Here is a 46,360-nt window from a genome sequence, read left to right as displayed (position 1 = left end):
GAGTCCGTCATCGAGATGATCTTCGAGGTCGTCGAGACGCTCGACCTGGAGGTCGAGGTCGCGCTGGCGACCCGCCCCGACAAGTCCGTCGGCGGCGACGAGATCTGGGAGTCCGCGGAGGAACAGCTCCGCGACGTGCTCGAGTCCGGCGGCTACGACTACGACGTCGAGCCCGGCGACGGCGCCTTCTACGGCCCGAAGATCGACTTCGGCTTCGAGGACGCGCTGGGGCGCGTCTGGGACGGCCCCACCGTCCAGCTCGACTTCAACATGCCCGACCGGTTCGACCTCACCTACACGGGCGAGGACAACGAGGACCACCAGCCGGTGATGATCCACCGGGCGCTGTACGGGAGCTACGAGCGCTTCTTCATGGTGCTCATCGAACACTTCGACGGCGACTTCCCGCTGTGGCTCGCGCCCGAGCAGGTCCGCATTCTGCCCGTCTCCGACGAGACGCTCGGCTACGCGCACCGCGTGAAAAACGAGCTCGAGGACGCCGGCTTCCGCGTGGAGGTCGAGGACCGCGACTGGACGGTCGGCCGCAAGATCCGCGCCGGCCACGACGACCGGCTCCCGTACATGGTCATCGTCGGCGACGACGAGCAGGAGGCGGGCACCGTCTCGGTCCGCGACCGGTTCGAGAACCAGCGCGGCGACGTCGGCCTCGACGCGTTCGTCGACCACCTCGTCGCCGAACGCGACGAGAAGCGGACGGAACCGGACTTCGTCGACGACGAGTAATCCGCGAGACCGCGAGGGGGCGTCGTTCTCCGGCCCGGCTCTCGGGTTCCGTCGTGTTTTTCATGTTGCTCCGGAAAGCGCACTCCATGGGAGACGCATCCGCGCTGACCGAGCGAGAGGCCGAAACGCCGGACGTCGGCGAGCTGACGCCGCCGGACCGGACGCTGATGGGGCCGGGGCCGAGCGACGTCCACCCGCGCGTGCTCAAGTCGATGAGCACGCCGCTGGTCGGCCACCTCGACCCCTCGTTCGTCGAGATCATGAACGAGGTCCAGGAGCTGTTGCGCTACACGTTCCGGACCGACAACAAGTGGACGATCCCGGTGTCCGGGACGGGATCGGCGTCGATGGAGGCGGCCGTCGGCAACCTCGTCGAACCGGGCGACACGATGCTGGTCCCGACGAACGGCTACTTCGGCGGGCGGATGAAGTCGATGGCGGAACGCGCGGGCGGCGAGGTCGTCGAGGTGTCGGCGCCGTGGGGCGAGCCCCTCGATCCGGTCGACGTGGAGCGGGCGTTCGACGAGCACCAGCCGGACGTGTTCGGGTTCGTCCACGCGGAGACCTCGACCGGGGTCCTCCAGCCGAACGTCCCCGAGCTGACAGAGATCGCCCACGAGCACGACGCGTTCGTGATCGCCGACTGCGTCACGTCCCTCGGCGGCGTCGAGATGCGCGTCGACGAGTGGGGGATCGACGCCGCCTACTCGGGCCCGCAGAAGTGCCTCTCGTGTCCGCCCGGCGCGAGCCCGCTGACGCTCAACGACCGTGCGATGGACAAGGTGCTCGACCGGGACGAACAGCCGCGGTCGTGGTACCTCGACCTCTCGCTGCTCGAGGGGTACTGGGGCGAGGACCGTGCGTACCACCACACCGCGCCGATCACGAACGTGTACGCGCTCCGCGAGGCGCTCCGACTGGTCGCCGAGGAGGGGATCGAGGAGCGCTGGGCGCGCCACCGGGACGTCGCCGGCGACCTGAAGGCCGGGCTCCAGGAGCTCGGGCTCGAGATGAACGCCCCCGACGAGTACTGGCTCCCGAGCCTGAACGCGGTACGAGTGCCCGACGGCGTCGACGACGGCGCCGTCATCGATCACCTCCTCGAGGAGTACGACCTCGAGATCGCGTCCGGCCTGGGCGACCTGGAGGGCGACGTCTGGCGGATCGGCTGTATGGGTTACTCCGCCCGCCCGAAGAACGTCGAGTACGTCCTCGCGGCGCTGGAGGACGCGCTGGCGGAGCAGGGGTTCTGAGCGGTCGAGCCGCGGCGCTCGTCGCTCCCCGTCCGGCCCACCAGCGAGGGGTTTATCAGTGCGTATCTCTCCACTCGGTAAGGGCATGAACGATCTACGAACCGGACTGAGCTACGGGGACGTCCTGCTCGTTCCGCAGCGGTCGCCGGTCGACAGCCGGAGCGACGTGGACCTCTCGTCGCGGCTCACGCCGACTATCGAACTGGAGACGCCGCTGGTATCCGCGGCGATGGACACGGTCACCGAAGCTGAGCTGGCGATCGAGCTCTCTCGTGCGGGCGGGCTCGGCGTCCTCCATCGGTTCCTCACCGTCGACGAGCAGGCCGCACAGGTCGAACGAGTGGCCGCCGCCGGCGAGCGGGTCGCCGCCGCCGTGGGGATCAACGAAGACTACGTGGCCCGGAGCGCCGCGCTGGTCGCGGCCGACGTGGACGCGCTCGTCGTCGACGTGGCCCACGGACACCTCGAGCGGACGATCACGGCTGTCGAGGAGATCGCCGAGGAGTTCCCGGAGACGGATCTCGTCGCCGGGAACGTCGCGACGCCCGCGGGCGTCGAGGACCTCGCGGCCGCCGGCGCCGACTGCGTGAAGGTCGGTATCGGCCCCGGCTCGCACTGCACCACGCGAAAGGTCGCCGGGGCCGGCGTCCCGCAGCTGACCGCGGTCGATGACTGCGCGTCGGCGGCCGAGAAGCTGGACGTGACGACCTGTGCCGACGGCGGGATCCGGACCTCCGGCGACGCGGTGAAGGCGCTGATGGCGGGGGCCGACACGGTGATGCTCGGGAGCCTCTTCGCCGGCACGGAAGAGGCGCCCGGCGCGGTCGTCGAGGTCGACGGCACGCGGTACAAGCGCTCGCGCGGCATGGCGACGACCGCCGCCGCCGAGGACCGCGACGACAAGGGGGCGGACGTCGTCGCCGACGAGGGCGTCGAGGCGCTAACACCGTACAAGGGGCCGGTCGCGACGGTCGCCGAGGAGTTCTGTCAGGGGATCCGATCGGGACTGTCGTACTGCGGCGGCCACACGGTCGAGCGCGCCCGCGACCGGGCGGAGTTCATCCGCGTCGCGCCGGGCGCGAAGGAGCGCGAGGGGTTCCACACCGACGACGACTGGGAGGGAGTCAGCGTGGACAGCGAGACGAAGCGAGTCGCCGACTCGACCGGCGAGACGGCGGCCGAAAGCGACGACTGAGCGAGCGAAACGGCGGCTGAAAGCGACGACTGAGCGGGCGGCCGCGAGCGTGTGACTGCGAGGCGTTCTCACGGGGCGCTTTTGACACCGGCAGGACACGTCCAGGGCATGACCGACGCCTTCGGACGCGCCGTTCGCGATCACCACCGCGGCGAGCGGACCGCTCCCCTCCGCCAGGGCGACGGCGAGGCGACGCGCGACCACCCGATCGAGGCGTTCTACTTCGACGCGTTCGACCCCGAGAGCGACGCGGGGTCGTGGCTGACGTCGCGGGTGACGGGGCCGCTCGTCGACCTCGGCGCCGGCGCGGGCCGCCACGCGCTGTGGTTGCAGGAGCGGTTCGAAACGGTCGCCGTCGAGACCAGCGCGGCGCTCGTCGAGACGATGCGCGCCCGCGGCGTCGCGGACGCCCGCGAGGGCGACATGTTCGCCCTCCGGGAGGCGTTCGAGCGAGACCGGTTCGCGTCCGCGATCGCGATCGGCACACAGATCGGTCTGGCGGGGTCGATGCGGGGGCTCTCGGCGTTCCTCGGCGACCTCGCGTTCGTGACGACGCCCGACGCGACCGCCGTGGTCGACTGTTACGACCCGAACCACCTGGGAGCCGCGGACCTTCTCGGGTACCGCGAGGACCCGACGCCGGGGCTCGCGCACCGGGTCATGTGGTTCGCGTACGACGGCGAGACGGACCCGACGCTCCACTTCAGGCTGTTCTCGCCGGATCGACTTCGCGAGGCGGCGCTCGGGACCGGGTGGGAGATAGAAGCGATCGACCGCGACGGGACCGGAGAGGGGCCGCACTACCGGGCCGCGCTTCGGAAGCGGTAGGCGGGCCGCGGCGCCGCCGGTCGCGCTCTCCCGCCTACCACGCCGTCAGCGCGGCCCTCCCGTGGTCGTGGGCGAGGACGGCGAGGAAGGCGAGCACGCCGGTGACCGCGAACGCGCCGCCGACGTAGAAGACGGACGCCATGCTCACCTCGACCATCAGCCACCCGGCGATCAGCGGGCCCGCCACCGAGCCGGGGCGCCAGACGAGCTCGCGGATCCCGAAGCTGGAGGCGACGCCGCCGTCGTCGGTTCCCTCGTCGGCGAACAGCGCCATGCTCGCCGGCTCGCGGAAGGAGTCGGCGACGCCGAGCAGGCCGGAGAGCGCCACGAGCGGCAGGTAGGCGGGCGGCAGCGCGCCGAGCAGCGGGACGGTCACGCCGGCGCCGACGAACGCGCCCGCGACCGGTGCGAACGGGATACAGACCGCGACGAGGCCGTAGGCGCCGCCGCCGGCGAAGACGAACAGCGAGCGGCCGTAGGCGTCCGAGAGCCGGCCGGTGAACAGCTGGCCGACCATGTTCGTCGCCTTCTCGGCGGTGACGGTGACCGCGACCGCGGTCGCGCCGACCGCGAGCCCGCCCGCGGCCAGCTCCGTGCCGGCGTAGATCGGGACCCACGTCCGCACCATCGTCACGGCGAAGGCGTACTGCGCGCGGAACGTCGAGATGGTGACGATCTTGCGGTTGACGGCGAGGTCGGCGAAGGGGAACCCCTCGACCCGGGTCGGGTCCGAGTCGAGGAACGCCCACGTGACCGTCCACGCGAGCACCATCAGCGCCGCGATGACGGCGAACACCGGCCCGAACCCGACCGCGTCGTACACCGCGCCCGCGCCGAGCGACCCCAGGATCGATGCCGCGAAGGAGGCGGCGTTCGCCTTCCCGATCTTGTCGGCCCGCGTGCCGACGTCGGCGATCTGGCCGACCAGCGAGAGCGTCATCAGCCCGGCGCCGGTGACGACGATCCCCTGCAGCGCGCGGACGAGGATGATCGTGCCCGAGGAGTCGACGAGCGGGAAGAGCGCGTAGACGACCGCGCCGACGCCGAGGACGCCGAGCAGCACGAGCCGCTTGTCGAACCGGTCGCCGGCCCACGCGAGCGGGACCACGGCGACCGTCTGCGCGAGGGTGAACCCGGTGGTGTACATCCCGATGACGAAGCCGGCCGAGATCGTGACCCCCAGCACCGTCGTCGCCTGCGGGTCCAGCGTGTTGATGTACGTCGGCAGCAGCGTCAACAGCGTGATGAAGCCGAACCCCTCGGCGAACCGCGTGAGGTAGAGCGCCCAGAACTGCGATCGGATCGCTCCGTTCGCCGCGTCCGCGTTGCTCACACCGGATCGGCGCGCAGCGTTTTAAAAGGAATTTCGGTTCGAAAGGCGCGGCGCGACCGCCGCCGGAGTTATGCGGCGCGCGCTCCGTCTCCCGGCCATGGGCGACCCAGCCTGCGACCGTCGGTTCTGTCCCGAGTGCGACCTCGCGGTCGCGCGGGCGGACGACGTCTGCCCCGACTGCGGCGCGCCGATCGACTCTCCCGCCGAGTGACGGTCGAGACACTACTCCTGCCGAGTGACGGTCCGGACCCTACGACAGCGTGTCGGTGAACTTGTCCCGGCGGAAGAGGTCGATCTCCTGCGCGGACGACCCCTGGCGCGTGACCGCGAACGCGATCGCCTCGGCGACCTCCTCGGGCTCGGTCACCGTCCCGGGCTCGAACCGCTCCTCGAACGGCTCGCCGTCTTCGCTGCCGAACTCCGTGCGGACCTCGGAGGGGTTCACGACCGAGACGGCGACGCCCTCGTCGCCGACCTGCGCCGCGACGCTGTGCGCGAAGCCGCGCACCCACCACTTCGTCGCGGCGTACACCGGGTTGAACGAGCGCGGGTACTGGCCCGCGAAGCTCCCGACCACGACGAGGGTCCCCTCGCTCTCTTTTAAATGCGGGAGCGCTTCCCGCGTGAGGAAGAACGTCCCGTCGACGTTCGTCTCCTGCATCCCGAAGTACTCCTCGTCCGTCATCGTCGCCACGTCGCTGCCCCGGCCGATCCCGGCGTTGGAGACGACGGCGTCGAGCCCGCCGAACCGGTCGACGACCGCCTCGACCGCCGCCTCGCTCGTCGCTCGGTCGCGGACGTCGCCGTCGACGACCAGCGCGCTCGCGTCGTGTTCGGCCTCCAGCTCCGCCGCCAGCGACTCCAGCGCGTCGCGTCGGCGGGCCAGCAGGGCGACGTTCGCGCCGCGAGACGCCAGCGCGTGCGCCGTCGCCTCGCCGATCCCGGAGCTCGCGCCCGTCACCAGTGCCGTCGCGTCGTCGAGCGGTGCCATGGGTACGTCGTCGGCGACGTCGCTGATAAAAGGTCGCGTCGCGGTGAACGCGGGGGTCGTTCGTCGACCCCGCCGACCGGCGGAACCGCGACGTCGCCCGACTCAGCGTCTGAACGAGCTGACGTGCCGGTGGTTCGGGTCCGCGCGCATGTCGACGTGCCCGCAGTTGACGCAGCGCCACACGTACGCCGCCAGCCGCGCGGCCGAATCGCCGCCGTCTATCGGTTCGCTCCAGTCCTGTCCGCACCGCGAGCAGGCGTCGGGGCGGTATTTGCTCTCGATCGACGCCTCGCCGTCGGCGGCGTCGGCGACGTCGGCGATCGTGATCCCCCGCGCGACGGCGCGGACGTCCTCGTCGCTCATCCGCGGCCGAAGCTCGTTTAAATAGTCCTGGATGCGGTCGGCGCGGTCGCGGAGGCGGCCGTACCGCTCGTCGTCCGAGGGGTCGCCGTCGGCTCGCCACTCGTACGCCGAGATCACGACCGTGGTCCGGTAGTAGAGGTCGAGCAGCAGGTGATAATTCGCGCGGTTGAACAGCGACTCGACGGAGTCGGCGAGCTCCGCCTCGAACACCGGCCGTTCGATCTCGCGGTCGTACCTCGGTTCCGGCGTCGCAGTCGACCGGTCTCGGATCCCGGCCACGCGGCAGTGAGGCGCCTCCGCTCCGACTCGTTCGAGTACCGGCTCCGCTCCCCCGTCGCCGAACGAGTGCTCCACCACGACGACCGCGATACCGGCGTCGAACGCCTCGACGAACTGCGACCGCGTCAGCGCCCGCCGGACCTCGCGGTCGTCGAGCCACAGTTCGTAGAGGTCCGCCCTCGTCCTGTTCGATTCGCAGACGACGACCCCCGACGCCGGGAGCTCCACGGGGATCACCCACGGACCGGCGATCGACCGGCCGACCGGGCTCGGCGGTCGGTCATCTCACTCGTTCCCCGCGGCGGCCCCCGGCGCCGACTCCCGCATCGACTCCGAGAGGTGTCGTGGTTCGACCGAGAACGAGTGGACGGTGGCGAGGTCGTCCACGAGCGAGATCGCGGTCTCGATCGACCGAGTCGCCCGGCGGAGCTCCTCGCCCGGTCCGTCGTCGACCGCCGCGTCCAGGTGCTCCTTCGCCTCCCGCAGCGGGACCCCGAGGTCCTCCGCGAGCACCTCGCCGAACTCCGACAGGTGTCGTTCGATCGACTGCTCGTGCTCCTTCGACTCGGTCACGTCCTGGACGAACGCGACCGCGTGCGTCACGTCGCCGCTCGCCCCGACGACGGGGGCGACGTCGATCCGCCCCCAGAAGGGCGTCCCGTCCGCGCGGTGGAGCACGGCGGTCCGCGAACGGTGGTCCCCCGCCTCGAGCGCCCGCTCGAGCGCTCGCACGCGATCGCCGTCCGTGGCGTCGCCGACGAGCACCGAGAGGCTCTCGCCGGCGATCGAGTCGGGACCGTACCCCGTGATCGCCTCGAACGCCTCGTTCGCGTACGTCACCGGTCTCTCGGCCCCGGTCGCCTCGTGGATCGCGATCCCGACCGGCGCCGCCTCGACGGCGCGGTTCTTCAGCCGGAGCTCCCGCTCGCGGCGCTTCCTGACCGTGACGTCCGTCGCGATGCCGACGATACGCGTCAGCTCGCCGTCCTCGTAGACGCCGGACGCCCGGTCGTGGACCCATCGGACCTCGCCGTCCGGCCGGACCACCCGATACGTCTCCTCGTACGCGTCCGGGTCCTCGCACTGCTCGGCCAGCGCCGCCTCGACCCGCTCGCGGTCGTCGGGATGGACCGCCTCGACGAACGAGGTGGCGTCCTCGTCGAGCGTCCCGGGTGAGCGCCCCCAGACGGTCTCGTACGAATCGGTGACGAAGTCCATCGCCCCCTTGTTCGGGGCGGTCATCCAGATGACCTCGCCGGCGTTCGCCTGGATCTGATCGAGCATGCCGGCTCGCTCCTCCCGCTCCGTCACGTCGAGGGTCAGGCCGATCACGCGACTGACGGCGCCGGTCTCGTCCAGCAGCGGCTGGAGCCACGCCTCGAGCGTCGCGTCGCCCAGGTCGACGAGGTCGTGGCTGGACTCGCCGGCGAACGCGGCGTCGACGGCGCGGCGAACCCGCGGTCGGTCGCCGAAGACCTCCGCGACGTCGTCTCCGGGGGCGACCCGACCGCGGAGCCGCCGCGACAGGGTCTCGCCGCGGACCGTCGACACCGTCCCGTCGGGCTCGACCTCGAACAGCGTCAGGGGCGCGCTGTCGACGACGGTCTCGACCGCCTGTCGGAGCCGCAACAGCTGGCCCTCGCGTTCCCGGCGGTCCGTCACGTCTCGACCGATGCCGACGATGCCCCGCGGCGTCCCCTCGGCGTCGGTCACGAGGGCCCCCGTGAACTCGATCGGCGTCGCCGCGCCCCCCTTCGAGATCAGCTCCACCTCGACGGTGGCCGTCCCGGTCTCCAACACGGTCTCGATGGCGTCACCGACCCGATCTCGGTCGGCGCCGGCGAACAGCTCCAGCGCGTGCTTCCCCTCCAACTCGTCGTCGTCGTACCCCGCGATCTCGCGGAAGCGGTCGTTCCACCGCATGAGCGCGCCGTCCGTGTCGAGGGTGTAGAACGCGTCGTCGATCGCGTCGAGCAGGCGTCCGTTCGCGTCGGCGGCCAGCGGCGGCCGCGGCGGCGTGGTCGCGACCGTGTCCATCCGGCGAGCGAGCAGCGTCGGCTCGTCGACGCCCTCCCGGCGGACCAGCACGTCGGTCGCCCCGGCCGCGAGCGCGTCGTCGATCGCGGCGTCGTCGGCTACGACCGCGAGCGACGGGACGCCTGGACACGCCTCGCGGATCGCGACGAGGGTTTCGGCACCTGACGCCGGCGTCGGCTCGCAGACGATCAGCCCCACGTCGGTCGGCTCCGGCGAGGCGTCTTCGATGGCCGCGGGATCGACGGTGACGACGCGGTCCGGTCCGTCCACGACCGTCGACTTCGCGGCCGCTTCCCGGACCCGGTCCCCGGCGTGGCCGACGTGAACGACCGTCCGAACCGATTCAGTTCGAGGCTCCATACGCGGCCGACTGCGGTGAGGGATAAAAGTCTATAACTCAAATTATCAGGACGAGCATCGCAGCGCTCTCTCGGGTCGCGCGGCACCCGCTCAGGTCGCGCGTCACGGTGACGCGTGCGGTCGGCGATGGCGGACGACGAGAGCGATCGCCTCAGTACCCGTCGAGACGGGCCGAGCTCACTCGTTCTGGACGAACTCGCCCGAGCAGTCGTACTCGATCAGCTCGACGGTCCCCTCGGCCTCGACCGTCCCGTTGTAGGGGTCGGTTCGCTCGTACAGCTGGGAGACGGTCACGTTCTCGACGCCCGTCTCGTGGGTGCGGTTCCACTCCGCACAGATGTAGTTCGCGAGGTACGAGCGGTGGTTCTCGTTGTCGGTCGAGTAGACGTTGGTGAGGTACTTCCGCCAGCGCGCGCTCGGATAGGTGGTCTCCGCGCGATCGGGGCGGTCGAAATCCACCGCCCCGTCTCGGAACACGTCCCGTTCGGTCCCGTTTTCGAGGGTTCCGGAGACGACGAACCACCGCGTCGTGTGGGTGGGATCGGGCGCGAACATCCGCCAAGACTGGTCCATCTCGACGGCGCCTAAGACGTCCTCGCCGGGCTCGGGAACCTCGGTGTAGTCGACCGCCTGCGCGCTCGAGAGGACGACCAGAACGAGGAAGACGTACGGCAGCACCGTCGAGAAGAGGACGCGTCCGCGGGCGAGGCCCGCCGAGAGGTCCGCGTCCCGCAGGCCGGCGAGGCGCTCCGACGCGGTCGGTCGGGGGAGTGACGCCCCGAGCGAGGGAAGCGACGCGCCGAGCGAGAGGAGCGCCCTCGTCCGGGATTCGAGCCCGGCACGCCAGCGCGCGATCGGCGTCGACGGGCCGAGACCAGCGACGGCGCGCTCGGCGGCGTCCCAGACGGGCGTCTGGAAGAACGGAATGAAACCGACGACGACGACGACCGGGAAGAGACCGATCGGCATCGTGACAAGCATTCCGAGGTGCATGCCGACGAACAGCGAGGCGACCGCGGCGCGCGGGACCCCGGTGAGCAGGAGCAACAGCGGCGACGCGAACAGGAGCACGAGCCACAGGGCGGTGAGCGCGCGCAGCAGGCCGGGGAACTCGGCGATGTGGTTGCCGAGGAGGTAGGTGAAGTGGTCGGCCTGCATGACGTAGACGACCGCCTCGCCGCTCATCCAGAGGTCGCCCTCGTACTTGTGGACGGCGTTGGTCAGGTACATCACGAGCATCTGCAAAAGCAACGCCAACGCGGCGACGGTCGCCACGGCGGGCCCGATCGAACCCGCAATTCCGGCGTCGGTGTCGTCTTCCGGCGCGTCCGCTCGCCTGACGGCGTCGACCGACCACCGTGCACCGAGCGGGAGGAAGACGCTCCAGAAGAGCAGCATGCGCAGCAGGCTGTCTCCCGAGTTCAACAGCATCGGGTTCCGAGCGTGCAACGAGAGCAGCAGCACCCACGAGACGGCCGTGACGAGTCGCGTCCGGTACCCGACGAGCAGCGCGAGCGCGAACGCGCCCGCGCCGACGAACAGCAGCGCCACGGCCCACGGCTCGCCGACGAGCGCGTGCAGCGAGTGGCTCGCCGAGTAGTCCGAGGCGAACGCCCGGCGCGGAAGCACGCCGTAGTCGGTGTAGAAGGCGGTCAGCGAGCGCGAGCGCAGCGCGAGGTCCGCTATCAACAGCGCCCCGAGCCCGATCCGGAAGGCCGCGAGCGCGCGCAGATCGATCGCGACCCGCGCGGCGAACGCCGCGGAGAGCCGGTCGACGGCGTCTGAGACCCGCGATCGGGGACTGCCGGTGGAGGGGCTTTGATTCATGAGTTCGTGACTCGTCGTTCAGGGGGACTCCAGCCTGACCCGGCATAAGCTTGTTGTGGACCGACCGGAAGCATGAACTGCGGAGGGTCCCTACTTCGGGCACGCGATGCCCACGGAGCCCCCCGACGACGAGTCGATCATCCTCTTCGACGGCGTCTGTAACCTCTGTAGCGGGTTCGTGCAGTTCGTCCTCCCCCGCGACGAGGAGGGCAAGTACCGCTTCGCCTCGCTTCAGTCCGACGCCGGGCAGGCGCTGCTCGCCGAGCACGACCTGCCGAGCGACGAGCTCGAGTCGGTCGTCCTGATCGAAGACGGCGAGAGCTACGTGAAGTCGTCGGCGATCATCCAGATCGCAGCGGGACTGGGGGGTGCCTACCGGCTCCTCTCCCCGTTCCGGTACGTCCCCCGATCGGTCCGCGACCGGGTCTACGACTTCGTCGCCGACAACCGATACCGATGGTTCGGCAAGAAGGACCGGTGTATGATGCCGTCCGGGGACGTCGAGTCGCGGTTCTTGGAGTGAGCGGGGTCGCTCGGTACTCTCCCGGTCTGTCACTTATAAATAGCTCAGCCGCTAACAGCCTGACTCGGGATCGCTCGGTGAGAAAGCGGGCCGGGCGCGATTTTGAACGACGCGAAGACGGCCGCTCGCTTCGCTCGCGCTGCGACTTCTCTCATTCAAATCGCTTCCGTCCGGTTCCCTCACCGCATCGCCGTCGCTCTGCGGTTCAGGGTACGGGCCGGGCGCGATTTGAACACGCGACCGACGGATTAAGAGTCCGTCGCTCTCCCTAACTGAGCTACCGGCCCTCACTCAGTCGTATCCGTGTCGACGTAAAAGGCCTTTTCATTCGCCGGCGGGCGGACCGCGTCGATCAGTTCGGAAACCGACGGATGAAACCGGGACACTCCAACCGCGACGGCCGCGGACATGGGAAACCGTTATCAACTACGGTTGTGTACTACGTGTCGTATGTCAGACAACCCAATCAGCGAACGTATAGATCGTCGGACGCTCCTCCGCGGGGCCGCCGCGGCCGGCGTCGTCGGCATTGCGGGCTGTTCGGATAACGGCGGCGACGGCGGTGACGGCGACGATGGCGGCGATGGCGGCGACGGCGGCGACGTCATCCGCTGGCACGCGGGCGGGACGGGCGGGACCTACTTCCCGCTGTCCGGCGAGTTCGAGGGAGTCATCGAGGACAACACCGACTTCCCCGTCGAGGTCTCCTCGACCGGTGCCTCCGTCGAGAACGTCGGCAGCCTCGGCAACGGCGACGCCGACTTCGCGATGATCCAGAACGACATCGCCTACTTCGCCCGTAACGGTGAAGCGCTCGACGCGTTCGAGGGCTCCGCGGTGGAGAACCTCCGCGGCGTCGCGACGCTGTACCCGGAGACCATTCACGTTCTCCTCAACCCCGATGCGGACGTGAGTTCGCTCTCCGATCTCGAGGGGATGCGCGTCAACACCGGCGACCTGGGCAGCGGGACGCAGGTGAACGCGCTCCAGATCCTCGAGTCCGCGGGCGGGCTCACCACCGACGACTTCGACGAGCAGAACACCGACTTCACGCAGGCGGCGAACCAGCTCCGCGACGGCGACGTGGACGCCGCGTTTGTCGTGGGCGGTTGGCCCGTCGGCGCGATCGAGGAGCTCGCGACGACCACGGACGTCCAGATCCTCAACATGTCCGGCGAGGAGCGGCAGGCGGCCCGCGACGACGCCTCGTGGTTCGCTGACGACACCATCCCCGCCGGCACCTACGACGGCATCGACGAAGACGTCGACACCGTCTCCGTGCAGGCGATGATCGCGACGCGGTCGGAGTTCTCCGCCGACACGGTCGAAGCGGTCACCGAGGCCATCTTCGAGAACCTCGGCCAGCTGTCGATCAAGACGGACTTCATCACGGTCGACTCGGCGCAGGACGGCATGTCGATCGAACTGCACGAGGGCGCGGCCCGCTACTTCGAGTAACGTGCCCCTCCGGTCACGACTTCCGTTGGGTGGGCGCGGACCCGCCCTCATCGTCGCCCTCGTGGCGGTCCTGACGATCGCGACGGGAGTGGCGTTCGGCGTCGGCGCCGTCGACACCGTCGGCGGCGAACCGACGCTGGTCGTGACTGCCGAGAACGGCACCGAACTGATGACTGTCCCGGTCTCAGACGAGACGGAGGTCGTCATCGAGTACACGCACAGCGTCGAGAAGACGACCGTTCGCGACGTGTACGTCCCGAGAGACGGCGAGCTAGTCATGACCCGGATGGAGTTCAGCTCCTTCGGGGCCGGGCTCCCTTCGCGGGCGGACGTGACGGTCCGGGACGGTCGGTACGTCTATGCCCCACCGGCCGAATCGTACCCGACACTGCACCTGAAGACGGGTGCCGTCGCCGACCACGACCTGATCGTCGGTGACGAGCGGTACGACATCGCGGGGATGAGCGACGGCGGCGCGGTCGAGCTGACGGTCGAACGGCGGCTGTTCCCGGGACTGTAGCCGCCGTCGCCGCGCCGAACGCGGAGCTGCGGACGCGTGACTGAGCACCTGAAGGTGACACAACTGTGACGACGAACACATCAGACGGCATCGAACCTGACGCAGAGGGGACCGAGGCGGCAGACCAAGTATTCGAGGAGATCGACAACCGGCGATCGCTAACGGGGGTCCCGCTGGTCGCCGTGGCGGCCGTCGGTATCCTCTTTTCGGCGTTCCAGCTGTGGCTGGGCGCGCGCGGGTTCGTCTTCGAGTTCACCATCCCCGGCTTCGGCACGGTGCGGCTCGCGTCGCTCGCGTCGCTCCAGATCCGGGCGATCCACGTGAACTTCGCGCTCGTGATGGCGTTCCTCCTGTTCCCCGGCTCGACCGGGTCCGGAGCGATCACGCGCCGGATCGGGGCGCTCCCAGCACTCGTCCGAGAGCGCGCCGGTGACTCGGCGGCGACACGAGTCGCGGAGGCGGTCCGGGGGGCGGTCTGGTGGGGCTTCGTCGACGAGGAGTCCACGCGGATCACGCCGTCCGATCTCGCGTTGATCCTGCTCTCGACGTTCCCCACCGCCTACTACGTCACCCAGTACGACGAGATTACGGACATCATCCGCGTGCGGGGCCTCAACGGCGCCGGAACGCTCGGAGAGATCGTCCCGTGGCTCTCGTTCGCGGAGGTCGGCTTCCTCACCGAGTACAGTTTCGCGTACCTGATGGGCGTCCTCGCGATCCTCCTCGTGTTGGAGGCGACGCGCCGGGCGCTCGGGCTCCTCCTGACGCTGCTCGTGAGTCTCTTTCTGCTATACGCCAAGTACGGCTACCTGCTGCCGCGGGACCTGCCGGTGGCCCGGACGTTCGCCACCTCCCAACTGCGGTGGAACCAGATCGTTCAGAACCTCTGGTACACGGTCGAGGGGATCCTGGGCGTGCCGGTTGGCGTCTCGGTGCGGTTCATCTACATCTTCATCCTGTTCGGCGCGTTCCTGGAGATGTCCGGCGCCGGCAAGTGGTTCATCGATCTCGCGTACTCGATCACGGGCACGCGGAAAGGTGGCCCCGCGAAGGCGAGCGTCGTCGCGTCCGGGTTCATGGGAATGCTCTCCGGCTCCTCGGTCGCGAACACGGTGACGACCGGGGCGCTGACGATCCCGCTGATGAAACGCTCCGGGTACTCGCCCGAGTTCTCCGGCGCGGTCGAGTCGTCGGTCTCTTCCGGCGGGCAGATCCTCCCGCCCGTGATGGGCGCGGCCGCGTTCCTCATCGTGGAGTACACCGGAACGCCGTTCCGCGACGTGGTCATCGCCGCGACGCTGCCGGCTATCGCCTTCTTCTTCGGAATGTGGGTGATGGTTCACTTCGAGGCCGCGAAGTACGGCATCGGCGGGCTCGACCGCGACCAGCTCCTCGATATCGGGCCCCACATGCGCCGCGGCTGGTTCTACCTCGTCCCGCTGGGACTCCTCCTGTACTACCTCGTGATCGCCCGCCTTTCGGTGGGGCGTGCCGGGTGGCTCACGATCATCGCGACGGTGGCGCTCATCGCGATGGTCGCCGCCTACAACGAGCGGACGGGTCCGTACCTTGTCGGAAGCATCTTGGCCGGTTACGCGCTGTTCGTCGTCTCCTTGGTCTCGCTCGGCGTGACACCGATCGGACTCGCGTACGGCGCCGAGGCCGCGGAGTACGGCGCGGTGGGCGCGCTCAGCGAGGCCGCCACCTCGCTACCGACGATCATCGCGGCGATCAGCGTCGTCTTCCTCCTCGCGGACCCGCGCGGAGACGCGCCGCTGCTCGACCTCGACGACGGCGTGGTCGACGCGGCGGCGTGGTTCGACGAGCGGACCGACTTCGACATCGCGTCGTCGCGGGCCGGTCAGTTCGGCTCGTTCGTGCTGAAGGCGATGGAGTCCGGCGCGAAGACCGCGACCATCGTCGTGGTCGCGGTCGCCGCCGCTGGGATCATCCCCGGCGTCATCGGCATCACCGGGCTCGGCGGCAGCCTCCGCGCGCTCATCATCAGCGTGAGCGGCGGATCGCTCGTCCTCCTGTTGATCCTCGCCGGTCTGGCGGCCGTGATCGTCGGGATGGGCATGCCGACGACGGTGATGTACATCATCATCGTCGTGCTCCTCGGTCCCGTCCTCCCCGAGTTCGGGATCGCGATCCTCGCGGTCCACCTGTTCGTGCTCTACCTCGGGCTGATGGCCGACGTGACGCCGCCGGTGATGGTCGCCGCCTACGCCGCGGCCGGGATCGCGAAGTCCGACCCCTTCGACACCGGCAAGCAGGCGTTCCTGCTCTCGCTGAACAAGATCCTCGTTCCGTTCGCGTTCGTGTTCTCGCCCGGGATCCTGCTGATCCGCACGACGGACGGACAGGGGTCGGTCTTGACCGGCGCCGACTTCGCCGACCTCGGCTTCTTCCTCCCGGAGGTCGTGGCGCCGATCGTCGCGGTGTTCGCCGGCGTGTACGCGCTCGGCGTCGCGATCATCGGCTACTACCACACCGACGTGCGGTCCGGGTCGCGCGTCTCGCTCATCGCCGCCGCGGTGCTGCTGTCGGTCCCCGGGATGGTGTTGCTCCCCGCCAGCGCTGCGTTCGGGATCGTCGGCGTCGACGTCGCCCTGTACTCGGTCACGAACGAGCTCGTCGCTCGGGGCGTCGGCGCGGCGATCCTCGTCGTCGGCCTCGTCCGGAACCGGCGGCGCGCGGGCGGCGACGACTACGAGGAAGAAGCGTCGAACAGGCGCGGGCAGCGGGACTCCTCGACGGCGACCACGCGGTAGGTCCCCCTCGCGCCGAGAGCGCACTCGTTAAGTGTCGTCCCGCGGAAATCACGGGCAATGAGTAGTGGGGCATCCGGATCGGCGCGAACGCGATACGCGATCCTCGGCTGTGGGAGCGTCGGGCACGCCGTCGCGGAGGACCTGACCGGTCGCGGCAAGGACGTGCTGATCCTCGACCGCGACGAGAGTCGGGTCGAAGCGCTCCGCGACCAGGACCTCAACGCCCGCGTGCAGGACATCGCCGACCCGGACGTGGTCGAGGCGCTCGACGACCGGGACATCGTGCTGATCCTAGCGAGCGACGTCGAGGCCAACAAGGCGGCCGTCTCGGCGGTGCGCGACACCGGCGGCGACCACTACGTCGTCGTCCGGGCCTCGGACCCCGTTAGCGAGGACGAGCTGCGCGAGCGCGGCGCCGACGTGGTGATCAACCCCTCGACGGTGATCGCGGACAGCGCGCTCCAGTCGTTGGAGACCGGCGAGCTGGAGTACATGGCGCGCCAGCTCGCGGAGATCATCGAGGGCGGAGACGGCCGGATGGCGATCCTGACCCACGACAACCCGGAGCCGGACTCCATCGCGTCGGCGACCGCACTGCAGGCGATCGCGGACGCGTTCGGCGTCGAGGCAGACATTCTCTACTCCGGGGACGTCGGCCACCAGGAGAACCGCGCGTTCGTCAACCTCCTCGGGATCGACCTCGTGGCGCGCTCGGACGCGCCCGACCTCGCGGAGTACGGGACGGTCGCCGCGGTCGACCTCGCGAAGTCGGCCGAGGACGGCTTCGACTTCGACGTCGACATCGACATCTACCTCGACCACCTGGAGGCGGAGGTCCCCTTCGACGCCCGCTTCGTCGACGTGCGGACCAACGTCTCCTCGACGTCGACGATCCTCACGAAGTACCTCCAGGAGTTCGACCAGTCGCCGACCGAGGCGGTCGCGACCGCGCTCCTCTACGGGATCCGCGCCGAGACGCTCGACTTCAAGCGGGACACGACGCCGGCCGACCTGACGGCGGCCGCCTACCTCCATCCGTTCGCGAACCACGACACGCTCGAGCAGGTAGAGTCGCCGTCGATGAGCCCCGAGACGCTGGACGTGCTCGCCGAGGCGATCCAGAACCGCGAGGTGCAGGGGAGTCACCTCTTCTCGACGGCCGGGTTCATCCGCGACCGCGAGGCGCTCGCGCAGGCGGCCCAACACCTGCTCAACCTGGAGGGGATCACGACGACGGCCGTGTTGGGGATCGCCGACGACACGATCTATCTCGCCGCGCGCTCGAAGGACATTCGGCTGAACATCGGCAACGTCCTCGACGAGGCGTTCTCCGAGATGGGCGACGCCGCCGGTCACTCGACGCAGGGCTCGCTCGAGATCCCGCTCGGCATCTTCACCGGGATCGAGTCGAGCGGCGACAACCGGGAGACGCTGCTCAACCTCACCGAAGAGGCCGTCCGCCGGAAGCTGTTCGACGCGTTCGGCGTGGAGGGCGGCGGCGAGAGCGGGAACGGGTCGTGAGACCGCCGGAGCGGTTTTGCCCCGCCGGTGCGTAACGGGAGCCAGCGACGACGCTCACGATGTACGTCCCCGAAGACCCGCCCGAGACCTGTCCCGCCTGCGGCGACCCGTACGCCTCGGTGTCGCGACACGACGACGGGTTCGTCGTCAACCTCCTCGACAACGAGCGCTACCGTCGGGTGTGTTTCCACCCGGTCGATCCGGCGGTCGACGCCGACGCCGCGTTCGACTGCTTCCACCACACGCACCGACAGACCGGGAGCTCCGCGGTGGAGTAGCGCGTCGAAAGATTGGCGTCGGTTCCCGCGACCGGCGATCGAGCGCTAGAAGCCGTCGCCCTCGGTTATCGAGGTGTACGAGCCGATCAGCGCGCCGGTGAGGTCGACGTTCTCCAGCGTGACGCCCTCGTCGAGCACGGAGTTGCGGATCTTCGAGTCCGTGATCGTGGCGTCCGGGAAGACGACCGAGCGCTCGATCGTCGAGTCGGTGACGGTCGCGCCCGACATGACGTGGACCACGTCGCCGAGGTCGGAGTTCTCGACCGTGGCGTCGTCGGCGACGAGCGTCCCGCCCTCTAAGGCGTACTCGACCGCGTCGAGGTAGCTCTCGGCGGTGCCGATGTCGAACCACGCGCCGTCGAAGGTGTACGCGTGGACCGCGCCGCGGTTCTGGAGCCACTGGAGGAACCATCCCGGCTCGTCGGGGTTCTTCCCCTCTTCGAGGTACGTCTCGAGGTCGGGGAGCGTCTCGGCGGGGAACGCGTAACACGCGATCGAGACGAGCGTCGACTTGGGGTCGTCGGGCTTCTCCTGGAAGTTCACGACCTCGTCGCCGTCGAGCTCGACGAGCCCGTACGACTTGGCGCGCTCGCGGTCGCCCACGTCGTAGGCGGCCAGCGTCGGCGTCCCCTTCGACTCGAAGAAGTCGGCGAACTCGGCCAGATCGAAGCTGATCATGTTGTCGCCGGCGACGACGACGAGGTCGTCGTCGACGTTCTCGCGCTCGACCAGCTGGGCCAGCGCTCCGACCACGCCGAACTTCTCGTCCTCCTCGACGGTCTCCTCGACCGAGAGGGTGGGCTTCTCGAACGGGCTGTCGGCGAGGTAGTCGGCGAACGTGTCGGCGAAGCGCTCGTTCGTCGAGACGAACACCTCGTCGACGCGGTCGTCGGCCTCGAAGTCCTCGAAGATCTCGTCGATAACGGTGTTTTCGCCGACCGGCAGGAACATCTTCGGTCGGGTCTCGGTGATCGGCCAGAGCCTGGTCGCATACCCCCCTGCAAGTACAACGGCTTTCATGTCACCTTCGTCTCACCCCGGCGTCATACCTTTTGCGCTCGTGTCAACGGCGAGAAACGGGATCAGAGTTCTCCACGCGAGGACGAGCCCGATCCCGACCGGCGACCGGACGCCGACTACTCGCTCAGCCGGTCGGTGTCGATGGTGACGCCGGGCGGCGTGACCACGAGGAACCCGCGGAAGTGCATCAGCTCGCCGCCCATGTCCTTGACCTCGCGCGCGAACCCCGCGGCGAGCTCGTTGAGGTCGCCGTCAACGGACAACACGAGGGTGTTGCCGTAGTCGACGCTGCGGACCCACTCGTCGGAGTCGGTGGTCCCGTCGAGGACGCCGAGGACGACGTCGCCGGCGGCCGCGAACGCCTCGTCCATCTGCTCTTCGGCGTCGCGCAGGTCGAGGTCCCAGTCGCTCATACCTCAGGGTTGCGAGGCGGCGGCAAAAACGTTCGGACGCGGAACGTCGCCGCCCCGGCGCGGAGTCGTTAAGTACGCGCCGACCGCAGCGAGCGTATGGAACGCACGCGGCGGTCCCTGCTCGCGGGCGCGGCGTCGGTCGGCGTCGTCGGCGCGGCGGGGTGTCTCGGCGGTGGTGGTGGTGGCGGCGGCGGACTGAGCTTCGACGCCGGCGCATACGACTGTGACCTGACGGAGCCGAGCGACCCGGACCTCGACTACCGACCGACCCTCGGGAACCCCGACGCCGACGTGACTGTTCAGGCGTTCGAGGACTTCACCTGTGGCCACTGCGCGACGTACAGCCTCGATCACTTCCCGACGATCCGCGAAGACTACATCGAGCCCGGCGACATCCACTACGAGCACTGGGACTTCCCGCTCCCCGTTGACGAGCAGTGGGCGGTCCCGATCGCCAGCGCGGCTCGCGGCGTGGGGGACCGTCACGGCGACGAGGCGTTCTTCGAGTTCGCCAAGGCGGCCTACGAGTCGCAGGGGGCATACGGTGATGGCAGCAGCGTAGACACCATGCCGGGCGGCGCCGACCCCTGCGCGGTCCTCGCCGACGCGGAGTTCACGGCCTACGAGGAGGCGTCGGCGAGCGACAAGTCCGAGGGCGAGTCGATGGGCGTCAGCGGGACGCCGACGATTTTCGTGAACGGCGAGGCGGTCGACACCTACGAGGCAGAGACGGTCGCGGCGGCGATCGACGAGGCGCTGTAGGGCGATCCCGGGGCGTCCGACGCCTCACACTCCCGAGCGTCGGCCTTTTGAGCGTCCGACACGTTTTATAAATGAATGACGGAGGACGACCGCGGCGAGCGACGACGGCTGGGCGGCGTCGTACTCGCCGTGCTGATCTCGCAGGTCCTTTTATACCCCGGAGTGCCGGATCTGGTCGTCGCGCTCGGGGCGCCGGCCGGCATCGACGCCGGGATGTGGTTCCTCGTCGCGGAGTTCGGCGCGTTCGTGACCTTCGCGGTCGTCTGGGGCGCCGCGAGCGACGCGCTCGGCCGGCGGGCGCCCCTGATCGTCGTCGGCGCGCTCGGGGGCGCAGCCTCGTACGTCGCGCTCGCGATGGTCCCTGAGTTCGGGTTCGGCTTCCGGGCGGCGCTCGCGGTCCGGATCGGCGGCGGCGCCCTCACCATCGGCGCCTTCTCGCTGGCGATCACCTCGCTGATGGACCTGGGCGGCGGTAACGGGCGCAACATGGGGGCTGCGGGGGTCGCGATCGGGCTCGGCGCGGCGGTCGGCTCGGTCGTCGGCGGGGCGCTCGCCGACGCGAACGCGTTTTATCCCGTCTACGCCGGCGCCGCGGTACTGGCCGGGTCGGGCCTGCTCGCGGCCACCGTCGACGACCGGGCCCTCACGGAGCGAGCCGTCGTCGATCAGTCGGCCGAGACGGGCGCCGCCGGCGCGGATCGCGTCCGGAACGAGGTCGGCTTCCGCGACGTGCTCGCCCGAGCACGGACGACCCGCGGCCTCATGGTCCCGCTCGCGTTCGGCTTCGTCGACCGGCTCACGGCCGGGTTCTTCGCGCTTGTGGGGGTCTACTACTTCCAGGACCCGGCGACGTTCGGCCTCTCGGCGGCGGCCGCGGGGGCGACGCTCGCGCTCTTCTTCGTCCCCTTCGCGCTGCTGCAGGCCCCGTTCGGCGCCCTTTCGGACCGGATCGGACGCTTCCTCCCCGTCGTGGTGGGGTCGATCGCGTACGGCGTCGTCACGATCGGCGTCGGCGCGGCGCCGGTCTACCCGATTGCGGCCGCGCTCATGGTGCTGGTCGGGGTCTGCGGCGCGCTGATGGCCCCGGCGACGATGGCGCTCGTCACGGACCTCGTCGAGCCGGAGGCCCGCGGCGCGGCGATGGGCCTGTTCAACGTGTTCGGCTCGCTCGGCTTCCTCGCGGGCTTCCTCATCGGGGGAAGCGCGACCGAGGCGTTCGGGTACGGCACCGCGTTCCTCGCCGTCGGCGGCCTCGAGCTCGCCATCGCCTTGGCGCTGTTCCCGGCCGTGAGAGCGATCGCCCCCGGCGGCGGCCTCCTCGGCCTCGGCGGCACCGGGCGGTCACACTCGGAGTGACCCCCCGCGAGCGACGCGGGAGGAGGCCCGAACCGCAGCGCGCGGCCGGCCGAGTCGAGTCCTTTTAAGGCGCTCGTCCCCTCCGTACCGACGATAGATGGACTTCCTCGTGGTGGGCGCGGGCGAGATCGGCCGCTGGATCGCCGACACCGTGTCGGCCGACGAGTCGCCGGTCGACGCGACCGTGGCCTTCGCCGACCGCGACCCGGCGGTCGCCGCCGACGCGGCCGCCGACCGCGACGCGGAGGCGGTCCCGGCCGACGGCGACACGACCCACGACGCGGTGTGTCTCGCGGTGCCGATGTCGGCGGTCCCCGCCGCCGTCGAGGCGTACGCGCCCCGCGCGGAGCGAGCGATGCTCGACGTCTCCGGCGAGATGACCGACGCGGTCGCGGCGATGCGCGAGCACGCGCCGGACCGCGAGCGCGCGAGCTACCACCCGCTGTTCGCGCCGCCGCGGGTCCCCGGCAACGTCGCCGCGGTCGTCGACGCGGAGGGGCCGGTCGTCGGGGGGATCTCGGCCGCGATCGAGGCCAGGGGCAACGAGGTGTTCGAGACGACGCCCGCGGAGCACGACGAGGCGATGGAGACGGTGCAGGCCGGCGCGCACGCGGCCGTGCTCGCGTGGCGGCTCGCCGGCGGGGACGTGCGGGAGGAGTTCCACACGCCCGTCTCGGCCGCGCTCGACGAGGTCGCCGACACGGTCACCGAGGGGTCGCCCGCGGTGTACGCCGAGATCCAGCGCGCCTTCGACGGCGCCGACGACGTGGCCGCGGCGGCCCGCGAGATCGCCGACGCCGACTCCGAGGCGTTCGCCGCCCTCTACGAGCGCGCCCGCGGCGACCGCGAGGGGCGGGAGCGACACGAGTGAGCCGACCGACCACGCCAGTGATTTCATGATAGACAGAGCAGCCGTCCGGAACAACGCCAACTACCTGCGCAACGTCAGACCGATCGACCCAGAGGAGATCGCGGAGTACATCGAGGGAGGCGCCCACCCGGCGGTCGTCCGCGAGACGCTCCGCGAGGAGGCGTTCGACCTCAGGCTCCGGGAGCGCGAGGACGGCGCCTTCGAGCCCGTCCCCGAGGAGCCTGTCCCCGACCCCGGCTGGGCGCCGGACGCGCTCCCCGAGCGCTACTCGTTCGCCCTCGAGGACCTGCTCGTCCGTGAGTTCGGCGCGAACTGGCACCGCGGGGAGTCCGGAGACGAGCTGCGCGAGGCGGTGCGCCGGCTGAAGGACGACTACCTCTACGGGAACGACGTGGCGTACGACCGGGTCGCGGCGCTCGGGTACGCGGTCTACCATCTCCCGGCCTACTACGCGACGATCGGCTACGTCCTCGATGACCTCGTCGAGAACGGGCTGCTCGACCGGACCCTCCGCGTCCTCGACGTGGGCGCGGGCGTCGGCGGCCCCGCGCTCGGCCTCCACGACTACCTGCCCGACGACGCGGTGGTCGACTACCACGCCGTCGAGCCGAGCGCGGCGACGGACGTGCTCGACCGGCTGCTCGACGAGACGGGGCGGAACTTCCGACCGACGATCCACGAGGAGACGGCGGAGACCTTCTTCGGACTCGACGGCGGAGCGGCGGGGGACGAGGCCGACGGGGGCGCCGCCGACGAGTTCGACCTGGTCGTGTTCGGGAACGTCCTCTCCGAGCTCGACGACCCGGCGGAGGTCGTCGAGGCCGCGCTCGACCGGCTCGCCGACGACGGGAGCGTCGTCGCGTTCGCGCCCGCCGACCGCAACACCGCCATGGGGCTCCGCGAGGTGGAGCGCGCGGTCGCGACCCCCGAGAGCGGCGTCGAGACGTACGCGCCCACGCTCCGACTGTGGCCGGACGCGACCCCATCGGACGGCGGGTGGTCGTTCGACGTGGCCGACGACCTCGGGGTCCCGCCGTTCCAGCGCCGGCTCGACGAGGCGGCCGAGCGTGGCTCCGCGGACGAGCCGGGCGAGTTCGTCAACGTCGACGTGCAGTTCGCGTACGCGATCCTCCGCCCCGACGGAACGCGCCGGGTCGACGTGCAGGCGAACGCCGGCCGCTGCGCGCGCATGGCCGACTCGGAGGAGCACGTCACCGGCCGCGTGAACTACCTCGCCGTGAAGCTGAGCCACGACCTCAGCGACGGCGACAACGCCCTCTACCGCGTCGGCGACGGCTCGCAGACGGTCGACCACTACCTCGTCTGCACGCGAGAGACAGTGCTCAACGACGACCTCCGGACGGCCGACTACGGCTCAGTGGTCTTCGTCGAGAACGGGCTGGTCCTCTGGAACGACGACGAGGGCGCGTACAACGTGGTCGTCGACGACGAGACGGTCGTCGACCTCGTGGCGCCCTGAGCGGGCGACCTCTCTCGGTCCGCGTCGTGCGTCTTTTTAACCGCCGCCCACCGGCTCGATCAGCTCCGGGGCGTCGACGCCGGGCGAGTTCACGCGCGTGGAGACCGGGTAGGCCGTCAGCTCGTCGGCTGGATAGGGGTCGAGCAGCGCGGCGGCCTCGTCGGGGTCGCCGCGGAGCCACGTCTCCTCCTCGCTCGGGTCGAGGACCACGGCCATCCGGTGGTGGAGGTCGGCGACGAGGTCGTTCGGCTCGGTGGTGACGATCGTGAACGTCTCGATGGTGCCGCTACCGTCGTCCGAGTCGCCTTCCTCCCCCGCTCCGCCGCCGAACGCGCCGAGTCCGGTCTGGGTCGTCTCCGGCTCAGGGGGCTCCCACCGCTCGTAGAGCCCCGCCATCGCGAACGGGCGGTCGTCCTCGAAGGCGACGCGGTACGGGGTCTTACCGCCCGACCCTCCGCGACTCCCGTCTTTGCTGCCTCCGTCGACCCACTCGTAGAACCCGTCGGCGGGGACGAGACACCGCCGGCGCTCGAAGGCATCGGCGAAGCTCCGCTTCTCGCGGACCGTCTCCGCGCGGGCGTTGATGAGGCCGAACGACTCGTCGGCCCACGAGGGGGTGAGCCCCCACTCCATCCGCGTGGCGGCGCTCGGGTCCTCGTCGGCGATCACCGGGAGGTCCTGGCCGGGCGCGCAGTTGTAGCTCGGCTCGACGCCCGCGAAGTCGGCGTCGAATCGCGCTTCGAGGTCGGCGGCGGGGGTGAAGAGGGTGTAGCGGCCGCACATGAACACCGGCTGTTGGGGCCGCCGCTAGTTAAACACCGCTCGGCCCCGGCGTGGTCCGGCGGCGGCGGTTCTCGCCGTCGCCTCCCGCCGACTTTTTAGCCGCGCGTCGCTCCGGGACGGACATGCGCATCGAGAACAGCTTCATCCCGGTCGAGGGGGTCGGCGAGACGACGGAGCGCCGGCTCTGGCGCGAGGGCGTCACCACGTGGGAGTCGTTCGACCCCGCCGTCGACGTCGCGGGCGTCGGCTCGACCACTGCCGACCGGATCGAGTCGTTCATCGCCGAGGCGCTGACGCGTCTCGACGACGGCGACTCCGCCTACTTCGACCGCACGTTCCCAAGCGGGGAGCGCTGGCGGCTCTACGAGAACTTCCGCGCGGAGACCTGCTTCTTCGACATCGAGACGACCGGGCTGGACGAGCATCGCAATCAGGTGACGACGGTGAGCTTCCACCGAGACGGCGAGACCACGACGCTCGTCGCCGGCGATGACCTGACCGCGGAGCGGCTCCGCGAGCGCTTCGCCGACGCCAGCCTGCTCGCGACGTTCAACGGCGCCCGGTTCGACGTGCCGTTCCTCGAGGCGTCCTTCGACATCGAGATCGACACGCCCCACCTCGATCTCATGTACCCCTGCAAGCGGATCGGGCTCTCCGGGGGACTGAAACCGATCGAAAAGCAGCTCGGGATCGAGCGCGACCGCCCCGACATCTCGGGCCGGGACGCGGTCCGGCTCTGGCGCGAGTACGAGCGCGGCGACGACGACGCGCTCGAGACGCTCGTCTCCTACAACCGCGAGGACACGGAGAACCTCCGAACGCTCGCGGACGTCGTGACCGAGACGCTCCACGAGGACGTGTTCGTCGGCGAGACCGTCGAGCGGTAGTCGCGGTCGGTCACGCTCACAAAGCGCTGCGGCTACGTCGCTTCCGCGTCGGCGTCTCGCTCCTCGGTCGCTTCCGCGTCGGTGTCTGACCCCTCGCCGTCGGCCTCGGTCTCGCGAGCGGTTCCGTCCCCTTCCACCGTCTCAGTCGCCGGGCCGTCGGCCGTCGGTTCGTCGTCGCCCGTATCCGGTTCCGATTCCTCGTCGGCCGGAGAATCGTCACTGCCCGACGCCTCGCTTTCGTCTGACGCCTCGTCGGCGTCCTCAGCCTCGGCGGCGTCCACGCCCTCCTCCCCGCCTTCGCCGGACTCGTCGGGTCTCCCGGCTTCGTCCTTGCCCCCGTCGGCGTCATCCTCCTCGCCCCCGTCGGCGTCATCCTCCTCGCCCTCGCTCTCGTCGCCACCGGTCTCTTGAACGAGTTTCATCTCGCCGCGGGCGCGGAGCGTGCCGTCGATCTCGGCGCCGTCGTGGACGACGAGGTCGCCGGCGGAGACGTCGCCGAGCACCCGCGCGCCGGCCTCGATCGTGACGGTTCCGCCGCGAGTGGTGACGTCGCCGTGGATCGTGGTGTCGGCGCCGACCGTGATCCCCTCGCGGGCGCGGAGGGAACCGAACACCTCGTTGCGCTCGCCGACGCGGATCGACTCCGCGCGGAGGTTGCCGTGGAGGCGGCAGTCGTCGCCGACCGTGGCGGGCGTCGAGACGCGCCACGCGTCGTCGGAGATTTCGCCGCCGCGCGGGACCAGCAGGGGGTCGCGCACCTCCTCGCCGTCTGCGAGCGCCTCCGCGAGGTCGTCGGCCGCGTCGGTCTCACCGAGCCGCAGGAGCTGAGAGAGGACGATGAAGTAGAAGACGAGGGTGGGAACGGGGTTCCGGATGACGATCCACCCGTTCGCCTCGAACCCCTCCTCGATCGTCACGTCGTCGCCGATGTCGAGGTCCCCGGAGACCATCAGGCGACCGGTGACGGTCACCCGCTCGCCGAGATACGCGTCCTCGCCGACGAGGACGTTGCCGTCGACCGAACACCACGTGTCGAGCCGACAGTCGCCCTCAGCCTCGATGTCGTTCTCGACGCTCACGCGCTCGCCCAGCGCGACGTTGCGGCCGCGGAGTCCGAACTCCACGGTCGACTGGCCGCCGACGAGCACGTCGCCGTCGGTGACGAGATCGTGCTCTTCGACGGTCGTCCCGGACGGGACGGCGAGCTCCTCTATCGGACCGCCTCCCCTCAGCGACACACCGGGAGAACTCCCTCCGCCCGTATAAACCGTGTGGGGTCGTCCGACGGGCGTCGGACGGTGACGGGGCGGTCGACGGGAACGCGCGTGCGGCTCGTTGCCGAACGGCCGCGGTGTCACTACCCTTTTCAGGGCGGCGCTGAAGGGTCAGACATGGGATTCGGATCGTACGACGAGAGCGAGCAGAAGGACCAGGACGTTGACACCGACGACGACGGCGCCGTGAACGTCCACGAGAACGACCACGACGGCGAGGTCTCCATCGAGGGCGGCGCGTCGACCGACGACCTCGTCGGGCGCCTCTCCGAGATGAAAGACGACGAAGACGACGAGTAGACCGTCGCCCGCCGACCGCGATCGACGGCGTCTCGGGTCGATCGGGACCGTGTCACGCCCCTTTTATCCGGTCGCGGCCTACCGCTTCGCATGAGTACCGACCTGACATTCACCGACGACGGCGTCGACGTGGTCTACGAGGGCACCGAGTTCCAGCTCGAAAAGGACCTGATCGAGGAGGCGACCGGCAAGGGGTACCGCGACGTCACCGACCACGAGGTGTTGCAGATCGTCGCCGAGGAGCCCGATCTCGACGGCGAACCGGTGCGGATCGGCGACGTGTTGTAAATCGCCGCGTTTCGGTTGAAATGCCTCCGCTCGAGCCGAAGGCGGGATAGGCTGCGTGAGCCTAACGTACGCGAGCCGATGGCGATGCGGTACGATTTTACGATTTCGCGGGACCGGGCGAGTATGAACCCGGGCGACGAGGGGAGTCACTGTCCTGCTCGACGCGCTCACCCATGAGGAGACGACCCAGATAGACATCTTCGCAGATGGCGGCGACGGGCGGAACGAGAGCGACTCGTCGGGAGACGTATCTCGCACCCGAGCCGGCGGGAATGAGACCGATGGCGGCACTTCTCACGGCGGCAACGCGACCACCGGTGAAAACGGGACCGACGACGGCGACGATAACGGCGGTGTCCTGCCGCTCTTCCGTCCTCTCCAGACTGAATGGGCAGGGATATCGGGCCCGCCGGTCACGCTCACAGCTGATCGTCGATGTGCTCTGCCGCCTTCAGCGCGAGGGCAATGATAGTGAGAGTTGGGTTGTTCGCGCCGCCGGTCGTGAACACGCTCGACGACGCGATCCAGAGGTTCTCGAGGTCGTGCGTCCGACACTCGCTGTTCACCACGCTGTCGGACGGATCCGTTCCCATTCGCGTCGTGCCCATGTGGTGAGTGCTCATCCCTCGTCCGTCGAGTGTTGACACTCCAGTAATCTCGGCCCCGAGCTCCGTCAACACGGATTCTTGAACCCCTAGACAGTGCTCCATCGTCTCCTGTTCGTGCTCGCCGTCAGAGAGGTCGACCGACGGAACTGGCCGGCCGTGGCTATCGGTCCGTGACCCATCCAGCATGACACGGTTGTCGGATCGGGGAAGCATCTCACCCGCACCCCGTATCGAGATTGGATACGGCGGCCCATCGGTCGTGGGAAGGTCGAGGTTGTCGCCTAATGGGGTTTCGTTCAACGGATCCGTTGCCAGCTCGGCGAGCGCGTCTGGTGTCGGATTCCCGACAATATCGAGAATCTGCGACGGAGACGTCGGCGCCCGTCTGTCCTGTGCGCCGCCGTATGTTACCTTCGCGGTGTTACTGAACGTGAGGTGATAGCTTCCGGGGCCGGGGCTCTCGCGGGCGTAGAACTGGTCACTCCGACTGGAGACCCACCCGATGTTGCTCTGTCGCGTCGGCTCATCTAGCGTTGCCGTCGTCGTGACATTGGGGTGATCCATGAGATATCGACCGACCGCGCCGCTGGAGTTGGCCAATCCGTCCGGGAACGCGATCGAGTCCGATAACAACAGCAGCCGCGGGGTTTCGATCCCGCCGCACGCGATGACGAACTGATCGGCCTCTTGACGATACTCGCGTCCATCAGGGGTCGCGTAGACGACCGATTCCACGTAGTCACCCGTCTGGTCGTGTTCCACGGAGAGCGCCTGCACCTGATCGACGATCCGCGCACCTTCCGCCTCTGCCTTCCGTACGTGGACTTCCGCGCTGTACTTCGCTCCAGACGGACAGGCATTGCAGACCCCGTATCCGACGCATCCGGAGCGATCGTCGTACGATTCCGAGTTGATCGCCTTCGGTTGGGACGCCATCGTGATTTCGAGTTCCGCGCAGGCCTCGGCAAACAGCGAATCCGAGTAGCTCGGTCGGAACGCTTCCATCGGATAGGGCTCTTTCCGCGGCGGTCCGTGTGGGTTATCGTCGGCACCCGACACGCCGATCTCTCGCTCGGCGCGCACGTAATACGGTTGGAGGTCGTCATAGCTGATCGGCCAGTCTTTCGCCACCCCGTACCGGGTGTTCATTTCGAAGTCCTCCTCGTGAAGCCGCGGCGTGTTTGCGTCCCAGTGCACAGACGTGCCACCCACTGCTTTCACGCGTGTCTCGTTGAGCCGCGCATCGATCGCACCGGTAGACGTGTACGCGTCCCGCGCGCCATCGAGCCAAAACGAATTACGCTCGAGGTCTGGGCGCAGCCACATCTCCATCCGTCGGTGATGGTCCTCGGGAGTCAATCGCTCGCCCGCTTCGAGCACGACGATGTCGTGTCCTCGCCGCGCAAGGTCGTACGCTGTGACCGCTCCGGCCGGGCCAGCTCCGACGATACAGACATCGGCGTCGGTCGGCGATCGGTCGTCTGCTCCCGTCATCGTTCACCTCCGTCGGGCCCTCGCTGGTAGGCGTCTCGCCCCCCGGGATACCCGGGAGGGTTGTCGACTCCCATCAGCTCGCCTCCAGCAGGGGAGGTAAACAGCGCGTACAGCAGGTCGTTCACGACGTAGAAGCGAACCTGTTCCGCAGTCGTCCCGTCGGCGTTGGGATGTACCGCCGTCACACCCATCGATTGCAAGACTTTCCGCCGGCGACCTGGCGATATGTCGGGGATCGCGCCGCCGAACCGCGCTCTGGAATGACCGTCGACCGCTTCGATACTGGTCAGGAGATTCTCAAAATGATTCGGTTTCGGTTCGACCCTGCCGAATACACGGCTCTCGATGAATGAACTCTCGACGGAGACAGCCGACGGATACACCGCCTCAGCGATAGCCGTCATCACATCGATGTGGTATTGGGACGCCGGATGCCTGCTATCCTGCGTCTCCGTGGCGGATTGAAGCGATCTGTCGGAACCGATTCCGTATTCATAGACCGTCGCTGCCAGGCTTGTGCCCCCGAGAGCCGTGAAAAATCTCCGTCTGGTTAGCACAGAATCGGTCGCTCCGTGCTGATCATCGGTCATTAGGTCGATCCCCCACTGATCGTTTTGATGCTACGGATCGTGGACGACAATATCAGTTTGTGATAGTTGCACCACCCCCAGAGAGCGAGCATCGCGAGTGGTGCCGAGAGGAGCACTGCCAGTTCACCGTATCGATACACGCTGACGAGGAGAGACGTCCCAACGGCTGCGATCGGCGAACTGGTACCGAGGAATTCGGCGACGAAAGCGCGGAATTCGTCCGCCGTCGCGAAGATCCCCAGGTCGTGAACGAAGATGTCGAATGCAAACGTTCCTCCCAACCATCCGGTACCGATAACGAATGCACCGGCAGTCACCGCAGTGCTGCGCTTCGCAGAGCGGCCTCGGTCGGGTGCCGCCGGGTTGAGCGAGCCGAGGTCGAAGGTGTAATTTCGATCCGGAAGCCGGTCAAGAGACCGTACAACGACCACAGTAACCAGTACGAGTGTACAGACCCCTATCGCCACGGCGACCCCGGGAAGGAACCCGAGCGCGGCCGTGTAGAAGCGACGCCATCCGAGCAGCATCACCAGCCACGCCGCAAATGCCGTCGCGTGAATTCCAGCGATCATGAGCACCCCGATGTCGGCTGGTACCGTTCGGCGTATCGATCGGAGCTCAAGTCTCTCAGACGTGGTAGCTATTGGCCCAGTGAGCCACGCGACCAACCCGGTAAAGACCAGTATCCACGCCGCCGTACCCAGCGTCGAATACCCGACTGTCCCTTGGAAGAGGTCGTAGACGACGAGGCCGGTGACGCCACCGAGCGGTGCCACGAGTCCGGTGAGAAATCCTGCAACGACAAAGACGCCACCGACGTAAGCCATTGAAGTCGCCGTCTCTGCTGCTATTCCGACCGCCAACGTTCCTGCAACGGTTGCGAGGGCAAGGTGCGTCGGATTGATGCGGATCGCCTCGAACATTCTGAGTTTTTCAAACATTCACCTCGATGATATGTGTGGTAATGTATTGTTAATGACCTTTTTACCCGCAGTGAATCGACCGGTATCTCCGAAAGCTATTGCCCGTGGCAGATCGCGGGAGTTTATAAAACGTGAACCCAGCAGTAGCAGACGTTTAATTGGCTTCAATGGCCGCTCGTTATGCATACATCGGAGACTCGCCTCTCGGGTCCAGATTGACACTTGCAAAACTGTCGGGTTTGTACGATATTTACGTGCACCACTGCGAGAGGCCCACACGCCAATTCAATCAACAGCCAGACCATTCCGAGTCCGATCTGTTCGTCAACAACTCGGCAGCCGCTTCCCAGCGATACCTACTGAATAGATATTCGATTCACCGAACACGACAGCGGGTGCGATCGATGAAGGAGATACCTCAGTTCTTAAATTGTCGTAACTGGATAATAATTCATCTGCTAATATGCCTCTTTTCGGCACGCTCAGCGGTTGAGGAACAGGGTAGTGGGGCCGGAGGGACGAACCAAATTCAAAAATCCCCTATGTCGGTACTCTGAGATACCCGTCTTCGGTGTCGTTGTCATGAGTCGTCCTCCTCATCGCCGATTCCGGCGATATCGAGGTCCGCAGTGTACTCCTCTCGGCGTTCTGCCATTTTCCGGTGCCGGTCCGCCTTGTCGTAGTAGCGCTTGATCGTGTCCGGGTCCGCGTCGACGCGCTCGCTGATCACCTCGATCGGGAGCCCGCGGTCGCAGTGCCACGTGAGCGACCCCGTCCGGATGTGGTGGGGCGCCCGCGAGGAGGGGCACTTCGAGGCGTGCGAGCGCTCCGTGAACTTGCAGTTCCGTCGACGACGCCCGTGCGGGCACTCCATGTAGAGACAGGGCTGTGTCCCCTGATACGTCCACGAACGGATCGTCGTGTCCGTGACGCGCCCCTGACGGCCAGCGAACAACGGCTCCCGACCGTACTCGTCGCGCTTGTCCGATCGCTCGCGAGCGATGTACGTGTCCAGGGCGTCGACGACTGGCTCCGAGATACGGACGACGCGCTCGCCCTGCTCGTTGTTCTTGAGGGGCGTCCCCGACTCGGGCCGGTGGTTGAAGTCGAGATACCCGTTCTCCGGGTCGTAATCAGCGAGGTCGAGCCCCACGACCGCGCCGAGCCGGCAGCCCGTGTTCCAGAACACCTCGAGGACGGCGTGCGGCGGGGTGCCGAAGCGGGCCGGATCGTTCCGGTAGAACTCGAGGAGCTGCTTCGCGTCCTCGGTGTCGAGCATCGTGTCGCTCGTCTCCTGCGACCGGGTGAGCTTCGGGACGTGGACCTTCTCCGGGAGGTCCTCGTCGACGGCCTCGATCGTCGCGAGGTACTGGACCACCTGCGAGACGGCGGTCATCTTCCCCTTCACCGTGGCCGGGGCGTTCTCCTCTGCGCGGAGGTGGCGCTCGTACTCGTCGAACAGCCAGCCGGAGAGGTCGCCGACGCGCTCGACGCCGCGCTCTTCGCACCAGTGGACCCACCGGGTGAGGCGGTTGTTGTAGCTCCGGATCGTCTTCGCCGAGTTCTCCATCGACCGCTTCTCGAGGAACCGGTCGCGGGCCTGCCGCGGGGAGAGATCGGACGGGTTCGCGGGCGGCGAGGAGCCCTTTCGGCTCATCGAGAATCCTCCCCGTTCAGGTTCTGCCGAACGCGTTCCTCGACGCTCTCACCGATGGATTCTGCAAGCGATTCGGGAACGTACGTGAACTCCGCTATCTGGTCCACCGTCTCCTGGCGAACGGTTTCCGGCGTCACAGCGCCGTGGTTCAGCCGAACGGTATCGGCGTCGACGCTGACCTCCTCTAGGAGATCGTTGAGTCCGCTGTAGAGGGCGGTCTTCACGCCACGAGTCGGATCGTCTCCGTCCGCGACATAGAACGTGTGGAAGCCGATCGCTCCCTCAAGGATTACCTCCAAGTCGTCGTGTTCCTCCTCGAATTGGCTCGCTGCCCCGAGGAGGCTCTGCATCCAGTTCTTTTCGGACTCCGGGCCACCATCCGTCACGGCCCGGGGCTTCCTGACGCTCTCGTCACGTTCAGGAGTGTGCAGGACATGCTCGCTCTCCGTGAGGAGGTGCTGGAAGACCGCCTCGCAGGTCAGGCACATCACGTTGTGTTCGTCCTGCTGTTCCAGGTCCCCGCCACAGTCCGGACACTCCTCACCAGTCCAGAAGAAGCGGCTCTCGTCTCCGCACAGATCGGTTCCGCCGTCAGTCACGAGCTCGCGCTCGCCGGCGTGGTACCGGAGGTCCTCGACGAGCGCGATCGCGCGGTCAGCCTCGAGGTCGCGCCGGAACCGGTCCCGGAGGTCGAGTTCGTCGACGATTCGCGAGTCTTCGCGAACAGCGAGGCGCGCGACGGTCTCGCCGTCCGACCCGTGCCGGCGGTCGACGAGGTCGTAGAGCGACTGGAGCACGGCCCGATGGTCCGCGAGGAGGCGCGCCGCGCGGTCGCGGTCCGCGTACGCCAGCACCGAGCCGTGGCGGTTCCGGCGGACTTCGACGTCGACGGTCGGGCTCATTCGTCCACCCCCTCACCTTCTAGTGCGGAATCGAGACTGTCACGACCTCGTGACAGTAGCTCGCGACCGCGATCGGTGATTCGGTAGGCGTTCGTCCGGCCGTCGAACTGTTCCGTCTCGATCAGGCCCTCCTCTTCGAGGTCGCCGAGGTTGCTGTACAGCCGGCCGTGGTTGATCGGGTCGGAGTACCGGTCTTCGAGGCGGCTCATCAGCGTCAGTCCCTTCGGCAGCTCCTCGCCTTCGACCTCGGCGGCGACCAGGAGGAGGTCGCGCTGGAACCCGAGGAGGTCGTACCAGGTGGTCTCGTCGCTGTGCGGCTCGTCTGTCGGCTGGGTATGTGCGTCGCTCATGGTGGTGTCGTCAGTCGTCATCGGTCAGTCGTCGCGCGGTGCTGGTCGCGCCGTCGTGAACGGGCATGCGTCGGAGTCGCCCCGACGCACGGATTACTGTGGCCCGCACGGTTCCGAACGGTTCCGGATGGTCCCGGCCCCTGTACCGTCCCCGGATTTTGGTGGTTCCGGATGGTGTTCCGGACGGGGTGGCCGTCGCGTCGATCATCGGCCGCCGGGGTAGAGATCGACCTCGCCGCGGAACTCGCGGAGCGTCGTTTGCGCCACGTCGTGGCTCGCGCGGTCGGCGCGGATCAGCGTCGCGAGCGCTGCCGGGTACTCGTCAGTCAGAGTCGATGCCGCGTCTCGGACGGGAGTTTCAAGCCCCCGCGTCGAGTCGGTGTGCATGGGTTTCGTGGATGGACACGGAACCCCACACGGGCCGGCTGTTGGCGCAGCGCGGCCCGCGTCCTTTTCAGGCACGGCACGTCGTCGACGACGGCCGAGTGGGTCCGTGAGCGTAGGGTGTGGGTTCGGGGATATTAAATTTAGTGTATGGAATGATACGCTATAATGTCTCATATGATACGGTACAAGTTTGTAACCAATCGAACTAACACCCTGATCCGCGTGGCAACGATTCAATGCGCCGGCCTCGGGTGGAGTGGATGACTCACGCCGACGACACGATACTTGAGTTTCTACTGAACGACGGGAATAAGCCGCTTAACGCGTCTCCGACGTTTGTGGAAGCGAATATCGATTACAAAATCTCGCATATTCGGAGTCGAATGCGGAAGCTCCACGAGGCTGGCCTAGTAGAATACTACGACGAAAATCGTGGACTCTATCAGATCACCGATCTCGGTCGCGCCTACCTCGCGGGCGAGATCGATGCCGACGAGCTGGAAGACGCGTGAAAGTCGACCTCGATATTCACGTACCGCTCGTCGCTGTTGTCGCCTTCAGCCTCGTTATCTGGTAGCTCTACCGCTCTTCGGATTCTGATCGCGGCCAATCGTCGTCGACCTGCCCGATCAACTCGGTCACTGGTAGGTCCTGTTCGTCAGCGATCTCGTCGACGAGTTCCCACGCCCGCGCCTCACGCTCGTCAAGTGCCCGTGGATCCCCCGCGTATGCCGTGAGTGCTTCCGCCACGAGCAGCCAATCCTGAGGGTGCCAGTCGTGCATCGAGATGGGTTAGTCGCGTTTTGCGGTTTAAAACTGGGTGTGAGGACACGTCGCCAGTGAAAGCCGAGAATATCGGAAAATCTCGGACCCATGTAAGCTGACGACTGTCTGAAGTTGAATTGCGAATACATCCACCCTAATTGACCGCTTAATAGTCGTGTCTTCAATGTCTCTATCGTGCTAGCACGAATTCGCGCACAACTTGAAAAAGTCGTAACGAACCCAATTATTGTTGGAACCATCTTTGCATCCTTTACCCTTCTATCAGGCGAGAGGATGTCCAAGGTCCGACTCACCCATCAATTCTTGGCCGGAGAGAAGTTCGCAAATTACATGAGCAGTGTGATAGTCTTTTGTCGGAACCACTGCCGTCGATCAGCGTAGAAAGGTATTGATACAGGATGGGCTGATCGATATTTCCTCACCAATCCTTAACGAAGTTTTATGAGTCCCTACTAACATATTGGATTCAATGGGTGTTGACGTACGTGATTATATTCAATCTCGAATAGAGGGCCTCACAGAGGATTCTCAGGAGTTCTATTCGCAGGTCCCAGGGCAGGCAAATGATTTTGATACCTGGTCTGCTCTAAAGCTAATTCTACACTCAGCAACTGTGAATATGTACACGACCGTTCTTGCCCAGAACGACTACTATGACGATCTCTATTACATCGATGCTCTGGCAGGGTCTGGCGTTTCACAATACAACGATGAAAACCGATGTTTTCTCGGATCCCCCCTAATCGCGGCTAAAGATGCCACCGTACCGTTCAAGAAGATGTATTTCGTGGAGAAGGATCCCGATCACGCTGAAGCACTTGAGCGTAGATTGGAGTATGCGTTCAATCAGAAGAGTGACAAATATGCAGAACCGGAACAGTGGGAGGTGATCCCCCGAGATGCGAATAAAGCTATTCCAGATATTATCAGCGGAATGTGGAGGAGCTTCCGGAACAATGATAATGGACTAAATTATCTCTGTTTCATTGATAATCAGGGAATGAATGTCAAATGGCCTGCGATTGAGGAGCTGACGCCGAAACCATATGGTGATCTGCTTATTAATTTGCCAACATCACAGGCGATCGGGCGTAACGTAGGTACATATCCGGAGACTGTTGGCGAATTCTACGGTCGTGATCTAAGTACAGTTGATATCCCGGATACAGGAATGCGTGAGTTCATGCGAGATCTGTATTTAGAGCAGTTAGAAGATCGAAATCGGCCAGTACAGGTTAATACAAGGGTAGAGGCTGACGTTGGAAGCTACTATTATGATATGATCTACGCTACTCGTGATATTAAGGCCGGAAACGGCTACGAAGAGACAATCAAGTACGTTCGGGACTTCATCGAACAGGTTCATTCTGGGGACGTAGATCGTATCTTGGACGTGTTAGATGGGTCTCAGTCGTCTCTTTCGTCGTATCTTCCTGACGATGACGAAGGAATCTCAGAGGAACTAGCTGAGGAATCCTCGGATGAAGATTCGGGTCAAACCGCCCTAGGAGAATTCCAATGACTGCGAATGAACTGTCCTCGAATAGCTTGGCCCTACAAAAGGATCACAGAGGATTTTGGGTTAGGCGGCAAGGGAAGTATGTGGACCTGCTAAGTAATGATCCGTCCCTCGACGAAATAAGAGAAGCCAGCCGACAGAACGGCGAGCCTCTAGAACGACTTAATGTTCTCTCTTCTTCAGTGCGCTGTTCAGATTGTGGCTCTACTATCGAGGATCGGTACGGGTCAACGTCTTCTGGTGAAATCATTTGCTGGGATTGCGTCGAAAAGCAGCAGATGGAAAATGATTCCCGAGGAGTCTCTCATACCACAGATCCAACCAAAGCCGTCATATCGTCATCCGCACTTCATCACAAGAACCTGTGTAATTACGTAATCAACGTTGCTACCGGGTGTACACACGGGTGTAAGTTCTGCTACGTCCCTAGTACACCGAATATCAAAGCAAGAGGTGACATGCTCAAAGAGCAGGTGGACGTCAATAGCGGTCAACAGGAGTGGGGAAGCTATCTGTTGTATCGAGATGACCTCCCAGACAGACTCGCACAGAAACTGGACCGAAAACGAACCTGGGACTCAACTCCGGACGGCCGCGGCGTCGTCATGATTTCCAGCGGAACGGACTGCTACCAAGATCGCCGCGCCGCCCAGATCACTCGCGGCTGCGTCATCGAACTCGTCAAACACGAGAAGCCGGTTCGCATCCTTACCCGCAGCCCCGCAGTCGTCCGCGATATCGACGTGTTCAAAGCCGCCAACGGGCTCGTCACCGTCGGATCCTCGATTCCCTGCCTCGACGACGAGAAGGTTCGATCGATCGAACCCGGTGCCCCTGCTCCGTCTGCCCGACTCAACGCACTCGAAGAGATCAGCAACGCCGGCGTTCCCGTCTACGTCTCCATGTCTCCGACGTACCCGACGCAGGACCGCGAGGACCTCCGCGACCTCCTCACCAAGTTCAAGGAACGGCTGGACCCCGACGTCGTCTTCCACGAACCGATCAACCCCCGCGGCGGCAACTTCCAGATGACGGTCGAGGCCGCACGCGAGGCGGGACAGGAAGAGCTCGCCGACGAACTCGACAAACTCCGCGATCGCGATCACTGGGTCGAGTACTCGAAGGAGCAGCTGACCGCCGTTCGCGACATCGGCGACGACCTCGATCTCCCGATTCACCTGTGGCCCGACAAAGAGTTCATCAAACACGCCGGGGAGGACGAGGAGTTCTTCCGCCGCGAACGCGAGAAGATGGAGTCGCCCGAGGACTACCCGAAGCTGCCCTCTTCAGCATAATCAACTCGGTTGAAACTGCTTTGTTGAATCCACAGAAGGCGTGAGATCAGGCATGGATTTGGCTGGACGAACAGCTTTCCCGAGTGACTTTCCGATCTGAGTCTTGGTGAGGTCGTGCTACTTAGCAGCCACTAACAGTAAAAGTGAGTGAAAGAACGTAGATTCGAGAGTGAATCAGACTGTGAATTGGCGATCACCACGATGTCTTCGGATTCACGTATGGAAACGCTGCTAGCTAGCCAAACCACGGCTAACAACAAAATGATTACGCCGTCTGGGGATCTGCTTCTTCCACAGCCGGTAGGCGGTCGAAACGTGTGTGCGGTGCGGTCGCTGTCTAGCGATAGCAGATGCTAAAGAAGGGCCCCGACCGACTGCTGAGGGCCGCCGATTTGGCGGCCCTCAGCTCCCTCGTCTGTCTGCCCGGCCAGTGGTCATCATCATTCGGAGAGGCGATCTTGTGACTCGGGACGCCAGCACGTGAAGCAGAGATTCACGTATTCGGGCTTTCCCGGATGCCGCGGCGCGCGGCATCCGGGCTGTAGCGCCCATGACTCGACTTCTTTCGCGCATGGACCAGTCAACAGAACGTGCTCTATGGCACGGAATCCTTATCGGTCTCTTGCGCCCCATATCTTGGTTCACGTTCTCTAGGGATAGCAGCGTTTCCATCGAGTCAACAGAACAACTCGTAGTAATCTTTCTCGTCTTATAGATTTCGCAACCCTTTATTCACAATACACCGCCGATGTCGTGCGGATCATCCTGTGAATCATTTGGCTCATTAAACGGATTTTCTCTTCTAGTGCTTCCACAGTACTTACACTTGTAAATATGGTAGGTCGTCGAACTACCACGACCTTCGGGATGACTGGGACTGAATTCTTCTTCGCCGACTTTACGGTACGCACAATCTACATCAAGATCATCACGTCTACATTTTGGTGGCTTATCGGAGCCAAGTAGTGAGTTGAGCAAGCCCATGGTAATAGTTAGCACCTGAATTGAGTTATATCTTTTGAATAACCAATTTTGGATCTAGTCTGTGCGGTGTGTCCATACCTTTTACGGTGAACTCCGGAAATATTAATTTATTCTTCTATTCTCTTTTAGTAAGTATATTAACAAAAAGATTTGACTCAAATGCTAAGGGCATCAAAGTTCTTGATCCGACCGAACTCAAAAATTGGCTTGTCTAGATAAGCAGACATCATGATGAGAATACTGATCAGACTACTCTGTTGAATCCGGAGACAGCAGACGGATCGGCGGACTAGCATCCAAAGCTAAAGTCGGAGTCAACGACACATCGCTGGTTGGAACCCGCTTTCGTTTGCCGAAGCCACCCTACCGTTCGAAGTCCACGTGTGAGAATCCGCCACCACTGGAGTTTGCTGACCATGTATTCAAACCCGGTCCCTGCGAAGTCTACGGATTCAATAGAGCAGTTGAAACTATCTTCCAGATCCAAGTCCGACTGGGAAATTAGTAAATACGCAAATAAACATACGGCGCTGTACAAACAACTATATTCTAAAACACACTTCTGGAACCCATGACCGGACTGGTCGTCACCTGGGACAACACTGAACTCCAAGCAATTGATGAGGGTAATTTTGAGTCAGTCGTGGTGGAAGTTGTGGAGAATTTCTTTGCTTCGGTTGAAGCATTTCAGAGTGTCACGGCGGAGTGGAAGGCAGGGAATTGGGATCATGGGTCTGAATACGGGATTTTTGAGCCCCCAACCAAGCAAATTGACGAACAGGGATACTTTCTCAGAATCAAAGGCAAGTCAAGGGGAGGCGAGTACGAAATTGAGATGAATCCCTCCGGTCTGTTCATAGAGAAATTATCAACGGGCCAGGTGAAGGAATTAGACTACCTCACCCTGCGGGCACCCGATGTAGCAGTCAACAATCGGGATGAAGAGATATTTGTCGAAAATATCCCAGAGCAGATCCGAAAGCGCGTGGTCGAGTCTCTTCCTACAATCGAGATATAAAACGCCGCAGTAAGAGATTCGCGTAAGATCGTGTAACCTATTCCAGTTCCACTTCCACCGCGGTATCACCTCGCTTTTATAGTATTTGTAATACGAGGTTACACTAGAGAATCCCCTATGCAACTCGACACCGAACGCGATCCCGACGGTGGGTGGTACGATAGATTTGTCCACCTCGTCGACGAGGACGGTCGCGTCGTCGAGGAGCTGGGCAAACATCCGACGCTCGATGAACTGCGCGAAGCCGAGCGTCAGTACGGCGATCGACTCAACCTCTGGCAGCAAGGACTCGTCTGTAAGGAGTGCGGAAACCAGATTACCGACCGGTTCAGTGCGCGACCTGACGGACACCTCCTCTGCTGGGACTGTGCGTCGTCAGAGGACGGCGAAGAGAAGGGCGGACTGACGGTCAACGTCGACCCGACGAAGACGGTCCTCAGTGAGTCGAAGCTCAACGAGAAGAGCCTCTGCGACTACGTGATCAACGTCGCCACGGGCTGTCGCCACGGCTGTAAGTTCTGCTACGTCCCGTCGACGCCGGCGATCGACAGCCGCGACGAGATGCTCGGTGAGCAGGCCGGCGTCGAGGACCCACAACGCGATTGGGGCGACTACCTGCTCTACCGGGACGACCTCCCGGAGCGCGTTCACGAAGGGCTCCAAAACACGGACTTCGAGGAGGAATGGAAGACAACGCGACGAGGCCGCGGTGTCGTAATGCTCTCTAGCGGGACCGACTGCTACCAAGATCGACGCGCAGCGCAGATCACTCGTGGGTGCGTTCGTGAGCTCGTCGAGGCGGACATTCCGGTCCGGATCCTCTCTCGGAGTCCGAACCTGACCCGTGACATCGACTTGTTCAAGGAGGCTGACGGGCTGGTGGCTGTCGGTACCTCGATCCCATCGTTCGACGCGTCACTCGTCGACGCGCTCGAACCGAATGCGCCGCCGCCAATGGCACGGTGGGAAGCGCTCGATGAACTCTTTCGTGCGGGGGTGCCGCGGTTCGTCTCGTTCTCGCCAACCTATCCGACGATGGATCGAGACGAGATTCGTGAGGCGCTCTCGTGGTTCGCAGCGGTCGATCCGGATGTGGTGTTCCATGAGCCGATGAACCCTCGCGGCGAGAATTTCGATATGTGTCTCGAAGCGACTCGGGAGGCCGGTTACAATGACGTCGCGGAGGAGTTAGAGCGAATCCACGATCACGGTGAGTGGACGAAGTATGCAATTGAGCATATTGAGCTTGTACGAGAGATCGCCGAGGAGCAATTCGAGCGGTTGCATATTCACTCATGGCCTGATCGAAAGCTGATCGAGGCTGCGTCAGGGAACGAGAAAGAGCGGCTAAATGAATTGAAGCAGGAAGTGTCGCCAGAATCGTTTGCGATGACTGGGCGTTTTTAACACAATTGACTAGTGGTGGCTGTCTTCGAATGATCTCTTGTTAATATCCTGATCGCTGGAAAAGTCATGTTCGATACCATCCTCAATCGCTCCTCCAGTTGCTATTTCTTGATCAGCAATTTCAAACACATGCGGAGATTCTAAACTCTCATCGGAGATCTTAAGCCGAATCACAACCTGGCAACTGTCAATTCCTTTGTGGGATAATTGATTGGAAATGATAGTAAACGGCATTCCTCTTCCTTGGTACTGTGACGGGATCGTAAACTTGGCTTTGGCAGAGTATCTTTCGTAATCTGAATCCGGTTCTAGTTCGAAATCCCCGCTTTCACGATTTGTGAGTGTAGTCTCCCCTGGTTCTATCATAATATTGGAGGTGTCACTGACGATCTCACTTTCCATCTGGATATGCTGTACTCTCCCTCTCCCGTTATTCTTCAACTCAAATATTATTTCGTCACTATCAGCAAGAGCATATGGACCAAAATGTAGATTTGATATATATTCTCGATTCATCAACCGAGTCTGAGTTTCCAAAGTCGACTGTTGACGGAAATAGAGTATAATTAATCCTAAACTGAGGATACTACTGACTATAACTGAAAAAACCTCAACGGCTTCGATTCCATACGCAATGAAGATCACGACCGGAAATAGAAATATGAACACAATGGCAAAAATCAGGAGTTGTTGAAATTGTTCATTTTCTAGGGGTGAATCCATATGTCTGGGTTCTATTTCTGTTGTATACATCTACTGCTTGACGGTTGTTAGAATCACTCTCGATCCTATCTCTGGAAAACCTCAAGAGACCACTCACGCAAAACCTGTCTATGAAAGAAGTTGTCTACGCAATCAGGATTTCTCACTTGGAGTATTCGGGCCTGAAGGGCTGTGTTGAATCGCCATACAGCAACGAGGTAGGGCGCTAAATCAAAGGAGTTGAAGCGGGAGAATGCGGTTGTTCATGACGCAGATCTCCCGCTTCATCGGGGAAGTTGTCCCGGTTGCTCAAAGAGTTGCTGGCGATGGAGGCGAATCCGCCGCCCCGGAAGGTGGCGGCGGATTCGCCGACTATGCACTCGTTTCCCTTCACTGTCTGCGGNGCGATGGAGGCGAATCCGCCGCCCCGGAAGGTGGCGGCGGATTCGCCGACTATGCACTCGTTTCCCTTCACTGTCTGCGGATTTACCTCGATTTATCGTACCGCATGACGATCGACCTGCTCAAAGAGATGCCACAAATAACCGGAGAGATCGGCCTCAACGCGGCCGATCTTCCCGCGCCGTCCACGTTGTGTAAGGCGTTCGACCGGATCAGTATGAGCGTCTGCCGAGTGCTGCTGCGCCAGTCGGCGCAGCTGTACGATCTCTCTGAACACGCCGCGATCGACGCCACATTCTACGACCGCTCACCAGCCAGCCGCCACTACTGCCAGCGAATCAGCTACCGCGTTCAGAAGCTCAAAGTCACAAAACTCGTCGATACAGCGTCTCAAGCTATCCTTGACGTTCACTGCTCAACGAATCGGGAGGGAAGCGACGCAGACCTTGCTGAGCAGATCGCCCGCCGGAACGCGGGCGATCTGCGGTCTCTTGCGGCCGATAAGGGCTACGACAAGCAATCGCTCCGCGAAGGATTACGCGATCTCGGCATCAGACCGCTGATCAAGCACCGTATCTTCGCTCCGTACGACCACGCACACAACGCCAGAATCGACGATAACCGCTACAATCAGCGCTCTATGACTGAAACTGTGAATTCGGCTGTGAAGCGCTCGCTCGGCTTCGCCGTGCGAGCGCGCTCATGGTTTCGTGAGTTCCGCGAGATCGCGCTGATGTGTGTCGTCTATAACATCAAACGCTTCGTCAAACAGTGAATCTCTACGCCTTACAGCGATTCAACACAGCCCGTCGAAGCCATACCGAGCGCTGGTCATCGGTGAAGGTTGAGTGTGTCCCGTAGTGTTCCGGATGGTTCCGGATGGTGATGAACCACGTGCTGTCCCCGAATTTGATGTGTTCCGAATGTGGTTCCAGATGGTCAGAAGTGGTTTTTTGATGTCAGGTCAGAAAAACATATATTCAAGTCTACACCCGAAAACCGACCAGTGTGACCAGCTCACCGTTCACCTCTCTCAACGATGCTCTTCACCGTATCGACCCGTATACTTTCGAGCGCGTGGTGGCAAGAATATGGGAGCTACAGGGCTATGAGACAACTGTGAGCAGCGGAAGTCGGGATCGAGGAATTGATATCGTCGCCCGAACCGATTTGCCGGTCGAACAAACTGTACTGATACAAGCTAAGCGGTACGACGACGGGAACAAAATCGGCAGTCAGGCGGTCCGAAACTACGCGACGCTTTACCAACAAGAACCGGATACAGACACCGTCATCATTGTCACCACGAGTGCATTCACTGCGGAGGCGGAGCGCCTTGCAGCTGACCTACAGGTAAAGACTGTCGACGGTAACGCCTTGCAGGGCCTAATCAATGCTACTGACGATGAGCAGTTGGCGTCGTTACTCGAACTGCCGCCAGAGAAAGAAGAAAGTGTTGAGCCCGAGCCTGAGGGAGCGCTCGACCCCCTGACATTCGAGGTGGAGACAGAGGAGGACAAATCCACACTCAGCGTGACACGTGGAGGCGAACGAGTGACTGAACTAGTCGAGCAACTGGCTGAGGCGTTCGAGAAATGCTACGAGGAAGGCCGTCAGTTCGTGAATGTTGGTAGCAAGCAAAATAACGCCGTTGTCGGTTACATCAACGAGTTTGAGAGGGAGGTTGAAAAAGAAGGAATCATTCGCAAAGAGATCGTAAGCGAGCGGGAATTCCGAAAAATAATCTTTAACCTCAGCCAAGTGTCTGAGCGTGATTCCGCGAGAGATTTGTACGATGAACTGACGACTAGATTCGGATTCGGGTTGATCAGCCCAAATCGATGGGACGAGGTCGCGGAAACCGGATACTTCACTCTTCTCAAGGAAGTGTCGGCGGCCAGTTCGTACGACTACCGGCAGGATGCACTACTTGCGATCAAGATTCTGTATGAGTTCTACGACACCGATCCAGAAAATGTTGAGATACTCGATATGCCGGAGTAGTAGAGTTCACGTCCAGCAGGAAATCACTCTTAGGGTCGGACGGCTGCGGCCTTGCACTTGACCTCCGCTGGTTGGACCTGCTTAGAACTGTTCCGGATGGTTGACTCCGATGAGACTGTACCGCTTCGATCCGCCCCGCCGCTCGACGTCGACGAGGTTGTAGTGCTCCAACTTCGGTAGGTGGTTCTCCCTGAGGTACCGCAGCGTCACGGGGTCGTCGTGCACCTCCCGGTACCGTGCGTACAGCTCTTTCTGGATGAGCCCACACTCCTCCTCGAGAACCTCGTACAGCGCACGCTGATGGGAGTTCAGCTTCGAGATGGTCTTCTGCCGGACCTCCCGCTCGGCGTCGGCGACTGCGTCCTCGACGAGCCTCGCCGGGATCGCGGACAACCCCTCGCGAGAGGCCATCCGCGCCCCGACACGTAGCGCCGCGATCGCCTGTCGCGCGTCTCCTTCGGAGAGGCGTGCGATCTGCGCGAGTACGTCCTCGTCGACGGCGCCGGGCCCGAGCCCTTCGCGAGCGCGTCGAGAGAGAATCTCCGTAATCGCGTCCTCGCCGTAGGAGTCGAAGTGAACACGGTAGGCGACGCTGATACGGGAGGTGATCCGGTCGTCGAGGTCGGCGAGGAGGTCGACCTCGCGGTTCGCGATACCGATCCACGAGAGCCCCCGAATCTCGTGGAGGTCGTACAGGACGTTCGTCTCTCGCAGCTGGTCGACCTCGTCGAGAATGACGACGCCCGGTCCGTTGAGGTCGGTTTTGATTCGATCGATAAGCCGACCCGTCGAGGCGGAGCGCGGTAGTGCGGCGCCGACGAGATCGCGGGATATCTGTTCGAGCACCGCGTTCCGCGTGTAGTCCTGCCAGCAGTTCACGTAGGCGTAGGGGACGTCGAGGACTTCCTGTCGGAGCTCGCGCACTGCGGCCTTCGCGACCGTCGTCTTCCCGACGCCGGAGGGACCGAACAGAAAGCAGTTCTCGGCGCGAAAGCCGTCCTGGATGGGTGCGAGCGCGTCCGTCACCTCGTTCATGTGGCGGTTCCGACCGACGATCGAGGTAGGGAGGTGATCGTCGTCGAACACCGTTCCGTCGCGTATCACGTCTTAGTCGGTCTCGGTGTGAGTATATAAGCCGACGGCAGGGTGTTCCGGATGGTTCCGGATGCTTCCGGATGGGCTCCGCTAATAGGGAAAGCGACTTTTGCGGACCAAGCAGATTGATATATCGTCATTTGCACATAGTGGACATGACCACTCTCAATAACCTCCAAGATCGCTATCGTACGTTTGTAGCTGAACGTGACTGGAACCAGTTCCACACCCCAAAGAATCTGGCAGAGGCAATTAGCATCGAAGCGAACGAGCTTCTCGAAGTGTTTCTCTGGCACGACAACCACGAACCCGAAGAGGTTCAGAAGGATCCCGAGCTGAAGTCTCGCATCGAAGAGGAACTGGCGGATGTCGTTATTTACAGCATCGCGATTGCGACGCAGTTGGACATCGACATCGTCGATGCGGTCGAAAAAAAGATGGACGCTCTTATGAAGTACATTGTTGGTGAGTCAGAGAACTGCTTGGACAATCTCTTTCAACGCCTCTCGACCCGGTTTA

At 64.7% G+C, this 46,360-nt stretch carries 44 protein-coding genes, 1 tRNA gene and 1 pseudogene; 25 read left to right on the top strand and 21 right to left on the bottom strand.

Going from position 1 to position 46,360, the window contains the following annotated elements; all coding sequences use genetic code 11:
- The 4 genes from C468_RS13920 to C468_RS13905 all read left to right on the top strand — a co-directional run.
- Positions 1-744: threonine--tRNA ligase (locus tag C468_RS13920; protein WP_008849538.1), on the top strand; the 744-nt coding region annotated here is incomplete at its 5' end.
- Between the two features lie 86 nt (positions 745-830).
- Positions 831-1,997, top strand: a complete 1,167-nt coding sequence (locus C468_RS13915; RefSeq protein WP_049912240.1) for a pyridoxal-phosphate-dependent aminotransferase family protein — start codon at positions 831-833, stop codon at positions 1,995-1,997.
- Positions 1,998-2,082: 85 nt separating this feature from the next.
- On the top strand, positions 2,083-3,192 hold the full coding sequence (locus tag C468_RS13910) for a guanosine monophosphate reductase (protein ID WP_008849536.1): 1,110 nt from the start codon (positions 2,083-2,085) through the stop codon (positions 3,190-3,192).
- Between the two features lie 108 nt (positions 3,193-3,300).
- On the top strand, positions 3,301-4,020 hold the full coding sequence (locus tag C468_RS13905) for a class I SAM-dependent methyltransferase (RefSeq protein ID WP_008849535.1): 720 nt from the start codon (positions 3,301-3,303) through the stop codon (positions 4,018-4,020).
- Between the two features lie 34 nt (positions 4,021-4,054).
- Here C468_RS13905 and C468_RS13900 read toward each other — a convergent pair whose 3' ends face one another.
- From C468_RS13900 to C468_RS13880, 5 genes are all read right to left on the bottom strand, one after another.
- On the bottom strand, positions 4,055-5,353 hold the full coding sequence (locus C468_RS13900; protein WP_008849534.1) for an MFS transporter: 1,299 nt from the start codon (positions 5,351-5,353) through the stop codon (positions 4,055-4,057).
- Positions 5,354-5,603: 250 nt separating this feature from the next.
- The gene (locus tag C468_RS13895; protein ID WP_008849532.1) at positions 5,604-6,344 is read right to left on the bottom strand and encodes an SDR family oxidoreductase; all 741 of its coding nucleotides are present in this window, start codon (positions 6,342-6,344) and stop codon (positions 5,604-5,606) included.
- 102 nt (positions 6,345-6,446) lie between these two features.
- Entirely contained in the window at positions 6,447-7,214 is a 768-nt protein-coding gene (locus tag C468_RS13890) for a response regulator receiver protein (RefSeq protein WP_152422931.1), read from the bottom strand.
- 57 nt (positions 7,215-7,271) lie between these two features.
- Positions 7,272-9,383: a PAS domain-containing protein gene (locus C468_RS13885; RefSeq protein ID WP_008849530.1), complete on the bottom strand. Its 2,112-nt coding sequence runs from the start codon at positions 9,381-9,383 to the stop codon at positions 7,272-7,274.
- A 177-nt stretch (positions 9,384-9,560) separates the two neighbouring features.
- The gene (locus C468_RS13880; RefSeq protein ID WP_008849529.1) at positions 9,561-11,210 is read right to left on the bottom strand and encodes an HTTM domain-containing protein; all 1,650 of its coding nucleotides are present in this window, start codon (positions 11,208-11,210) and stop codon (positions 9,561-9,563) included.
- Between the two features lie 106 nt (positions 11,211-11,316).
- On the opposite strand from C468_RS13880, the gene C468_RS13875 reads away from it, so the two are divergent.
- Complete coding sequence (locus tag C468_RS13875) at positions 11,317-11,733, top strand: thiol-disulfide oxidoreductase DCC family protein (protein ID WP_008849528.1); 417 nt, start codon at positions 11,317-11,319, stop codon at positions 11,731-11,733.
- Between the two features lie 213 nt (positions 11,734-11,946).
- Here C468_RS13875 and C468_RS13870 read toward each other — a convergent pair.
- A tRNA-Lys gene (locus C468_RS13870) sits at positions 11,947-12,020 on the bottom strand.
- 163 nt (positions 12,021-12,183) lie between these two features.
- Here C468_RS13870 and C468_RS13865 point away from each other — a divergent pair.
- The 5 genes from C468_RS13865 to C468_RS13845 all read left to right on the top strand — a co-directional run bounded on the left by C468_RS13865 (position 12,184) and on the right by C468_RS13845 (position 18,284).
- Positions 12,184-13,191 (top strand): TAXI family TRAP transporter solute-binding subunit, encoded by a 1,008-nt coding sequence (locus C468_RS13865; RefSeq protein WP_008849527.1) that lies wholly within the window; start codon positions 12,184-12,186, stop codon positions 13,189-13,191.
- Between the two features lie 25 nt (positions 13,192-13,216).
- Positions 13,217-13,711: a DUF1850 domain-containing protein gene (locus C468_RS13860; RefSeq protein ID WP_394295476.1), complete on the top strand. Its 495-nt coding sequence runs from the start codon at positions 13,217-13,219 to the stop codon at positions 13,709-13,711.
- A gap of 65 nt (positions 13,712-13,776) precedes the next feature.
- Positions 13,777-16,485 carry a TRAP transporter permease gene (locus C468_RS13855; RefSeq protein ID WP_008849525.1) on the top strand — a complete coding sequence of 903 codons (2,709 nt, stop codon included), beginning with the start codon at positions 13,777-13,779 and terminating at the stop codon, positions 16,483-16,485.
- A gap of 57 nt (positions 16,486-16,542) precedes the next feature.
- Positions 16,543-18,006 carry a DHH family phosphoesterase gene (locus C468_RS13850; RefSeq protein ID WP_008849524.1) on the top strand — a complete coding sequence of 488 codons (1,464 nt, stop codon included), beginning with the start codon at positions 16,543-16,545 and terminating at the stop codon, positions 18,004-18,006.
- Positions 18,007-18,065: 59 nt separating this feature from the next.
- Positions 18,066-18,284, top strand: coding sequence for a hypothetical protein (locus C468_RS13845; protein WP_008003684.1), 219 nt, complete (start codon positions 18,066-18,068; stop codon positions 18,282-18,284).
- A 45-nt stretch (positions 18,285-18,329) separates the two neighbouring features.
- On the opposite strand, the gene C468_RS13840 is transcribed toward C468_RS13845, so the two are convergent.
- A complete protein-coding gene (locus C468_RS13840) occupies positions 18,330-19,304 on the bottom strand; it encodes a sugar phosphate nucleotidyltransferase (RefSeq protein WP_008849523.1) in 975 nt (324 codons plus the stop codon).
- Between the two features lie 119 nt (positions 19,305-19,423).
- Positions 19,424-19,717: pseudogene (locus tag C468_RS13835) on the bottom strand (DUF5779 family protein); the annotation flags it as partial.
- Positions 19,718-19,813: 96 nt separating this feature from the next.
- Here C468_RS13835 and C468_RS13830 point away from each other — a divergent pair.
- From C468_RS13830 to C468_RS13815, 4 genes are all read left to right on the top strand, one after another.
- A complete protein-coding gene (locus C468_RS13830) occupies positions 19,814-20,479 on the top strand; it encodes a thioredoxin domain-containing protein (protein ID WP_008849521.1) in 666 nt (221 codons plus the stop codon).
- Between the two features lie 75 nt (positions 20,480-20,554).
- Entirely contained in the window at positions 20,555-21,835 is a 1,281-nt protein-coding gene (locus C468_RS13825) for an MFS transporter (protein ID WP_008849520.1), read from the top strand.
- 97 nt (positions 21,836-21,932) lie between these two features.
- Complete coding sequence (locus tag C468_RS13820) at positions 21,933-22,706, top strand: prephenate dehydrogenase (protein WP_008849519.1); 774 nt, start codon at positions 21,933-21,935, stop codon at positions 22,704-22,706.
- Between the two features lie 25 nt (positions 22,707-22,731).
- Entirely contained in the window at positions 22,732-24,186 is a 1,455-nt protein-coding gene (locus C468_RS13815; protein ID WP_008849518.1) for a small ribosomal subunit Rsm22 family protein, read from the top strand.
- Between the two features lie 36 nt (positions 24,187-24,222).
- On the opposite strand, the gene C468_RS13810 is transcribed toward C468_RS13815, so the two are convergent.
- Positions 24,223-24,969 (bottom strand): SOS response-associated peptidase, encoded by a 747-nt coding sequence (locus C468_RS13810; protein ID WP_008849517.1) that lies wholly within the window; start codon positions 24,967-24,969, stop codon positions 24,223-24,225.
- A gap of 122 nt (positions 24,970-25,091) precedes the next feature.
- Here C468_RS13810 and C468_RS13805 point away from each other — a divergent pair, with 122 nt between their 5' ends.
- The gene (locus tag C468_RS13805) at positions 25,092-25,856 is read left to right on the top strand and encodes a ribonuclease H-like domain-containing protein (RefSeq protein WP_008849516.1); all 765 of its coding nucleotides are present in this window, start codon (positions 25,092-25,094) and stop codon (positions 25,854-25,856) included.
- Between the two features lie 32 nt (positions 25,857-25,888).
- Here the strand turns inward: C468_RS13805 and C468_RS13800 are convergent, their stop codons facing one another.
- Positions 25,889-27,094 carry a polymer-forming cytoskeletal protein gene (locus C468_RS13800; RefSeq protein ID WP_008849515.1) on the bottom strand — a complete coding sequence of 402 codons (1,206 nt, stop codon included), beginning with the start codon at positions 27,092-27,094 and terminating at the stop codon, positions 25,889-25,891.
- 153 nt (positions 27,095-27,247) lie between these two features.
- On the opposite strand from C468_RS13800, the gene C468_RS13795 reads away from it, so the two are divergent.
- Complete coding sequence (locus tag C468_RS13795; protein ID WP_008003716.1) at positions 27,248-27,430, top strand: DUF5786 family protein; 183 nt, start codon at positions 27,248-27,250, stop codon at positions 27,428-27,430.
- A gap of 90 nt (positions 27,431-27,520) precedes the next feature.
- Positions 27,521-27,718, top strand: a complete 198-nt coding sequence (locus C468_RS13790; protein ID WP_008849514.1) for a DUF5800 family protein — start codon at positions 27,521-27,523, stop codon at positions 27,716-27,718.
- 419 nt (positions 27,719-28,137) lie between these two features.
- Here C468_RS13790 and C468_RS13785 read toward each other — a convergent pair whose 3' ends face one another.
- From C468_RS13785 to C468_RS13755, 7 genes are all read right to left on the bottom strand, one after another.
- Positions 28,138-29,820 carry a GMC family oxidoreductase gene (locus tag C468_RS13785; RefSeq protein ID WP_049912239.1) on the bottom strand — a complete coding sequence of 561 codons (1,683 nt, stop codon included), beginning with the start codon at positions 29,818-29,820 and terminating at the stop codon, positions 28,138-28,140.
- On the bottom strand, positions 29,817-30,410 hold the full coding sequence (locus C468_RS13780) for a gluconate 2-dehydrogenase subunit 3 family protein (protein WP_008849512.1): 594 nt from the start codon (positions 30,408-30,410) through the stop codon (positions 29,817-29,819). The genes C468_RS13785 and C468_RS13780 overlap by 4 nt, the downstream gene beginning before the upstream one ends.
- Positions 30,410-31,351, bottom strand: a complete 942-nt coding sequence (locus C468_RS13775) for a hypothetical protein (RefSeq protein ID WP_008849511.1) — start codon at positions 31,349-31,351, stop codon at positions 30,410-30,412. The genes C468_RS13780 and C468_RS13775 overlap by 1 nt, the downstream gene beginning before the upstream one ends.
- Before the next feature lie 562 nt (positions 31,352-31,913).
- A complete protein-coding gene (locus C468_RS13770) occupies positions 31,914-32,990 on the bottom strand; it encodes a tyrosine-type recombinase/integrase (protein WP_008849510.1) in 1,077 nt (358 codons plus the stop codon).
- Positions 32,987-33,892: a hypothetical protein gene (locus C468_RS13765; RefSeq protein WP_008849509.1), complete on the bottom strand. Its 906-nt coding sequence runs from the start codon at positions 33,890-33,892 to the stop codon at positions 32,987-32,989. Before C468_RS13765 ends, C468_RS13770 begins: the two co-directional genes overlap by 4 nt.
- Positions 33,889-34,263 (bottom strand): PadR family transcriptional regulator, encoded by a 375-nt coding sequence (locus C468_RS13760; RefSeq protein WP_008849508.1) that lies wholly within the window; start codon positions 34,261-34,263, stop codon positions 33,889-33,891. The genes C468_RS13765 and C468_RS13760 overlap by 4 nt, the downstream gene beginning before the upstream one ends.
- 183 nt (positions 34,264-34,446) lie before the next feature.
- Positions 34,447-34,629, bottom strand: coding sequence for a hypothetical protein (locus tag C468_RS13755; RefSeq protein WP_008849507.1), 183 nt, complete (start codon positions 34,627-34,629; stop codon positions 34,447-34,449).
- 236 nt (positions 34,630-34,865) lie between these two features.
- Between C468_RS13755 and C468_RS13750 the strand changes: the two genes are divergently transcribed.
- Positions 34,866-35,141: a hypothetical protein gene (locus C468_RS13750; protein ID WP_008849506.1), complete on the top strand. Its 276-nt coding sequence runs from the start codon at positions 34,866-34,868 to the stop codon at positions 35,139-35,141.
- A gap of 67 nt (positions 35,142-35,208) precedes the next feature.
- Here the strand turns inward: C468_RS13750 and C468_RS13745 are convergent, their stop codons facing one another.
- The gene (locus tag C468_RS13745; protein WP_008849505.1) at positions 35,209-35,412 is read right to left on the bottom strand and encodes a hypothetical protein; all 204 of its coding nucleotides are present in this window, start codon (positions 35,410-35,412) and stop codon (positions 35,209-35,211) included.
- 472 nt (positions 35,413-35,884) lie between these two features.
- Between C468_RS13745 and tcmP the strand changes: the two genes are divergently transcribed.
- Positions 35,885-36,937 carry a three-Cys-motif partner protein TcmP gene (gene tcmP / locus C468_RS17655; protein WP_008849504.1) on the top strand — a complete coding sequence of 351 codons (1,053 nt, stop codon included), beginning with the start codon at positions 35,885-35,887 and terminating at the stop codon, positions 36,935-36,937.
- A gap of 275 nt (positions 36,938-37,212) precedes the next feature.
- Positions 37,213-38,229 carry an SPL family radical SAM protein gene (locus C468_RS13740; protein WP_241431012.1) on the top strand — a complete coding sequence of 339 codons (1,017 nt, stop codon included), beginning with the start codon at positions 37,213-37,215 and terminating at the stop codon, positions 38,227-38,229.
- Between the two features lie 732 nt (positions 38,230-38,961).
- Here C468_RS13740 and C468_RS18165 read toward each other — a convergent pair.
- Positions 38,962-39,213: a hypothetical protein gene (locus C468_RS18165; protein WP_152422929.1), complete on the bottom strand. Its 252-nt coding sequence runs from the start codon at positions 39,211-39,213 to the stop codon at positions 38,962-38,964.
- A 571-nt stretch (positions 39,214-39,784) separates the two neighbouring features.
- Here C468_RS18165 and C468_RS13735 point away from each other — a divergent pair.
- Together C468_RS13735 and C468_RS13730 are read left to right on the top strand one after the other, a co-directional pair.
- Positions 39,785-40,231, top strand: coding sequence for a hypothetical protein (locus tag C468_RS13735; protein WP_008849502.1), 447 nt, complete (start codon positions 39,785-39,787; stop codon positions 40,229-40,231).
- A 117-nt stretch (positions 40,232-40,348) separates the two neighbouring features.
- Positions 40,349-41,638, top strand: coding sequence for an SPL family radical SAM protein (locus tag C468_RS13730; protein ID WP_008849501.1), 1,290 nt, complete (start codon positions 40,349-40,351; stop codon positions 41,636-41,638).
- A gap of 9 nt (positions 41,639-41,647) precedes the next feature.
- Here C468_RS13730 and C468_RS18160 read toward each other — a convergent pair whose 3' ends face one another.
- Positions 41,648-42,361 carry a hypothetical protein gene (locus C468_RS18160; RefSeq protein ID WP_152422928.1) on the bottom strand — a complete coding sequence of 238 codons (714 nt, stop codon included), beginning with the start codon at positions 42,359-42,361 and terminating at the stop codon, positions 41,648-41,650.
- 244 nt (positions 42,362-42,605) lie between these two features.
- Between C468_RS18160 and C468_RS13725 the strand changes: the two genes are divergently transcribed.
- Together C468_RS13725 and C468_RS13720 are read left to right on the top strand one after the other, a co-directional pair.
- Complete coding sequence (locus C468_RS13725; protein WP_241431015.1) at positions 42,606-43,517, top strand: IS5 family transposase; 912 nt, start codon at positions 42,606-42,608, stop codon at positions 43,515-43,517.
- A gap of 233 nt (positions 43,518-43,750) precedes the next feature.
- Positions 43,751-44,746 (top strand): restriction endonuclease, encoded by a 996-nt coding sequence (locus C468_RS13720; RefSeq protein ID WP_008849499.1) that lies wholly within the window; start codon positions 43,751-43,753, stop codon positions 44,744-44,746.
- A gap of 81 nt (positions 44,747-44,827) precedes the next feature.
- On the opposite strand, the gene C468_RS13715 is transcribed toward C468_RS13720, so the two are convergent.
- Entirely contained in the window at positions 44,828-45,850 is a 1,023-nt protein-coding gene (locus tag C468_RS13715) for a Cdc6/Cdc18 family protein (RefSeq protein ID WP_008849498.1), read from the bottom strand.
- A gap of 146 nt (positions 45,851-45,996) precedes the next feature.
- On the opposite strand from C468_RS13715, the gene C468_RS13710 reads away from it, so the two are divergent.
- Positions 45,997-46,360 (top strand): nucleotide pyrophosphohydrolase (locus C468_RS13710; protein WP_152422927.1); only part of this gene is annotated, 364 nt, incomplete at its 3' end.

This window comes from Halorubrum kocurii JCM 14978 (genome assembly GCF_000337355.1).
GTDB classification, from domain to species: Archaea; Halobacteriota; Halobacteria; order Halobacteriales; family Haloferacaceae; genus Halorubrum; species Halorubrum kocurii.
This window is presented reverse-complemented; position numbering and strand designations above follow the sequence as displayed.

Bases quoted from the DNA above. Each gene is read 5' to 3' on its own strand.
- C468_RS13915 (WP_049912240.1), top strand. From the start codon at position 831: ATGGGAGACGCATCCGCGCTGACCGAGCGAGAGGCCGAAACGCCGGAC.
- C468_RS13910 (WP_008849536.1), top strand. From the start codon at position 2,083: ATGAACGATCTACGAACCGGACTGAGCTACGGGGACGTCCTGCTCGTT.
- C468_RS13905 (WP_008849535.1), top strand. From the start codon at position 3,301: ATGACCGACGCCTTCGGACGCGCCGTTCGCGATCACCACCGCGGCGAG.
- C468_RS13895 (WP_008849532.1), bottom strand. From the start codon at position 6,344: ATGGCACCGCTCGACGACGCGACGGCACTGGTGACGGGCGCGAGCTCC.
- C468_RS13885 (WP_008849530.1), bottom strand. From the start codon at position 9,383: ATGGAGCCTCGAACTGAATCGGTTCGGACGGTCGTTCACGTCGGCCAC.
- C468_RS13880 (WP_008849529.1), bottom strand. From the start codon at position 11,210: ATGAATCAAAGCCCCTCCACCGGCAGTCCCCGATCGCGGGTCTCAGAC.
- C468_RS13875 (WP_008849528.1), top strand. From the start codon at position 11,317: ATGCCCACGGAGCCCCCCGACGACGAGTCGATCATCCTCTTCGACGGC.
- C468_RS13865 (WP_008849527.1), top strand. From the start codon at position 12,184: ATGTCAGACAACCCAATCAGCGAACGTATAGATCGTCGGACGCTCCTC.
- C468_RS13850 (WP_008849524.1), top strand. From the start codon at position 16,543: ATGAGTAGTGGGGCATCCGGATCGGCGCGAACGCGATACGCGATCCTC.
- C468_RS13845 (WP_008003684.1), top strand. From the start codon at position 18,066: ATGTACGTCCCCGAAGACCCGCCCGAGACCTGTCCCGCCTGCGGCGAC.
- C468_RS13840 (WP_008849523.1), bottom strand. From the start codon at position 19,304: ATGAAAGCCGTTGTACTTGCAGGGGGGTATGCGACCAGGCTCTGGCCG.
- C468_RS13830 (WP_008849521.1), top strand. From the start codon at position 19,814: ATGGAACGCACGCGGCGGTCCCTGCTCGCGGGCGCGGCGTCGGTCGGC.
- C468_RS13825 (WP_008849520.1), top strand. From the start codon at position 20,555: ATGACGGAGGACGACCGCGGCGAGCGACGACGGCTGGGCGGCGTCGTA.
- C468_RS13820 (WP_008849519.1), top strand. From the start codon at position 21,933: ATGGACTTCCTCGTGGTGGGCGCGGGCGAGATCGGCCGCTGGATCGCC.
- C468_RS13815 (WP_008849518.1), top strand. From the start codon at position 22,732: ATGATAGACAGAGCAGCCGTCCGGAACAACGCCAACTACCTGCGCAAC.
- C468_RS13810 (WP_008849517.1), bottom strand. From the start codon at position 24,969: ATGTGCGGCCGCTACACCCTCTTCACCCCCGCCGCCGACCTCGAAGCG.
- C468_RS13805 (WP_008849516.1), top strand. From the start codon at position 25,092: ATGCGCATCGAGAACAGCTTCATCCCGGTCGAGGGGGTCGGCGAGACG.
- C468_RS13795 (WP_008003716.1), top strand. From the start codon at position 27,248: ATGGGATTCGGATCGTACGACGAGAGCGAGCAGAAGGACCAGGACGTT.
- C468_RS13790 (WP_008849514.1), top strand. From the start codon at position 27,521: ATGAGTACCGACCTGACATTCACCGACGACGGCGTCGACGTGGTCTAC.
- C468_RS13785 (WP_049912239.1), bottom strand. From the start codon at position 29,820: ATGACGGGAGCAGACGACCGATCGCCGACCGACGCCGATGTCTGTATC.
- C468_RS13780 (WP_008849512.1), bottom strand. From the start codon at position 30,410: ATGACCGATGATCAGCACGGAGCGACCGATTCTGTGCTAACCAGACGG.
- C468_RS13775 (WP_008849511.1), bottom strand. From the start codon at position 31,351: ATGTTTGAAAAACTCAGAATGTTCGAGGCGATCCGCATCAATCCGACG.
- C468_RS13770 (WP_008849510.1), bottom strand. From the start codon at position 32,990: ATGAGCCGAAAGGGCTCCTCGCCGCCCGCGAACCCGTCCGATCTCTCC.
- C468_RS13765 (WP_008849509.1), bottom strand. From the start codon at position 33,892: ATGAGCCCGACCGTCGACGTCGAAGTCCGCCGGAACCGCCACGGCTCG.
- C468_RS13760 (WP_008849508.1), bottom strand. From the start codon at position 34,263: ATGACGACTGACGACACCACCATGAGCGACGCACATACCCAGCCGACA.
- C468_RS13755 (WP_008849507.1), bottom strand. From the start codon at position 34,629: ATGCACACCGACTCGACGCGGGGGCTTGAAACTCCCGTCCGAGACGCG.
- C468_RS13750 (WP_008849506.1), top strand. From the start codon at position 34,866: ATGCGCCGGCCTCGGGTGGAGTGGATGACTCACGCCGACGACACGATA.
- C468_RS13745 (WP_008849505.1), bottom strand. From the start codon at position 35,412: ATGCACGACTGGCACCCTCAGGATTGGCTGCTCGTGGCGGAAGCACTC.
- tcmP (WP_008849504.1), top strand. From the start codon at position 35,885: ATGGGTGTTGACGTACGTGATTATATTCAATCTCGAATAGAGGGCCTC.
- C468_RS13740 (WP_241431012.1), top strand. From the start codon at position 37,213: ATGGAAAATGATTCCCGAGGAGTCTCTCATACCACAGATCCAACCAAA.
- C468_RS18165 (WP_152422929.1), bottom strand. From the start codon at position 39,213: ATGGGCTTGCTCAACTCACTACTTGGCTCCGATAAGCCACCAAAATGT.
- C468_RS13735 (WP_008849502.1), top strand. From the start codon at position 39,785: ATGACCGGACTGGTCGTCACCTGGGACAACACTGAACTCCAAGCAATT.
- C468_RS13730 (WP_008849501.1), top strand. From the start codon at position 40,349: ATGCAACTCGACACCGAACGCGATCCCGACGGTGGGTGGTACGATAGA.
- C468_RS18160 (WP_152422928.1), bottom strand. From the start codon at position 42,361: ATGGATTCACCCCTAGAAAATGAACAATTTCAACAACTCCTGATTTTT.